The organism is Bacteroides gallinarum DSM 18171 = JCM 13658 (genome assembly GCF_000374365.1).
GTDB classification, from domain to species: Bacteria; Bacteroidota; Bacteroidia; order Bacteroidales; family Bacteroidaceae; genus Bacteroides; species Bacteroides gallinarum.
On the sequence record NZ_KB894139.1, the window covers coordinates 1 to 57,671 of the forward strand.

Annotated in this window: 44 protein-coding genes, 1 tRNA gene, 2 pseudogenes and 1 riboswitch (1 of these 48 running past the window's edge); of the genes and pseudogenes, 19 read left to right on the forward strand and 28 right to left on the reverse strand. The window is 49.6% G+C overall.

The window, feature by feature from the left end; translation table 11 throughout:
* The 5 genes and pseudogenes from C233_RS24160 to C233_RS0113890 all read right to left on the reverse strand — a co-directional run.
* Positions 1-163, reverse strand: a pseudogene (locus C233_RS24160) (IS5/IS1182 family transposase); the annotation flags it as partial.
* A gap of 552 nt (positions 164-715) precedes the next feature.
* Entirely contained in the window at positions 716-1,909 is a 1,194-nt protein-coding gene (locus C233_RS0113875; protein WP_025068891.1) for a pyridoxal phosphate-dependent aminotransferase, read from the reverse strand.
* A 30-nt stretch (positions 1,910-1,939) separates the two neighbouring features.
* Positions 1,940-3,154: a bifunctional 3,4-dihydroxy-2-butanone-4-phosphate synthase/GTP cyclohydrolase II gene (locus C233_RS0113880; RefSeq protein ID WP_018668178.1), complete on the reverse strand. Its 1,215-nt coding sequence runs from the start codon at positions 3,152-3,154 to the stop codon at positions 1,940-1,942.
* Positions 3,155-3,168: 14 nt separating this feature from the next.
* Positions 3,169-5,076 carry an LptF/LptG family permease gene (locus C233_RS0113885; RefSeq protein WP_018668179.1) on the reverse strand — a complete coding sequence of 636 codons (1,908 nt, stop codon included), beginning with the start codon at positions 5,074-5,076 and terminating at the stop codon, positions 3,169-3,171.
* A 76-nt stretch (positions 5,077-5,152) separates the two neighbouring features.
* The gene (locus tag C233_RS0113890; protein WP_018668180.1) at positions 5,153-5,539 is read right to left on the reverse strand and encodes an START-like domain-containing protein; all 387 of its coding nucleotides are present in this window, start codon (positions 5,537-5,539) and stop codon (positions 5,153-5,155) included.
* A 256-nt stretch (positions 5,540-5,795) separates the two neighbouring features.
* On the opposite strand from C233_RS0113890, the gene C233_RS0113895 reads away from it, so the two are divergent.
* A tRNA-Met gene (locus tag C233_RS0113895) sits at positions 5,796-5,869 on the forward strand.
* Between the two features lie 222 nt (positions 5,870-6,091).
* Here the strand turns inward: C233_RS0113895 and C233_RS22735 are convergent.
* Positions 6,092-6,517, reverse strand: coding sequence for a hypothetical protein (locus C233_RS22735; protein WP_018668181.1), 426 nt, complete (start codon positions 6,515-6,517; stop codon positions 6,092-6,094).
* Between the two features lie 200 nt (positions 6,518-6,717).
* Between C233_RS22735 and C233_RS0113905 the strand changes: the two genes are divergently transcribed.
* Positions 6,718-6,966 (forward strand): hypothetical protein, encoded by a 249-nt coding sequence (locus C233_RS0113905; RefSeq protein ID WP_018668182.1) that lies wholly within the window; start codon positions 6,718-6,720, stop codon positions 6,964-6,966.
* A 190-nt stretch (positions 6,967-7,156) separates the two neighbouring features.
* Here the strand turns inward: C233_RS0113905 and C233_RS0113910 are convergent, their stop codons facing one another.
* Entirely contained in the window at positions 7,157-8,008 is an 852-nt protein-coding gene (locus C233_RS0113910; RefSeq protein WP_018668183.1) for a mechanosensitive ion channel family protein, read from the reverse strand.
* Between the two features lie 123 nt (positions 8,009-8,131).
* A riboswitch (TPP riboswitch) is annotated at positions 8,132-8,227 on the forward strand.
* A 33-nt stretch (positions 8,228-8,260) separates the two neighbouring features.
* On the opposite strand from C233_RS0113910, the gene C233_RS0113915 reads away from it, so the two are divergent.
* The 3 genes from C233_RS0113915 (at position 8,261) to C233_RS0113925 (ending at position 11,969) form a co-directional block, all read left to right on the forward strand.
* On the forward strand, positions 8,261-10,495 hold the full coding sequence (locus C233_RS0113915; protein WP_018668184.1) for a TonB-dependent receptor: 2,235 nt from the start codon (positions 8,261-8,263) through the stop codon (positions 10,493-10,495).
* 213 nt (positions 10,496-10,708) lie between these two features.
* A complete protein-coding gene (pnuC, locus tag C233_RS0113920; protein WP_018668185.1) occupies positions 10,709-11,320 on the forward strand; it encodes a nicotinamide riboside transporter PnuC in 612 nt (203 codons plus the stop codon).
* Positions 11,310-11,969: a thiamine diphosphokinase gene (locus tag C233_RS0113925; protein WP_026314866.1), complete on the forward strand. Its 660-nt coding sequence runs from the start codon at positions 11,310-11,312 to the stop codon at positions 11,967-11,969. Before pnuC ends, C233_RS0113925 begins: the two co-directional genes overlap by 11 nt.
* Here C233_RS0113925 and C233_RS0113930 read toward each other — a convergent pair.
* Positions 11,896-12,837: a DMT family transporter gene (locus C233_RS0113930; RefSeq protein WP_025068890.1), complete on the reverse strand. Its 942-nt coding sequence runs from the start codon at positions 12,835-12,837 to the stop codon at positions 11,896-11,898. The genes C233_RS0113925 and C233_RS0113930 overlap by 74 nt on opposite strands.
* Before the next feature lie 131 nt (positions 12,838-12,968).
* Between C233_RS0113930 and C233_RS24535 the strand changes: the two genes are divergently transcribed.
* Together C233_RS24535 and C233_RS0113940 are read left to right on the forward strand one after the other, a co-directional pair.
* Positions 12,969-13,136: a hypothetical protein gene (locus tag C233_RS24535; protein ID WP_018668188.1), complete on the forward strand. Its 168-nt coding sequence runs from the start codon at positions 12,969-12,971 to the stop codon at positions 13,134-13,136.
* Positions 13,121-13,456 carry a type II toxin-antitoxin system RelE/ParE family toxin gene (locus C233_RS0113940; protein ID WP_018668189.1) on the forward strand — a complete coding sequence of 112 codons (336 nt, stop codon included), beginning with the start codon at positions 13,121-13,123 and terminating at the stop codon, positions 13,454-13,456. Before C233_RS24535 ends, C233_RS0113940 begins: the two co-directional genes overlap by 16 nt.
* A gap of 162 nt (positions 13,457-13,618) precedes the next feature.
* Here C233_RS0113940 and thrC read toward each other — a convergent pair whose 3' ends face one another.
* The 3 genes from thrC to thrA form a co-directional block, all read right to left on the reverse strand.
* Positions 13,619-14,923 (reverse strand): threonine synthase, encoded by a 1,305-nt coding sequence (thrC, locus tag C233_RS0113945; RefSeq protein ID WP_018668190.1) that lies wholly within the window; start codon positions 14,921-14,923, stop codon positions 13,619-13,621.
* Between the two features lie 66 nt (positions 14,924-14,989).
* Entirely contained in the window at positions 14,990-16,240 is a 1,251-nt protein-coding gene (locus tag C233_RS0113950) for a cofactor-independent phosphoglycerate mutase (protein WP_018668191.1), read from the reverse strand.
* A 92-nt stretch (positions 16,241-16,332) separates the two neighbouring features.
* Complete coding sequence (gene thrA, locus C233_RS0113955) at positions 16,333-18,765, reverse strand: bifunctional aspartate kinase/homoserine dehydrogenase I (protein WP_018668192.1); 2,433 nt, start codon at positions 18,763-18,765, stop codon at positions 16,333-16,335.
* Positions 18,766-19,303: 538 nt separating this feature from the next.
* On the opposite strand from thrA, the gene C233_RS0113960 reads away from it, so the two are divergent.
* Positions 19,304-20,341 (forward strand): asparaginase, encoded by a 1,038-nt coding sequence (locus C233_RS0113960; RefSeq protein ID WP_018668193.1) that lies wholly within the window; start codon positions 19,304-19,306, stop codon positions 20,339-20,341.
* A gap of 65 nt (positions 20,342-20,406) precedes the next feature.
* Here the strand turns inward: C233_RS0113960 and C233_RS0113965 are convergent, their stop codons facing one another.
* Complete coding sequence (locus C233_RS0113965) at positions 20,407-20,952, reverse strand: beta-class carbonic anhydrase (protein ID WP_018668194.1); 546 nt, start codon at positions 20,950-20,952, stop codon at positions 20,407-20,409.
* A gap of 111 nt (positions 20,953-21,063) precedes the next feature.
* On the opposite strand from C233_RS0113965, the gene radA reads away from it, so the two are divergent.
* The 5 genes and pseudogenes from radA to C233_RS0113990 all read left to right on the forward strand — a co-directional run bounded on the left by radA (position 21,064) and on the right by C233_RS0113990 (position 27,765).
* Entirely contained in the window at positions 21,064-22,431 is a 1,368-nt protein-coding gene (radA, locus tag C233_RS0113970) for a DNA repair protein RadA (RefSeq protein ID WP_025068889.1), read from the forward strand.
* A gap of 52 nt (positions 22,432-22,483) precedes the next feature.
* Positions 22,484-22,854, forward strand: a pseudogene (locus C233_RS22740) (GxxExxY protein).
* Positions 22,855-22,895: 41 nt separating this feature from the next.
* On the forward strand, positions 22,896-24,509 hold the full coding sequence (locus C233_RS0113980) for an NAD(P)/FAD-dependent oxidoreductase (RefSeq protein WP_018668197.1): 1,614 nt from the start codon (positions 22,896-22,898) through the stop codon (positions 24,507-24,509).
* Between the two features lie 67 nt (positions 24,510-24,576).
* Positions 24,577-25,194: a response regulator transcription factor gene (locus tag C233_RS0113985; RefSeq protein WP_018668198.1), complete on the forward strand. Its 618-nt coding sequence runs from the start codon at positions 24,577-24,579 to the stop codon at positions 25,192-25,194.
* Positions 25,195-25,290: 96 nt separating this feature from the next.
* On the forward strand, positions 25,291-27,765 hold the full coding sequence (locus C233_RS0113990; protein WP_018668199.1) for a TonB-dependent receptor: 2,475 nt from the start codon (positions 25,291-25,293) through the stop codon (positions 27,763-27,765).
* A gap of 243 nt (positions 27,766-28,008) precedes the next feature.
* Here the strand turns inward: C233_RS0113990 and C233_RS0113995 are convergent, their stop codons facing one another.
* The 3 genes from C233_RS0113995 to metA are packed head-to-tail and all read right to left on the reverse strand — an operon-like array spanning position 28,009 to position 31,968.
* On the reverse strand, positions 28,009-29,085 hold the full coding sequence (locus C233_RS0113995; protein WP_018668200.1) for a hypothetical protein: 1,077 nt from the start codon (positions 29,083-29,085) through the stop codon (positions 28,009-28,011).
* Positions 29,086-29,120: 35 nt separating this feature from the next.
* Positions 29,121-31,007 carry a peptidase U32 family protein gene (locus C233_RS0114000; protein WP_018668201.1) on the reverse strand — a complete coding sequence of 629 codons (1,887 nt, stop codon included), beginning with the start codon at positions 31,005-31,007 and terminating at the stop codon, positions 29,121-29,123.
* A 43-nt stretch (positions 31,008-31,050) separates the two neighbouring features.
* Positions 31,051-31,968, reverse strand: a complete 918-nt coding sequence (gene metA / locus C233_RS0114005) for a homoserine O-acetyltransferase MetA (protein ID WP_018668202.1) — start codon at positions 31,966-31,968, stop codon at positions 31,051-31,053.
* Between the two features lie 395 nt (positions 31,969-32,363).
* Between metA and C233_RS0114010 the strand changes: the two genes are divergently transcribed.
* The 6 genes from C233_RS0114010 (at position 32,364) to C233_RS0114035 (ending at position 39,652) form a co-directional block, all read left to right on the forward strand.
* Positions 32,364-33,182, forward strand: a complete 819-nt coding sequence (locus C233_RS0114010) for a KilA-N domain-containing protein (protein ID WP_018668203.1) — start codon at positions 32,364-32,366, stop codon at positions 33,180-33,182.
* 442 nt (positions 33,183-33,624) lie between these two features.
* The gene (locus C233_RS0114015; RefSeq protein ID WP_025068888.1) at positions 33,625-35,538 is read left to right on the forward strand and encodes a fimbrillin family protein; all 1,914 of its coding nucleotides are present in this window, start codon (positions 33,625-33,627) and stop codon (positions 35,536-35,538) included.
* Positions 35,539-35,630: 92 nt separating this feature from the next.
* Entirely contained in the window at positions 35,631-36,584 is a 954-nt protein-coding gene (gene metF / locus C233_RS0114020; protein WP_018668205.1) for a methylenetetrahydrofolate reductase [NAD(P)H], read from the forward strand.
* A gap of 79 nt (positions 36,585-36,663) precedes the next feature.
* Entirely contained in the window at positions 36,664-37,788 is a 1,125-nt protein-coding gene (locus C233_RS0114025) for a DNA polymerase III subunit (RefSeq protein WP_018668206.1), read from the forward strand.
* Between the two features lie 57 nt (positions 37,789-37,845).
* The gene (locus C233_RS0114030; protein ID WP_025068887.1) at positions 37,846-39,189 is read left to right on the forward strand and encodes a regulatory iron-sulfur-containing complex subunit RicT; all 1,344 of its coding nucleotides are present in this window, start codon (positions 37,846-37,848) and stop codon (positions 39,187-39,189) included.
* Entirely contained in the window at positions 39,167-39,652 is a 486-nt protein-coding gene (locus tag C233_RS0114035) for a gliding motility lipoprotein GldH (protein ID WP_018668208.1), read from the forward strand. Before C233_RS0114030 ends, C233_RS0114035 begins: the two co-directional genes overlap by 23 nt.
* A gap of 94 nt (positions 39,653-39,746) precedes the next feature.
* Here the strand turns inward: C233_RS0114035 and rodA are convergent, their stop codons facing one another.
* The 13 genes from rodA to tamL all read right to left on the reverse strand — a co-directional run.
* Positions 39,747-41,204, reverse strand: coding sequence for a rod shape-determining protein RodA (rodA, locus tag C233_RS0114040; RefSeq protein ID WP_018668209.1), 1,458 nt, complete (start codon positions 41,202-41,204; stop codon positions 39,747-39,749).
* Positions 41,205-41,234: 30 nt separating this feature from the next.
* Positions 41,235-43,100 (reverse strand): penicillin-binding protein 2, encoded by a 1,866-nt coding sequence (gene mrdA, locus C233_RS0114045; protein ID WP_018668210.1) that lies wholly within the window; start codon positions 43,098-43,100, stop codon positions 41,235-41,237.
* Between the two features lie 74 nt (positions 43,101-43,174).
* Positions 43,175-43,675 carry a rod shape-determining protein MreD gene (gene mreD / locus C233_RS0114050; RefSeq protein WP_018668211.1) on the reverse strand — a complete coding sequence of 167 codons (501 nt, stop codon included), beginning with the start codon at positions 43,673-43,675 and terminating at the stop codon, positions 43,175-43,177.
* Positions 43,672-44,514, reverse strand: coding sequence for a rod shape-determining protein MreC (mreC, locus tag C233_RS0114055; RefSeq protein WP_018668212.1), 843 nt, complete (start codon positions 44,512-44,514; stop codon positions 43,672-43,674). Before mreC ends, mreD begins: the two co-directional genes overlap by 4 nt.
* Positions 44,515-44,518: 4 nt before the next feature.
* Positions 44,519-45,541: a rod shape-determining protein gene (locus C233_RS0114060; protein ID WP_025068886.1), complete on the reverse strand. Its 1,023-nt coding sequence runs from the start codon at positions 45,539-45,541 to the stop codon at positions 44,519-44,521.
* Positions 45,542-45,637: 96 nt separating this feature from the next.
* Complete coding sequence (purH, locus tag C233_RS0114065) at positions 45,638-47,161, reverse strand: bifunctional phosphoribosylaminoimidazolecarboxamide formyltransferase/IMP cyclohydrolase (protein ID WP_018668214.1); 1,524 nt, start codon at positions 47,159-47,161, stop codon at positions 45,638-45,640.
* Between the two features lie 221 nt (positions 47,162-47,382).
* A complete protein-coding gene (locus C233_RS0114070; protein ID WP_025068885.1) occupies positions 47,383-49,419 on the reverse strand; it encodes a M13 family metallopeptidase in 2,037 nt (678 codons plus the stop codon).
* Positions 49,420-49,500: 81 nt separating this feature from the next.
* Positions 49,501-51,474: an ABC-F family ATP-binding cassette domain-containing protein gene (locus tag C233_RS0114075; protein WP_018668216.1), complete on the reverse strand. Its 1,974-nt coding sequence runs from the start codon at positions 51,472-51,474 to the stop codon at positions 49,501-49,503.
* Between the two features lie 349 nt (positions 51,475-51,823).
* Complete coding sequence (locus C233_RS0114080) at positions 51,824-53,452, reverse strand: hypothetical protein (RefSeq protein WP_025068884.1); 1,629 nt, start codon at positions 53,450-53,452, stop codon at positions 51,824-51,826.
* Between the two features lie 25 nt (positions 53,453-53,477).
* Positions 53,478-54,512 (reverse strand): HlyD family secretion protein, encoded by a 1,035-nt coding sequence (locus tag C233_RS0114085; RefSeq protein ID WP_018668218.1) that lies wholly within the window; start codon positions 54,510-54,512, stop codon positions 53,478-53,480.
* A 43-nt stretch (positions 54,513-54,555) separates the two neighbouring features.
* Positions 54,556-55,875, reverse strand: a complete 1,320-nt coding sequence (locus C233_RS0114090; protein WP_018668219.1) for a TolC family protein — start codon at positions 55,873-55,875, stop codon at positions 54,556-54,558.
* 301 nt (positions 55,876-56,176) lie between these two features.
* Entirely contained in the window at positions 56,177-57,088 is a 912-nt protein-coding gene (locus C233_RS0114095; RefSeq protein WP_025068883.1) for a nucleotidyltransferase family protein, read from the reverse strand.
* A gap of 212 nt (positions 57,089-57,300) precedes the next feature.
* A protein-coding gene (gene tamL / locus C233_RS0114100; RefSeq protein WP_018668221.1) for a translocation and assembly module lipoprotein TamL crosses the window boundary here: on the reverse strand, positions 57,301-57,671 show its 3' portion. 1,984 nt of this gene lie beyond the right edge of the window; 371 of the gene's 2,355 nt are visible here — the last part of the coding sequence; its start codon lies off the right edge, out of view — the gene reads right to left on this strand; its stop codon occupies positions 57,301-57,303.

Consider the following 57,671-nt stretch of genomic DNA (forward strand, 5'->3'; position numbering starts at 1 on the left):
GCCCCGTTTCTTTATAAAGCTTCTTGAAATTATCAAGATCGAGACTGTCAACAACTGCATTGACTATGCGGACAGGGTCGCCCGCAGCTATGTTTTCATCAATTCTTTGTGGAAAAAGAACCGTTTGGTTGGGAATGTAAGGACGAAAATGTAACTTTGCCATAACGAAAAAACTGATGCCTAAAGTTACATAAACTTTGGCTAATAACAAAGCCCGGGCTTGGGAAAGTCTGGGCTTTGTGCATAAAAAAGGTTGTGTCAAAATGTTGACACAACCTCTTTTTACTTTTTATTTAGGGACATTCAGTAAATAGAATAAAATCAGCCGACTAATTCATAAGGATATTCAGAAAACACATAAAATCAATCAACTAATTCGTAATGAATCAGGGATATCCAGTAAAGTTCTGAAAATATAAGGTGGGATATTCAGTAAATGTCCCTATCTAAAGATACTAAAAAAGCCAACTAATTCGCGATGCTTTGAGCATGAATTAGTTGGCTGATTTATATTATTATTGAATGTCCCTAAGGTGGCATGTGTACATGAGTATAGTTTCTCATTCCACATGCCATTTTTATTGTTTATATAGGGTTATGAAGTTAACATCCGGCATTACAAGAAGTTAATATCGTGCAAACAGCCTGTTAACTTCGTAACAGCAAGAAGTTAACCAAGTACGGCATACAAAGTTAACTCTTTGCTGTAAAAAGATTATGCCAATTTTGCCAACGCCTCTTTGATGCGGCGAATAGCCTCTACGATATTCTCGTCACTGGTTGCATAGCTCATGCGGATACATTCGGGAGCACCGAAAGAAGCACCGCCTACACAAGCCACGTGAGCAACCTCCAACAAGTACATAGCCAAATCGTCAGAATCATTAATCTTACGGTCATCCGCAGATTTACCGAAGAACGAGCTGCACTTCGGGAATAGGTAGAAAGCGCCCTCCGGTACATTTACCTCAAAGCCCGGCACTTCTTTAGCCAGCTTCACAATGAGGTCGCGACGGCGCTCGAAAGCCTTGCGCATTTCTTCTACCGGAGCCTGCGTTCCTGTATAGGCTGCTTCGGCAGCTTTCTGGGACACAGAGCACGGGCCTGAGGTGTACTGACCTTGCAGTTTATTGCAAGCCTTTACAATCCATTCCGGTCCGGCAATGAAACCGATACGCCAGCCAGTCATGGCATAAGCCTTGGAAACTCCGTTTACAATCACGGTACGGTCTTTCATCTCCGGGAACTGTGCAATGCTCTGATGCTTGCCGATGTAATTGATATGTTCGTAAATTTCATCGGCAATAACAATCACCTGCGGATATTTAGCCAATACGGCAACCAATCCGGCAAGTTCTTCCTTGCTATACACGGAACCGGTAGGATTGGAAGGAGAACAAAGAATCAAAGCTTTGGTTTTCGGGGTAATGGCTGCTTCCAACTGTGCAGGTGTAATCTTGAAATCCTGCTCGATACCTGCCGTTACAATCACCGGTCTACCTTCTGCCAGCTTCACCATTTCGGGGTAGCTGACCCAGTACGGCGCAGGCACAATAACCTCGTCTCCCGGATTTACCAATACCAGAATTGCATTGCAAACCGATTGCTTCGCCCCGTTGGCACAAGAAATCTGTGCAGCAGTATATTCCAAACCGTTTTCTTTTTTCAACTTCTCTACGATAGCATTGCGCAAAGCCGGATAACCCGGAACGGGAGAATAGCGGGAAAAATTATCGTCTACCGCCTTTTTCGCAGCCTCTTTAATGTGGTCGGGCGTATTAAAATCCGGCTCTCCGACACTCAGATTAATTACGTCTACGCCTTGAGCTTTCAGCTCTGCGCTCTTTTGAGACATAGCCAGCGTCGCAGAGGGCGACAAACTGTTCAAACGATTTGATAATTGATTCATTATGTTTCTATATTAATGGTTTGTACTTTCTTATTTATTAAAATGAAGCGTATGCCCCATGCGCTCCTTCTTCGTACGCAGGTAGCGTTCGTTATACTGGTTCGGACTCGTTTCTACCGGCACATTCTCTACAATCTCCAGGCCATAAGCCTCCAATCCGACACGTTTCACCGGATTATTCGTCATCAGGCGCATCTTGTGCACGCCCAGCTCACGCAGGATTTGAGCGCCTACCCCATAATCGCGTTCATCCGCCAGATGTCCGAGGCAGATATTGGCATCCACCGTATCCATGCCGTCTTCCTGAAGCTTGTACGCCTTCATTTTTTCCATTAACCCAATTCCGCGGCCTTCCTGGTTGAGATATACGATAACGCCTTTGCCTGCCTTTTCAATCATTTCCATAGCTTTGTGCAGTTGTTCGCCGCAATCGCAACGCATAGAGCCGAAAATGTCTCCCGTAGCACAAGACGAGTGTACACGCACCAGCACAGGCTCGTCGGGCGCCCAAGCTCCTTTGAATAAAGCTACATGCTCCAAGCCATTGGATTTCTGACGGAAAGGAATCAAGCGAAAATGTCCGTGTTCCGTCGGCATATCCACCTCTACCCCCTTCTCTACGATAGATTCCTGTTGGAGACGGTAGGCTATCATGTCGCGGATAGAAATCAGCTTCAAGTTAAATTCATCCGCCATTTTACGCAACTCGGGCAGACGTGCCATTGTACCGTCATCATTCATAATCTCCATAAGCGCACCGGCAGGATAAAAACCGGCCATACGGCACATGTCGATTGTCGCTTCGGTATGCCCGGCACGACGCAGCACACCTTTCTCCTGCGCATACAGCGGATTGATGTGTCCCGGGCGGCCGAAAGTGGCCGGAGTAGAAGCCGGGTCGGCCAATGCCCGGATAGTCGCAGCACGGTCGGCGGCAGACACACCGGTCGTACAGCCTTCCAGCTTATCGATAGTCACCGTGAAGGGAGTCCCCAATACGGAAGTATTGTCGGACACCTGGTGGGGCAAATCCAACTCCTTGCAACGGGATACCGTAATCGGGGCGCATAATACGCCGCGTGCATGTTTCAGCATGAAATTCACTTTCTCCGGCGTTATATTCTCGGCGGCGATAATCAAATCTCCCTCGTTCTCACGGTCTTCATCATCGACTATGATTACGAAATTACCCGTCTTGAAATCTTCAATAGCCTCTTCTATTGTATTCAATTTTACTTTTTCCATATATCCATTCTTTATTATTTATTCAGGTTGACCTTTATTATATTCTGTATCTCTTCGTTTGTACGGATAATCCGCTCCATGTCCTTATTCAGCCGGATACGGAATGCCCAAATACGAAAATAGAAAAACAAGCCCACAGGAACTATCACGCCACACAGCATATTCAGCCAGTAATTACGGAAAGGACGCACATGGGCATGGACGGCGATAATCGGGTAATTATTCAGCGCCGTCAGCAACGGTATAGACCGTGTATTGGACATCTCGTCTATCAAAGCCTCCATGCGGTCATTGAGCGCCGCCACCTCCTCGTCGTGCGGCGTATGGTTCATCCACAGACTGAAATAATTGGGGGCGCGCTTCAACGCCTTCTTGTCGGCATACGCACGGCACTCCGCCGAAAGCTGCCGGAGCTCTCCCGGCAGGCGGTCGTAATCCGGGTCATGGATAATCACTTCCTTCCGGAAAAGATGACGAACGCTGCGGATACCTGCTATCCTCTTGAACCAGTTGATATAAGCATCGGCATTCAGTACAACCGAGTCATTGTTGGATTTATAGGTGAGGAATGCTCCCAACGGAGCCAGCACGGCCGTACTGGTCCACATGCCCATCCACACAATCCACTTACCGTCACGCGCCATTTTATAGCCCGTATTATTGATAATGTAGTAAATAATAAAGATAAGCACAGACACTACCACAGGCATGCCCAGACCGCCTTTACGGATGATACCGCCCAACGGCGCGCCGATGAAAAAGAAGATAAGGCACGCCAACGAAAGTGTCAACTTCTCGTGCCAGGAGGTCATGTGACGCCTCAAGCTGGTTTCCGTCTGCAATATATTGAATCCCTTGAAGCTCCAGTCGCTTGCCGCACTCTCCGCACGGCTGACGGCAGTAGACATTATCTTCTGCTTCTGCATCAAAGTAGCCGCATCGAACAGGCTGTCTACATTATAGCTCCCCAAACGGGCAGATTCTATCTTTATCGTATCGGCTTTGCTCAATGTATTGGTAGTGGCTTTATACGTACCCGCCATAGCTTCCTTATAATAAGTACGCCCGATGCTGTCGTTTTGCAGTTTCATGGAATCGATGCCTGCCTGCAACATCTTCATATCCTTACTGTTGGACTGGTTGCTCATAAATCCGGCATCCACCATATTGAAATCCGAGTCGAACTCGATAATCGCATGTTTCTCAACGAAAGTTTCCCTGCGATAGGGCACGTTCTTCTGGCTCATGTTCTGCGATTTCAGGTTTTCAAACTGTTCGCCACTATAAAGATGCAGGTAAAGATGCTGTTTGTCCGCCGTCATTTCCAACCTCCCGGAGTCCGACTTGATTATTTGCGCATTCTCGAAGCCTTTCTCGAAATTATAAATCAGTACATCATACAGCATACCCGTTTTACGGTTCTTATGTTTGACGTACAGATTATATCCGTCTATCTCGTCGTAGAACACCCCTTCGGGAATATCCACCTCGGGCGACTTCTGCTTCATGGATACCAACAATGTCCAAAGCTTGGTCTGCGCCTTAGGTCCGATGACGTTCTGGAAATAGAAAGAAACACAGCAGATAATGGATATGAAAATTATCAGCGGACGCATGATTTTCAGCAAGGAAATACCTGCCGCTTTCATGGCGAGCAGTTCAAAACGCTCCCCGAAATTACCAAATGTGATAAGAGCTGCCAGCAGAATTGCCAGAGGCAGCGAAGCCGGCACGAGTGTCAGTGCCGAATAGAAGAAAAACTGGGCAAGCACGTTCATCTCCAGTCCTTTTCCCACCATTTCGTCTACATACTTCCACAGAAACTGCATCATGAAGATGAAAAGACAGATGAAGAAAGTGCCCATAAAGAGCATGCAAAAGCTCTTTAATATAAATATATCTAACTTTTTTATGCGCAGCATTTTACTCGTTTCATGCAATGAACGCACAAAAGTAGCATAAAAAAGGGAGTACGGGAAATTTTTAATCGAAAGTTAACTAAAAACCGCATGTTCTACGTAAAGTATCTACCTGGGATTCCCACAGCTCGCATAAATCATTTGCCTCGTCTGCATTGGTAAAGTCTGTAATTTCAAGTACGAAATCATTGGTCAGCTCATTATTTGTCATCTTTAATTCGAAATACTCACGCGGATTTTCGTCATCGAGCCAACGGAAACGGATAAAAGAATACGCCCGCACAGCGATAATCTCGGCATCGCGCCTTTCCGTCTTACCCCAGAAAAAGGAAACGGTCTTATCGTCCGACTGAACCCTGTCTGCAAACCAGCCTTCCAAACCGGTAGGAGTACTTATTGCCGTCCAAAGAATACTTTTAGAAGTCGCATTCAAGAGATATTCCAAATGTATTTTTTTTCTTTCCATAGTCTATTCTGCTTTTTATTGCGTCAGCCAAGATAAATACTTTTTTCTAATTAGAGAAAATAATTCATTATTTTTATTTACATCAACTTCACCGCACCATGTTAAACCATTGATAATGTGCCACAACACGGTTTACAAAAAAGAAGAGAATACTATTCCTTCTTCCGGTTAATAAAATAAATAACAGAAAATCCACTCAAAAGTTTTGGCAGTTTAAATAAAAGTTATATCTTTGCACCCGCAATCGAGAAATGATGGCGGGATAGCTCAGCTGGTTAGAGCGCATGATTCATAATCATGAGGTCCCCGGTTCAATCCCGGGTCCCGCTACAAAGAAAGATTTAGACTGTTGAGAGGCTTCCACTCTTGGCGGTCTTTTTTTGTTTTTGCATCAATTGGTAGCAGGTGACGCTAATTAAGGGTCAACGTAAAAATCTGAGGGATTCATAAGATTAAGCATAAATTTTTGTTAGTCTGAATAGAAAGAAAGCCCTGTCTTCTTTCCCAACTATACGCCTTTCCTTATCACCGGAAGCCCGAATGCTCCCCGGCTTAAAGCCAAAATTTTCCCTTCTGCGCTTCCTGATAAACAGCACGGGAAACGTGTAGCGTCTCTACCGCACCATTATCAAAAGCAACCCGGAGGTAATATTCATACCGGACACCGTTGGGGACATAGGTACGTTTCCCTACTTTACGCCGTTTTTCATGTTGCTCCACATGCTTGTCGAGCACAGTGACCGTGACATCATACACAGAGCCGGCATCCGCCAGCCTGCAATTACCCGTAAGAAACAAGGCACAACAAATGGAACCTACACATACTAAATGGCACAATATATTCACTATCCCACCCTCCACGGTTGTCAGCCATGCCCATTTCCGGTAAAGGGGAAGCGTCAGCACGCCTGCTGCAACGCCTACGCCCACGGGTATCCACCAAGCAGTCAATGTTTTTTCAAGTGTAAGATAACCCATTCCGCATGAGAACAAGACCGCAAAAAGCATTGCATACCGTAATATTTTAATAAACAGAGCCCTTATCACCTCAATTTGTATTTTTCTGCAAATATAACAACAAAAACGACATGACAAACTCCCTCCTCCCCTACCCGCCCGCATGAACCAAGTTGTCCGGCCGAACGTTATAACAATACTAACTTAAAGAAGCAACCATTATGGAAAAGAACCTGATTCATAGCAATGAACTGCACCTCATCGACAAAAGACGCATTCGCCGGGCAGTAGAACAACTGGTAGAGTCGCTGGAACTGGCAGCAGGCTCCACGACGGGATTCAACCTGTACGCAGTAGTAGAGAGCTATTTCACGGACTTGAATAAACGAAGGGAGATAAACCGCCTGCTCAACCTGGAACAAGACATTTACGAAGAAATAGAAGAAGAACTCGGAATATACGAAATGTAAAAACGAGACAGGGCATATCGCACAAAGAAGACGTATCAAAATTCACCGCATATTGCACGGGCTCGCACAGATTGAAATCAACTAATCGATTATCAAGACAGACAATCTGTGCGAGCCCGTGCAATATGCGGTGAAAAAGAGTTTTAACAAGCCCTACTTATGCAAAACCTCTCCGGGAAACAACACCCTATCAATCCTTCGCCTGATGCACCGTCAACTGCGGGAACGGGAAACCGATACCCTCCTTGTTGAATACGGAATAAATAGTCTTGTTCATATCGAAATAAACTCCCCAATAATCACTGCTTTTCACCCAAACGCGGATAACGATGTTCACACTGCTGGCATCCAGTGCATGAAGTGCCACGAAAGGTTCCGGAGTATCCAGGATGCGGCTGTCGGCAGCAAGGATACGACGCACGGTGCTCTCCACCTTATCATAATTCTCGCCGTACTCCACGCCGATAACCCAATCCACGCGCCGGGTATCTTCCCGGCTGTAATTAGTGACAGTGCCGCTGCTCAAAGCGCCGTTAGGTATATATATCACCTTATTATCGGCCGTAGTAAGGATAGTGTGGAATATCTGGATTTCGCGTACCGTGCCGGATACCCCCTGGCTTTCAATCCAGTCGCCCACCTTAAAGGGACGGAATAGCAAAACGATAAGCCCGCCGGCAAAATTCTGCAAGTTTCCGGAGAGCGCCATACCTATTGCCACACCGGCAGACGCCAGCAAAGCGGCAAACGAAGTAGTCTCGACACCTAACTTGCCGATAACGGCAATAATCAGCAGGATAGTCAGCAGGATATTCACCAAGCTCCTGACAAAACTCTGGATACTCGCATCCACATGCCTTTTCATGAGCAGCTTGGCAACGAGTTTCCTAATGAAAGAAATCAGGAAACGCCCTACTACGAAAATAATGACCGCACCTATGATACGGCCGCCGGCGTCCACACCCCAGTCTATCAGTTGCTGAACAAAAATCTGAAACTTGCTGAAGCCTTCTTCAGGAGCCTGGACGGCAAATGCCGCCATTAATAAAGATGATAACATAATGATTGATAGTTTATAAATTAATGGATACAAAATTAACAAATTATTCCAGTTTCCGTTCACATTACTTGCGCCTTTCGGCCAAAAGAGATATTTTTGCATCCGATTTCAAGTAAGGGGTGCCCTAATACGACGGGCTGAGATTATACCCATTGACCTGATCCGGGTAATGCCGGCGTAGGGAAAAAACAAAGCTCCCCTTTTCCGTATTAATATTAACCGCTAAAATTGCAAATGAAAAAGCATGCAATGGCAGCCTGCCTGTTTACGGCAGTGCTGAGTGTTTGTGCACAGGCCGAAGAAAAGGACAGCCTGCGGATAATAGACCTGCAAGAAGTAGAGATTATTTCCACACGCGCCACGGTAACCACCCCGGTGGCATTTACCACTATCGGCAAGGAGCAGCTCAAGAAACAAAACTTCGGCCAAGACCTGCCGTACCTGCTAAGCATGACCCCCTCGGCCATTACCACCAGCGATGCCGGAGCCGGCATCGGCTACACCACGTTACGGGTACGAGGCACGGACGGCACACGCATCAACGTCACCGCCAACGGCATCCCCATTAACGATGCCGAAAGCCATACCGTATTCTGGGTGAACCTTCCCGACTTCGCATCCTCCGTAAAAGACATGCAGATACAACGCGGCGCCGGAACCTCCACCAACGGCGCGGGCGCTTTCGGAGCCAGCATCAACATGCAGACCGGAGACTTCTCCCTGAAACCGTATGCCGAGCTGAACGGCTCGTACGGCTCCTTCAACACACATAAGGAGACGGTAAAAGCAGGTACGGGGCTTATCGACGGGCATTGGTCTTTCGACGCCCGCCTATCCAACATCAGTTCGGACGGATACATCGACCGCGCATCCGTAGGGCTGAACTCTTACTACCTGCAAGGCGGATATTATAACGACAACACCTCCGTCAAACTGATAACCTTCGGCGGCAAAGAACGGACTTACCACGCCTGGAACTACGCCAGTAAAGAAGAAATGGAAAAGTACGGCCGGCGCTACAACTCCTGCGGGCTGATGTACACCGACGAAAACGGAATACAACACTTCTACGACGACCAGACGGACAATTACGTGCAGAAGAACTACCAACTGCTCCTCAACCACAGCTTCACCTCCGCCTGGAACATAAACGCAGGCCTGCACTACACCAAAGGCGACGGCTATTACCAGGAATACAAAGACGGGCGCAAATTGGCGGAATACGGCCTGCTGCCGTACGAACACGACGGTGAAACCGTAGAGAAGAGCGACCTTATCCGCAAGAAAGCGATGGACAACCGGTTCGGCGGCGGAATCTTCTCCGTAAATTACAACGGCAGCCGCCTGCACGCCTCCCTCGGCGGCGGGCTGAACCGCTACGACGGCGACCACTTCGGCAGAGTACTGTGGGTAAAGAACTACCTCGGCAACCTCAATCCCGACAAAGACTACTACCGCAACAACGCTACCAAGAACGACGGCAACCTCTACCTGAAAGCCGACTATGAGTTGTGCAACGACCTCAACGCCTATGCCGACTTGCAGTACCGTCACATCTCTTATAAGCTGTACGGGCAGAACGACAAGTGGAACAGCGTTACCGACGACGGCCTGCAGCAACTCGCCATTCATGAGAAGTTCGGCTTCTTCAACCCCAAAGCCGGCCTGTCGTGGCAGATAGACCGCAGCAACCGGGTGTACGGCTCCTTCAGCGTAGCCCACAAAGAGCCGACGCGCAACAACTATACGGACGGCAAGTTCGCCGAACACCCCAAAGCAGAGCGCCTGTTCGACTACGAACTGGGATACACCTTTGCCAACTCATGGCTGAACTTCGGCGTCAACCTATACTATATGGACTACAAAGACCAGTTGGTACTGACCGGCGAGCTGAACGAAATCGGCGAGGCGGTAGCCGCCAACGTGCCCGACAGCTACCGCACGGGTATCGAACTTATGGCCGGTTTAAAACTGCCTTGCGGCTTCCAGTGGGACATCAACGCCACCCTGAGCCGTAACCGGGTAGAGAACTTCACCGAAACCCTGTACGAGAACGAAGACCCGGCGGGCGATAAGTGGACCACCTACCTGGGCGACACCCGCATCGCCTTCTCTCCCGACTTCCTGCTGAACAACCGCTTCGGCTATACGTACAAAGGCTTCGAAGCATCCTTGCAATCGCAGTACGTGAGCAAGCAGTATATGAGCAACCTGGATTGCAAAGACCATATCCTGGATGCCTATTTCGTCAGCAACCTCAACCTGTCGTACACATTTGCACTGCCCGCAATAAAATCGGTAACCGTAGGCTGCACCATTTACAACCTATTCAACGAGGAGTACGAAAACAACGGTTATGCAGGCAGCGGCTTCTATTATGAAAACGGGCAGAAAGTACGCTACAACTATGCAGGATATGCCGCACAAGCAGGCACTAATGTACTGGGACACGTTTCGCTAAGCTTCTGAACGCATTACGCATGAGATGCATACCGTTAAACTTCTAAACGCATTACGCATGAGACGCATACCGTTAAGCTTCTAAGCGCATTACGCATGAGACGCATACCGTTAAACTCCTAAACGCTTACGTATGAGACACATACCACTAAGCCTCCAAACGCATTACGCATAATATACATACCGTTAAACTTCTAAACACATTACACATAACACATACGCATGGAACAGGCACTCGAAATCATAGGAACGCTCGTAGGGCTTCTCTACCTCTGGTTGGAATACCGGGCAAGCATCTATCTCTGGATAGCGGGAATCATCATGCCCGCCGTCTACATCTTCGTCTACTACGACGCAGGACTATATGCCGATTTCGGTATCAACATCTACTACCTCGGCGCTGCCGTGTACGGCTGGACGATGTGGAAGTACGGGGCATTCCTGCGCCGTACCGTCCTGAAAAGAAAAACGGCGGATACGGAACACCGGCAACAGGAGCTACCCATTACCCGCATGCCGCTACGTTACCTGCTACCGCTCGGCACGGTGTTCGCCGTTACGTTTGCGGGCATCGCCTGGATACTCATCAACTTTACAGACAGCAATGTTCCGTGGCTGGACTCCTTTACCACCGCACTCAGCATTATCGGCATGTGGATGCTGGCACGCAAATACGTGGAGCAATGGTGGGCATGGATTGGCGTAGACGCCGTGAGTGCCGGCCTGTACATTTACAAAGGACTCGATTTTACCGCTGCACTGTACGGCCTTTACACAATAATCGCTATCTTTGGCTACTTCAAATGGAAGAAGGAAATAAGTTATGAATTATAATTTACCAGCGATGACGAAACCGGAAGCAGTAGTTCTGGCAAACGGGGAATATCCCACAGCTCCCCTGCCCTTACAAGTACTGGCGGATGCGCCCTATGTAGTGTGCTGCGACGGCGGTGCGGACGAATACATCCGGCACGGGCATACCCCCGACCTCATCATAGGCGACGGAGACTCAATCAGCACGGAGAACCGCAGGAAATACGGGCATCTGCTACACCGCATCGCCGAACAGGACACGAACGACCAGACCAAAGCCGTCAACTACCTGCTGGCGCAGGGAAAACGCCGCATCGCCATTGTCGGCGCTACGGGCAAGCGCGAAGACCACACACTGGGGAACATCAGCCTGCTCGTGGACTATATGCATGCCGGAGCCGATGTGCGTACCTATACGGACTACGGCGTATTTATTCCCTGCCGGGGTACGCATACATTCCCCTGCGAGCCGGGACAACAAGTATCTATCATCAACTTCAATGCCCGCAAGCTGCACGGCATAGGGCTGCTATATCCGCTCAGCGACTTCACCAACTGGTGGCAAGGCACTCTCAACGAATGCACCGGAACGGAATTTACGGTCGAGGCGGAAGGGGAGTACCTGATGTTCTTGAATTACCCTCAGCTACCTCCACAAAGTACACGCTGATACAAATCATGGCAATGGCAACCGCCTGCGGCCAACTGAAACGGTCTTGCCCCAACGAGAGGGAAACGACCGTCGTCACCACCAATATCAGGTAGCTGTAAATGGCGACGACAGTAGTCTTTAGATACTTCAACCCGATAGGAACCAGGAAATAGCTGAGATAAGTAGGAAAGACAAGGACGAACGCCAGTACAGCCCACGGCATCCAATGCCACTCGCCGCACCAGGCATCTGCAAACAGCGGCGCATCCCACCCGGCAATGGACGAAACGATGATACCCGAAACAGCCGCGCCGCCGAATATATACTTCATCATCGTTACCACCCCCACCTCCTCGAGGAGTTTCTTGCTCACAATCAGATAAACGGCAAATACGAACGAGCTGACCATGCAGAGCAGGTTGCCGGTGAGGGCATCGTGCGCCAAGTCATCACTGCCCTGCGTCAGGATACATAACATCGCACCGCCGAAGCCCAGGGCAATACCGATAATCTTCATCAGCGTAGCCTTTTCGTGCAAGAAGAATACGGAAATAAGAAACACCCAGATAGGTTGCATCGAGTTGAAAATGGCGCTCGAAACCGGAGTGGTCTTGCTGATGCCCAGCAGATAACAGAACATAAATCCGTAAAGCCCGAAAGCCCCCAGGCAGAACAGACTGATACGCATCTTCCCTGCTACCGGCGCCTCTTTCACAAAACAGCCCGTTATCCAGAAAGCCACGGCTGCAAAAGTACAGCGTACGGTAACACCCGTCAAGGCTCCCAACCATAAAGGTAGTAAATACTTCAGCCCGTTCATGTTCAGACCTGCCATGAGACGTGACACAACCATACTGAGATTAGCTTCCAGCTTTTTATCTTTCATGAGATTACCGATATTGAGTTCGAGGTATTGAGAACGTACGATAGCGGAAAAATGTTCGGCGGCAAGTAACGGACTGTACCGAACAATTCATAACTTTACAATGTTTTTAAGAAAAAAGAGGAGACTGAAATATGAAAAAAACAGCACCCGGGCAAACGCCGCAACCAGCCAGACAAGTCCTCGTATTCTCCACCCGCCTGCGCGAGGATATCCGGACAGCCTGCCGGCAACTGGAGCATGGCGAGGGGCAAGAAGACGTTACAATCGACAAGGAGGTAAAATCATGGTTAAACAAATAAGCTGGTCGCCGCTCGCCAAGGAAGCGCTGAAAAGCCTGCTGATGCACTCGCTGCAAAAGCACGGCGACAAAAGCCGGGGAAAGATGATGTACTCGTTCCTCCAGGGCGCGCTCCACCGCATTACCCTGAACCCCTTCATAGGGCAGGCCACGGAAGTGGATAACATACGGTATATCACTCCCCACCCCGACTATACGATATTCTACCGGCATAACCTCCTGAAAATCGAAATACTCGTACTTTGGGATAACAGCCGGAAAGCAGGAAGGCTAAAGACCCTTATCGAAGAAAGCGCAAAGCCCGCAAAAAGCTCCCTCTGAATAGGTGAAAAAACGTCATAAAAACGGGCTACCCTCAAGGTACGGCTGAGGGTAGCTCACCCTACGACTGAGCCTATCTCAAGGTATAGTTGAGTCTGCCTCAAGGTACAGTTGAGGTTACCCCCTCTCAGAACAGCTTCCGGGAGGGGTATAAGGAGCCGGCTATGATATGCCCAGCAGGTAACGCTTGAAGTCCGCAAAGTCTTTCGAAATGGGCAGACTCTTCTTTTCGCCCCGCATAAAGGCCTGTAACTTCTCCGGAACCTGCACGGCTTCACCGATAATCTGCTCCACCGTATCCTTGAACTTCGCAGGATGAGCCGTTTCCAGGAAAATACCCGTCTCACCCGGCTGCAAGCCCTCCTGCAATGCGCGGAAACCGCAGGCGCCATGGGGGTCGAGCAGGTAATGATTGTTTTTCCAGACTTCCCTCATCGTTTCGGCTATCTGCCCGTTCGTATAAGTAGCGCCGCTTATCTCGGCAGAGATAGCAGCATGGCTGCCTCCATAGAGGTCGAGAACGCGGGCGAAGTTGCTCGGGTCGCCCACATCCATAGCATTGGCTATCGTGGCGATGCTGGGACGCGGTGTATAAACGCCCGTCTGCAAGTACTGGTAGAAAATATCGTTACGGTTGTTGGAAGCGATGAAACGCTTCACCGGCAACCCCATACGCTTGCCGAACAAGCCGGCTGTAATATTGCCGAAATTGCCGCTCGGCACGCAGACTACGGCATTGGCGGCCTTCCCCGCCCGCTTCAACTGGGCATAAGCATAGAAATAGTAGAAAGCCTGAGGCAGGAAACGCGCTACGTTTATGGAATTGGCGCTGGTGAGTTGCAGGCGTGCGTTAAGCTCCTTGTCCATGAAGGCGGCTTTCACCAATGCCTGGCAATCGTCGAACGTGCCGTCTACCTCGAGAGCCGTAATATTCCGCCCCAGCGTGGTAAACTGCTTCTCCTGGATTTCGCTGACCTTGCCCTTCGGGTAAAGCACGTAGACATGGATGCCCTCTACGCCAAGAAAGCCGTTGGCTACCGCACTACCCGTATCTCCCGAGGTGGCAACCAGCACATCGACCTGCTTCTTGCCCTCTTTCCTGATGAAATAACCCAGCAGGCGCGCCATAAAACGGCCGCCCACATCCTTGAAGGCAAGCGTAGGGCCGTGGAACAGCTCGAGGGAGTAGATGTTTTCGGTCACTTCCACCAAAGGCACATCGAAATTCAGCGTGTCGTACACAATCTGCTTTAATGTATCTGCGGGAATATCTTCTCCGAAGAAAGCATCCGCCACCCGGCAGGCTATTTCCTGGAAGCCGAGCGTATCGATACTGTCGTAAAAATCCTGCGGCAGCGGTTTAATGGTGAAAGGCATGAAAAGGCCTTTATCTGCGGCAAGCCCTTTCACTACGGCTTCTTCAAGAGTAGCGTCGGGAGCTTGTTTATTGGTACTATAATATTTCATACTAAACTAATAATTAAAGGATTAACAACTAAAGGCTACGCTATGTAGGCGGGAGCTGCCGCCTTTTTACCGCTTCATGAATTCGTTTATAAACTCGTCTTCTTTCAGCAGGCCGTAGCTGCCGCTGCAAGCGGCAACCTCATCGAAAGTCTGCACCTCGTCCGGTTCGATGCCCGGATACCAGATGAAGAACGGTATCGGCTCGTTGGTATGCGTACGGAGCTCGCAGGGAGTAGGGTGGTCGGGCAGCACGGCTATGGCAACGGGCTCCTCCCAGTCTTTCACCGCCTCGTAAATAGGTCCTACGGCGCGGCTGTCCAGGTTTTCGATAGTAAGCATCTTCAAAGGCACATCGCCTTCGTGCCCCGCCTCATCGCTCGCCTCGATATGCAGGTAAACGAAATCGTCCGTTTTCAGTGCCTCGAGAGCGGCGGCTACCTTGTTTTCGTAATTGGTATCGTAAAGCCCGGTAGCCCCTTCTACCGCGAGGCGGCGCAGGCCGGCATAGTAGCCGATGCCGTTAATCAAATCAACGGCAGAGATAACGGCGCCTTTCTTTACCTGGGGGAACTTGTCGGAGAGTGTCTCCATTTGCGGGCGGTAACCGGGGCTCCAAGGCCAGATGCTGTTAGCCGGGTCTTTGCCTTCCGCCGCACGTTTCTTATTGACGGGATGTTCTTTCAGCAATTCTTGCGAGCGCATTATCAGGTCATTAATCAGGTCGGCGGTCTGTTGCGGAGTCAGGTCGGCCTGGCCTTCGGGCACGGTGATATGCTCCGTACCCTCCATAGGCTTTACTAGCAACGGGCGGTAGGGTTTCAAAGGAACGTCGTGCGGCGGAGTGCAGTCTATGCGCTTGTCCCCGCCTTTTATTACCAACAGATGACGGTATTGCACTCCTGTATGGAAGCGTACACGCTCATTCCCCAAATGCTCTTGCAGGTATTTTACCAGCACATCGGCCTCCCGGGTCGTGATGTGTCCGGCAGAATGGTTCTTTATAACTTCCCCTTCGATGCAGATGATGTTGCAGCGCATCGCCATTTCGCCCGGCTTCAGGTCTATGCCGATGCTTGCCGCCTCCAACGGGCCGCGCCCTTCGTACACTTTCGGCAGGTCGTATCCCAAGACGGACATATTGGCTACTTCGCTGCCCGGATGAAAACCGTCGGCAACGGTCTTTAACCTGCCTACACGCCCCATGCGGGCAAGCTTGTCCATATAAGGGGTTTTAGCCGCCTGCAACAGTGTTTTGTTGCCCAAAGACTTCACAGACCAGTCGGCCATGCCGTCGCCCAATATAATAATGTGTTTCATAAGGTTGATGATTTACGATTTATAACTTATGATTTACGGGCGGGAAGGGCGCATAAGGCGCACCGCACCCATAAATCATAAACTACGAATCCTTAAACATTCGCTATACTCATAATATCCGCAAATACGCCCGCAGCCGTTACACCCGCACCGGCTCCGTAGCCTTGTATCATCATAGGATATTCTTTATAACGCTCGGTCGTTAGCAGGATGATGTTATTGCTGCCTTCCAGCCCATAGAACGGGTGGGTGGCGCCCACTTCCTGCAAGCCTACGGACGCCTTGCCGTTTTCCAGCTTGGCTACGAAGCGCCAGTGCTTGTTTTCCGCTTCCAGCACCTTGCGGCGTGCCTCGAAGTCCGCATCCAGTCCCGGCACTTTCTTCCAGAAGTCGTCCAGCGAGCCTTCAAAGAAATCGTCGGGCACAAAGAGGTTCTTCTCTACGTCGTCCTGCTCGATGCGATACCCGGCTTCGCGTGCCAGGATTACCAGTTTGCGGATTACATCCTTGCCGCTCAGGTCGATGCGCGGGTCTGGTTCGGAGTAGCGTTCCTCCTGTGCCATTTTAATGGTTTTGCTGAAAGGGATGTCCGCACTGATTTTGTTGAAGATATAGTTCAGCGTACCGCTGAGCACGGCTTCAATCTTCAGTATTTTGTCGCCGCTGTGGATAAGGTCGTTGATAGTATTGATGATAGGAAGGCCTGCGCCTACATTCGTCTCGAACAGGTACTTCACACCGCGCTGACGGGCTATCTGTTTCAGCTCGCGGTAGTTTTCGTATTCCGAAGAAGCGGCTATCTTATTGGCGGCAACCACCGATACGTTATGCTGCAAGAGGTCTTTATAAAGGGATGCCACCCCAGCGCTCGCCGTACAGTCCACAAATACGGAGTTGAAGATATTCATGCCTACAATCTCGTTACGCAGGATTTCCAGCGAGCTCTCCTTGCCTTTCTCCCGCAGTTCTTCGCGGAAGCGCCCCAGGTCGAAGCCTTCCCGGCTGAACATCGCTTTATTGGCATCGGCTATGCCCACCACATTGAGTTGCAAGCCGTTCTCCTGCATCAGCTTCTGGCGCTGGCTGTGAATTTGCTCTATCAGGCTGCCGCCCACCGTACCGATACCGCAGATAAAGAGGTTCAATACCTGGTATTCCGACAGGAAGAAAGAATCGTGGATAACATTCAGCGACTTACGCAGCGACTTGCTGTCTACCACGAACGAGATATTCGTTTCCGAGGCTCCCTGCGCGCAGGCTATCACATTGATACCGTTGCGCCCCAGCGTACCGAACAGCTTACCGGCGATGCCCGGCGTATGCTTCATGTTCTCGCCTACGATAGCCACCGTAGCCAAGTCCTTTTCCGCCTGTATGGGCGAAATCTCTCCCATTTCAATCTCTTTGGCAAATTCCCCGTTCAGCACCTCGCATGCCAAGTCGGCATCGGCATTGCGCACGCCGATAGAGGTCGAGTTCTCCGAGGAGGCCTGCGACACGAGGAATACACTGATGCCGTTCTTTGCCAAAGCCTTGAAGATACGGTAGTTTACTCCAATCACGCCTACCATACCGAGTCCTTGTACCGTTATCAGGCTCGTATCGTTAATGGAGGAAATTCCTTTAATGGCCTTGCTCTGCGGGCTGGACACTTCTTGCTTGATAACCGTTCCTGCTCCTTCGGGATTGAAGGTGTTCTTTATTATAATAGGTATGTTCTTGTGGCAAACCGGATAGATAGTAGGCGGGTACACCACCTTCGCCCCGAAGTTGCAAAGCTCGGTAGCCTCTACATAGCTCAGTTCGTTAATGGTATAGGCGGTGGAAATCACGCGCGGGTCGGCAGTCATAAATCCGTCCACATCCGTCCAGATTTCCAGGGCATCGGCATCCAGCGCCGCAGCGATAATGGCAGCCGTGTAGTCCGAACCGCCACGGCCGAGATTGGTAACCTCGCCCGTTGTCTTATCCGTAGAGATAAATCCCGGAACCAACGCGCGCGCGGGCAAATTCCGGAAGGTTTCCCGCACCAGCGAATTGGTGAGCTCCGTATCCAGCACATGTTTGGAATGTTTCTTCTCCGTTTTGATGAACCGGCGCGAGTCGAACCATTCCGCCCCCGTCAGTTGCGCCGCTATAATGGACGAAAGCCGTTCGCCATAGCTCACAATCGTATCGGATGTTTTCTGCGAGAGGTCTTTAATCAGATAAATGCCCTGGAAGATGTCTTTCAGCTCGTTAAGCAACTCCCCTACCCGGCGTTGCAACGCCACTTGCGCCTCGCCCGCCGGAATCACTTCCTTTATCATTTCCACATGGCGGTACACTATCTCGCGGAATTCATTCTCATAAGAGGCATCGCCTGCCGCCGCCATTTTCGAAGTATTAATCAGCTTGTCCGTAATGCCGCCCAATGCGGATACCACCACTATCAAAGGCTCATTTACAGCTTCTACAATTCTCTTGACGCTTAAAATACTGCTGGCGGAACCTACGGACGTTCCGCCGAATTTTATTACTTTCATTATATCGTTGTTTTTATTATTAATAGTCGGAGTGCTCCTCCGAATGGAATTTCCACCGCAGAGGATGCAGAGCCTCACAGAGTTTTTTCTCCTTTTCCTGCCACCGGAATTGCACGGAACCGCACGGATAAGCTCTGCGGAACTTTGCATCTTCTGTGGCGAATACTGAATAAAATGACTGAAAAACGGTGTAACACGTAGAAACACAAAATACTATCCCCAACCCCTAAGGGTCATGGTACACATGGATGTGACTGTATGTTGACAGTACTTGTTCATTGCCTTCTACTGTTTTCTTTTATGATAAGTGTTGCAAAAGTAACAATAAAAATATTCAAACTATCACTTTTTACGACTTTTTTGCGATAAAAATACATATTCGCCTTATAAAGGGCAGAAATATGTAGATACGGCTGCCGGCAAATGTACACTTCCGGCAACGGAAAGAAGCGGAAGCAGGCAGAGTTTTATAACATTTTGCTATTATTTTCAAGATATATCATTATCTTTGCATAGCAATTATGTAAGATTTTAGTGTATGAACCCAGATGATACTTCCGTTTTGTTAATTTACACCGGCGGCACTATCGGAATGATAGAGAATGCGGAAACCGGAGCTTTGGAGAACTTCAACTTCGAACATCTGCAGAAGCATGTGCCCGAGCTCCAGAATTTTACGTTCCGCATCGGCACATACCAGTTCGACCCGCCCATGGATTCTTCGGACATGGACCCGGATGCCTGGTGTAAGCTCGTACGTATCATCAGCGATAATTACAACCTGTACACAGGTTTCGTCATCCTTCACGGTACGGACACAATGGCTTATACGGCATCCGCCCTCAGCTTTATGCTCGAGGGGCTGGGCAAACCCGTTATCCTTACCGGCTCGCAGCTCCCTATCGGCGTACTGCGCACGGACGGCAAGGAGAACCTGCTGACAAGCATCGAAATCGCCACCGCCCGGCATTCCAATGGGCGGCCTGTCGTACCGGAGGTATGTATCTTCTTCGAGAACCACCTGATGCGCGGCAACCGCACCACCAAGATAAACGCCGAGAATTTCAACGCCTTCCGTTCGTTCAATTATCCCGTGCTCGCTTCCGCCGGCATACATATCAAATATAATAATGTGCAGATTCATACGGACAGCGTACAAGAGCAGTTGCGGCCGCATTACCTGCTCGACACCAACATCGCCATATTGAAGCTGTTCCCCGGAATTCAGGAGAGTGTGGTAGATGCCGTTCTTGCCATTGAAGGGCTGAAGGCTGTGGTTCTGGAAACATACGGCTCGGGCAACGCCCCCCGGAAAGAGTGGTTCCTTCATCGCCTGCACCAAGCCTGCGAGCGCGGCATCGTCATTGTAAACGTGACCCAATGCAGTGCAGGCACGGTAGAAATGGAACGTTACGAAACCGGCTACCGCCTGATGCAGGCCGGCGTTGTCTGCGGATACGACAGCACCACGGAATCTGCCGTTACCAAGCTGATGTTCCTCCTGGGGCACGACTACTCTCCCGCCCGGGTGCGCGAACTGATGAACCGCTCCCTGGCAGGCGAGATTACCCTCTGACTCTCCCGGCAGAAAGGTTTACTCCCTCCCGACAAAAAGGTTTATTCCGTTACCGGCAGAAAAGCTTATTCCGTTACCGGCGTCAGCGCCCCGGTCACGGAATCTATGATGAAGCCCGATACGCGGACGTCTTCCGGAATCAGCGGATGACTTAAAATGGCCTTCACCGTTTCCCGGACGGATTTCTCCGTATCGGCGAATCCGTAAAGCCAGGAGTCGAAGTCCACCCCGCAGAAACGTATCATATCTATCGTTTCCTGCCGGATGCCGCGCGCTTTCATATGCGCTATCATCTGCGAGCTGCTCATATGGCACGCGCCGCAATCGGAATGCGCAATGACCATTACTTCCTCCACGCCCAGTTCATAGATAGCTACCATAAGGCTGCGGATAACACTACCGAAAGGGTGCGAAATGATTCCACCGGCATTCTTTATCATTTTCACGTCGCCGTTCTTAAGCCCCAAGGCCGCCGGAAGCAGCTCGGTAAGGCGGGTATCCATGCACGAGAGGATAGCTATCTTCTTGTCGGGATATTTATTGGTGATGTACTTCTCGTATCCCTTGCTCTCTACGAACCGGGCATTGTATTTAAGGATGTCTTCTATCATGGTTGCCGTTATATGTTTCCGACAACAAATATAAAAAAACTCCGTGACACGCTGTCAGTCCTGAAACGAAAAATCGTACCTTTGGGCAATTATTCTAAAGGAAGTTCTTTTATGGCCAAAGAGAAAACGGTATATGTATGCAGCAACTGCGGGCAGGAGTCGCCCAAATGGGTGGGCAAATGTCCGTCGTGCGGGGAGTGGAACACCTATGTGGAAGAAATCGTGCGGAAAGAGCCCACAAGCAAGCGCCCGGTATCGGGAATAGAAACAGCCAAGGCAAAGCCCGTGACACTCGACGAGATTGCCGCCGGCGACGAACCCCGCATCGACCTGCACGACGCGGAGCTGAACCGGGTGTTGGGAGGCGGGCTGGTACAAGGCTCACTCGTGCTGATAGGCGGTGAGCCGGGCATCGGCAAATCGACCCTGGTACTGCAAACCGTGCTTCGGATACCGGAGAAACGCATTCTTTACATATCCGGCGAAGAAAGCGCCCGGCAGCTAAAGCTACGCGCCGACCGTCTGACGGGTACGTCCGGTAATTGCCTGATTGTCTGCGAAACCTCGTTGGAACAGATTTACGTACATATCAAGAATACACGCCCCGATTTAGTCATCATAGACTCCATACAGACTATTTCCACCGAAACGCTCGAGTCTTCTCCGGGCAGCATAGCGCAGGTCAGGGAATGTTCCGCCTCTATCCTGCGCTTCGCCAAAGAGACGCATACGGCGGTTATCCTCATCGGCCATATCAACAAGGAAGGGAGCATCGCAGGTCCTAAGGTACTGGAACATATCGTAGACACCGTGCTCCAGTTCGAGGGCGACCAGCATTATATGTACCGCATCCTGCGCAGCATCAAGAACCGTTTCGGGAGTACCGCCGAATTGGGCATCTATGAAATGAGGCAGGACGGGTTGCGGCAGGTCAGCAATCCGTCGGAACTGCTCCTCAGCCAAGACCATGAAGGCATGAGCGGCATAGCTATCGCCTCTGCCATAGAGGGCATACGGCCGTTCCTGATAGAGACGCAGGCATTGGTGAGCAGTGCCGTTTACGGAAACCCGCAACGTTCCGCCACCGGCTTCGACATACGGAGAATGAATATGCTGCTGGCCGTACTGGAAAAGCGTGTCGGTTTCAAGCTCGCCCAGAAAGATGTTTTCCTCAACATCGCCGGCGGACTGAAAGTGAACGACCCTGCCATAGACCTGCCCGTTATCAGCGCTATCCTGTCCAGCAACATGGATACGGCCATAGAACCGGAAGTATGTATGGCGGGAGAGGTCGGTTTATCCGGAGAAATCCGCCCCGTAAACAGGATTGAGCAACGCATCGGCGAAGCGGAAAAGCTCGGCTTCAAGCGGTTCATACTGCCCAAGTACAATATGCAGGGACTGAACACTTCCAAGCTGAAAATCGAGCTGCTGCCGGTAAGGAAGGTGGAGGAGGCGTTCAGGGGGGTGTTCGGGTGATTTTTCACCACAGAGGACACAGAATTCACAGAGTTCTTATTAATGAACAATAATGGAGATAAACGAACTAACAGGAATAACACTGAAACAGGCTTATGAGGTGCATACGGTATTAAGTCCCGGATTATTGGAAAGTACTTACGAAGAGTGCTTATGCCATGAGCTTATACGTTGCGGTTTTATGGTCGAAAGACAAAAGGCATTGCCTATCGTATATAAAGACATAAAATCGAATGCAGGTTACCGGTTGGATATAGTAGTCAACAACTCGGTTATCATCGGGTTGAAACCGGTAGAAGCTCTCAATCCGATACATACCTCCCGGCTCTTGACATACTTGAAGCTTTCTAAATACATTACGGCTTACTGATAAACTTCAATGTCAGAAACCTAAAAGAAGGAATTAAACGATATATTATGTAAAACTCTGTGGGGCTCTGTGCCCTCTGTGGTGAAAAAGACATATGATACAAGAATACCAACTCCGCCTGCTGCCTGAAACTGCAGCCGACGAACAACGCTTAAAAGAATATCTCATACAAGAGAAAGGTTTGAATGCACGGGACATTACCGGGATACGAATCCTGAAACGCAGCATCGACGCACGCCAGCGTACGGTTATCGTAAACCTGACCGTACGCACCTACCTCAACGAAATGCCGAAAGAGGACGAATACCGGAAAACCCTATATAATAATGTGTCGGGCAAACCGCAAGTTATCGTCGTAGGAGCCGGTCCGGGCGGGCTGTTCGCCGCTCTGCGCCTGATAGAACTCGGTCTGCGCCCGGTAATAGTGGAACGCGGAAAGAATGTACGCGACCGTAAAAAAGACCTTGCCCTGATAGGACGGGAACAAACCGTAGACCCGGAATCCAACTACAGCTTCGGGGAGGGCGGCGCCGGAGCCTATTCGGACGGCAAGCTCTATACCCGCAGCAAAAAGCGGGGAAATGTAGATAAGATACTGAACGTATTCTGCCAACACGGTGCTTCGCCCTCCATACTCGTCGATGCTCACCCCCACATCGGGACGGACAAGCTGCCGCGGGTCATCGAGAACATGCGAAACACCATTATAAGTTGTGGTGGCGAAGTTCATTTCGAGACACGCATGGACGCCCTGATTATCGAAGGCGATGAAGTGAAAGGCATCGAAACCCACACAGGGCAAACGTTCCTCGGTCCCGTCATACTCGCCACCGGGCATTCGGCGCGCGACGTGTACCGCTGGCTGGCAGCCAACCGGGTGGAGATAGAAGCCAAAGGTATCGCCGTAGGGGTACGTCTGGAACATCCCGCCACCCTGATAGACCAGATACAATACCACAACCGCAACGGGCGCGGCCGATACCTACCCGCCGCCGAGTACAGTTTCGTAACCCAAGTGGACGGCAGGGGTGTATATAGCTTCTGCATGTGTCCGGGCGGCTTCATCGTTCCGGCAGCCAGCGGTCGCCGGCAGATAGTGGTCAACGGCATGAGCCCCAGCAACCGCGGTTCCCGCTGGAGCAATTCGGGAATGGTAGTGGAGCTCCGCCCGGAGGACTTACCGGACAAAGAGCTGAAGATAGATAACGAAGAAATAGCCGCACTCGCCGCACCGGACGGCTGCCTGACATCCAGCCCCCAGCTAAGCATGATGTACTTTCAGGAAGCCCTGGAGTACCTTTGTTGGCAACAAGGCAACAGGAAACAGACGGCGCCCGCACAGCGCATGGCGGACTTTACCAGGAAAAAGCTCAGCTACGACCTGCCCGACAGCTCCTATGCGCCCGGGCTGGTATCGTCTCCCCTGCATTTCTGGATGCCGCCATTCATCGCAAACCGGCTGAGCAAGGGCTTCCAGCAGTTCGGTAAATACAGCCGCGGCTTCCTCACCAACGAGGCCGTCATGATTGGAGTAGAAACCCGCACATCGTCCCCGGTACGCATTATCAGGGACAAAGACACCTTGCAACACATCCGCCTGAAGGGGCTATTCCCCTGCGGAGAGGGCGCCGGATATGCAGGCGGAATCGTATCGGCGGGAATCGACGGGGAAAGATGCGCAGAAGCCGTAGGCCGGCTGTTGCTATAACAATTCCTCTTATTATAAGGAAGATACAAAAATAAACCGTACTTTTGCAGATAAACCCGATATTCGCATGACAGCTCCCGAAATAGCAATCGTCGCTCCCAACACACTCACATCCCTGGGACTGCAGCACCTTCTGGAAGAGATTATCCCGACGGCTACTATCCGCGTGTTCCGTTCCTTCGCCGAGCTGATGGACGACACGCCCGATATGTATGCCCATTACTTCATCGCTTCCCAGATATACTTCGAGCATACCGCATTCTTCCTTCCCCGCAAGCCCAAGACTATCGTACTGGCAGGCGGCGACAACCAGCCCCAGCTATCGGGGGTGCCGACGCTGAACATCTACCAGGACGAAAAGAGCCTGATAAAAGACATCCTCCAACTGCACCGGTACGGGCATCGCCACGGACACCCCGGCGGCAGGCAGCCGGAGGACGGCCATGCCGCCGCACACCTGCATGCAACTGCCGGCGACCACGACCTTTCCGCCCGCGAGATAGAAGTGCTGGTACTCATCACCAAAGGGCTCATCAACAAGGAGATTGCCGACAAGCTGAACATCAGCCTGACCACCGTCATCACCCACCGAAAGAATATCGTAGAGAAGTTGGGCATCAAGTCCGTATCCGGGCTGACAATCTATGCCGTGATGCACGGATACGTAGATGCAGACAGGATATGAACAAGCGGTTTACCGCTTTCCTGCCATAATCCTCATAAATTAGGATTGTACGGACTGGAGATTTCGCGTTACTTTGCAGACGAAACAAAACCAGTTATGAAACGACCCGAAATCCTTATCCTGACGCTGATGCTTCTCGTATCCGGCAATGCGCTTGCAGACGACGTGGATACCCTGAAAGTAGTAGACGTAGAAGAAATCCTCGTTATCGCAGCCCCCAAGGAGAACCGCAAACTGCGCGAACAACCCGCAGCCGTTACCCTGCTTTCCCAGCAGGAGATGCAGGCAGCACAGGTAAACTCTATCAAGAACCTTACAGGCATCGTTCCCAATATGTTCATCCCCGACTACGGCTCGCGGCTGACCTCCGCCGTTTACATCCGCGGCATCGGCTCGCGCATCAACACGCCTTCCGTGGGGCTGTATGTGGACAATATCCCCTACATCGACAAGTCTGCTTTCGACTTCGACTATTCCGACATCGAACGCATCGACGTATTGCGCGGCCCGCAAGGAACGCTGTATGGGCGCAATGCCATGGGCGGTCTGATTAAGATTCACACCAAATCCCCCTTCTCCTACCAGGGCACGGACTTCCGCATAGGGGCAGGCACGCACAATGCCTACCATACCTCGCTCACGCATTACCACCGCATGTCCGAGCGTTTCGCTTTCTCCGCCGGCGGCTTTTATGACTACGAAGGCGGCTTCTTCCGCAACGCGGCACTGGACAACAGGAAAATAGACAAAAGCCGGTCTGCCGGTGGGCGCATCCGCAGTATCTACCTGCCCTCGGAAAATTGGAAAGTGGACTTGAACGTGAGCTACGAATACAGCGACCAGGGCGGCTATCCGTACTATTATACCGGCAGTACAGACCCCGCCGGGCAAAGCGAGGAGATGAAACCCTACATCGGCACTATCTCCAACAACCAGGAGAGTGGCTACCTCCGCAACCTGATGAACGCAGGGCTGAACCTCGAATACCAGGCGCAGCGCTTTACACTGAGCGCCGTAACGGGTTACCAGTTCCTGAAAGACCGTATGTTCATCGACCAGGATTTTACGGCAGAAGATATCTATACGCTGGAACAAAAGCAACACATCCATACCCTGAGCGAAGAAATCGTGATGAAAAGCAAAGCTACCGGCCGCTGGCAATGGACTACGGGCATCTCCGGCTTCTACCAATGGCTGAAAACCGATGCCCCGGTAACGTTCAGGGAGGACGGCATGAGCATGCTGGAGCAGATGCTGGGCAGTGTCATCCCGTCCAGGATAGAAGTGGCTATGGCGCCCGGTATGGGGCTCGGCATATTGCCGTCCCTGCAACTCGGCGGCAATCGCCTGCTCATTAACGGCAATTTCGATACGCCGCTCCTCAACGGAGCACTGTTCCACCAGTCCACCTTCAGGGAGTTGTTCGGCGTAGCGGGATTGTCTTTCACCGCCGGGTTACGCCTGGACTACGAGAAAATGAAGATGAATTACGACTCGGGCACTGCCATGGACTATGCAGTAGGCATCCGGGGAGAAATAACACGGGGCGGGCAGGTTATCAAGGAAATACCCATGATGCCCGAAACGGCGCTCACCGTACAGTCGCGCTACCAGGGTTTTATCGACAAGGACTACCTGCAACTGTTGCCGAAGTTCGCCCTTCAATACGACCTCAAGAACAACTTGGGCAACGTCTACGCAACCGTAAGCAAGGGTTACCGTTCGGGCGGATACAACATCCAGATGTTCTCCGACCTCTTGCAGTCCAGCCTGAAAAACGACATGATGCGGCAAACGAAAGAGGAAGTGTTGAAAGCCGTAGAAAGCTCCCCCGGCGCCTCTTATAAAGATTTTATCAGCGAGAAGTTCCCCGATGCCGGCGACAACCCGGATGCACGCTCCGCCACCGAGTACAAACCGGAACAGACCTGGAATTATGAAGCCGGAGCCCACCTGAGTCTTTTCAACGGCCGGCTGCACGCCGATGCCGCATTCTTCTGGCTGGAAACACGCGACCAGCAAATCTCGCGCTTCGCGGGAGCGAGCGGCTTAGGACGCGAAACGGTCAATGCAGGCAAGAGCCGCAGCCTGGGAGCGGAACTCGCCCTGACCGCCGCCGTCACCACCGACTTCACACTGAATGCCAGCTACGGCTATACCTACGCCACCTTCAGGGATTACGCCACCAACGCCCGTGTAAACGGACAACTGCAAGAGACGAGCTACAACGGCAATTACGTGCCCTTCGTCCCCAAGCACACACTGACCGCGGGCGGGCAATACACCTTCCGCATCGCTCCGGGATATTGGCTGGAGCGTATCCGGGTGGATGCACGCTATACCGGTGCAGGCCGTATTTACTGGACGGAAGAAAATACTGTCAGCCAATCGTTTTATGGTACACTGAACGGGCGCATCAGCTTCCAGAAAGGTAACGGACAAATAGATTTCTGGGTACGTAATGCGCTGGACAAAGATTATGCCGCCTTTTACTTCGAAAGTATGGGCAACGGGTTCATGCAGAAAGGACGTCCCATTCAAGCAGGGATAGAGCTGCGGTGCAGATTTTAGCAGGCGGGAACAACCGTTTTCAGCAAGCCTGCAAACCAATCCGGTAAACTGCTTAACGCAAACAGATTACGTGTACCGAAGGAATGCCAGGCTTCGGTACACGAAATACCGGCCGTTGGTACGGGAAGTACCACACTTTGGTATATGGAGTACCAACCCTCGGTATATGGAGTACCCGCTTTTGGAACATAGGATACCCGCCCTCGGAACGGGATATGCCAACCGCTAATAGCAATGAAATACTTATTCGTTGATTGCTCCGCAATGCGGGCAAACTCCTTTCGCTCCTATTTTCTGGCCGCAATTACCGCAACGATAGCGGGATGCCGCCAACGACGAGCACAGTTTCTTGAAGAACACCCACACAAATACGGCAATAAACAGGTAGCCGATATATATATGGGTAGTCAATATAAAGAAGAAATAGCAGAAGATACAGCAAGAAGCCAGTCCCAACAGATAGAACACTGCCGCCGCCGGACTTAGCAGGCGGAACAAATCGTCGAGTACCGCCAGCAGAACAATGACAAACAGCCAAAGGCTCATAAGGAAAACAGAAAGCACGAACGGCACTTTAAACGGCGAAAGCGTAGGGTTGAAATAAAAATGCTGCCACGTTTCCGGTACAAATACCTGCATGGACTCGTACACGGTGGCGCTAAACGCCAGCAACAGGCATAACAACAGCGGATACACACTGTCTATATCGTTGAAACAGACCATTTGCAACTGTTTGCGCCGGAACGCACGAAACAGCCATGCCGCCACGAACAAGGCAAAGATAACGATGAAATAAGAGGCATGCGTATCGCTGAACAGGTAAATGGCCTGCGAGATACTGTCCGTAGGCACAAAAGCCCGCATCATATCTTTTTCCCGAAGCCAGCCCTGCACTTCCTGGGAATGGGCGAGCTTTACCCATACGCTATCCACACTATCTGCGGGGTGAATGGCAAACTCGGCAACCACCACCCTATCTCCTTTGTACAGCGTATTATAGCAATCCTTTACAGGCAGGCAGGCTATCGTAACGGAATCATCCTGTACTTCCAGGTTCGTATTCCACGTATAATGGCGCTCGTACAGATAGGCCAGCGAGTCGCGGGTCTTTGCACTCAGCTTTTCATTTTCCAAGTCAGGGCGAGGATAATGGCAAGACGCAAGGACGAGGATAAGAAACAAGGCGTAAAGTATGAAGCGGGGGCAAAGGCAAAACCGGGAGTAAGGACGGAAACAAGGGCGAGAGTGAGAGCGACAAAACACTCCCTGTGCAATGACCTCACGCTTGCGGTTGCCCATATTCGGTTCTTCCTTTTTCATATCTCACATTTCTGCTTATAATTAAGTAAATGAGTTTATACTTTAGGCTTTATACCGCATACTTCCCTCTTTTCTTCGCTCACTTTCATCTGGCAGTTTTTACAGTCGAAGGTAAGGCGGAAACGTTTGCCGTCCGTTCCTACCAGGTAATAAGGTTCCCGATACGGGGAATGCCCTTTCTGATGCGTAGGACACCACCCCATGCTGTAACGCAGGCAATGCTTGCAGAACATAAGTACGGCTTCCGGCACTGCCTGTTTTTCGTAAGCCGGTTCTATGGAAGCCACTCCATGTTCCGAGTAAAAACTGCGGGCAGCCGTATTCATCACATTGCCTAAGTAGGTAAGGGAGGTGACCGGGAAACGGTGGCGGGTGGGTTTCCACACATGCAGCTCACGACGGTAAGTAATACGGCGGGCAGCAACCAGCTTGTCTATCGCTTGGCGTCGCCAATCGGCTATCGCCGAGGCGGGTATGAACCAGTTCTGAGACAGCTTGATTGCAATGGCGGGAGCTGCTTCCGGAGAACTGTTCATTACCTCGAAAGGAGTATTCCCTAACTTACCAAGCTGGGTGCGCAGGTTTTCCTGTTGCGGAGTACGCGCAAGCTCTTTTGAATAGGGAAAGGATAGGGTGATGCGATTGTCGTCCTCGTCGGCAGCAGTCAGGGCAAAGCCCGAAGGGGTATCCGCCAATTCCCATTGAATGCCGATTTTGCGTTCGGCGGACTTACGGGCAAGGACACGCTCGAACTCCTGGTCGAAATTACGGTAAAGACGGGTACGGAGTTTGATGCGGGGAATATCGCCTGCCGGGTAGAGTTTGTTGCCGTCCGCACGGTTGATGCGGAAGCCTTGCAAACGCCCCTGCTCATCGAGAAAACAAACGCCGTCTCCGTTATGGAAGGGTTTCACTCCAGCTACGGTAAGGTAGTTGCCGCGTTGCTCTTTCATCGTTCCCATTTCTTCGCCCAGTGATTTCGGCGTATCGAAGGAGGCTATTTCCCGGTCGCGCCCCTGCAGGAAGTAACGGGTGAAGCCGCGGCTGAAACTCTTGTCCAACCGGGGTTCGAAATCAAAACGACAAGTGCCCGAGGAGGCGCGTACATACTCCTTGCGACGGGCAAAGACAGCATCCAGTTTCTTACGGTAGGCTGCGGTAACATTCTTCACGTAAGAAACGTCTTTCAACCGTCCTTCTATCTTCAGGGAAGAAGCGCCGGCATCCAACAGGGCTTCCAGCACTTCGCTCCGGTTCAGGTCTTTCAAAGAAAGCAGGTGCTTGTCGCGAACGATTGTCTTTCCGTCGGCATCTACCAAACTGAACGGCAGACGGCAGAACTGGGCGCACTCTCCCCGGTTGGCGCTCCTGCCAAAGCATGCCTGGCTGACGTAGCACTGTCCGCTGTAGCTTACGCAGAGCGCCCCGTGTACGAATACTTCCAGAGTCGTTTCCGGACAAGTTTCGTGTATATTGCGTATCTCCTGCAAGGAGAGCTCGCGTGCCAGCACCACCTGGCGAAAACCGGCATCCGCCAGGAAACGGACTTTCTCCGGCGTACGGTTATCCATTTGCGTGCTGCTGTGCAGGGGGATAGGCGGCAGGTTCAGGCGGGTAATGCCCATATCCTGCACTATCAGCGCATCCGCACCGATACGGTACAAATCCCAAATCATCTTTTCCGTATCGGGCAGCTCCTCTTCTTTCAGGATTGTATTTACCGTGACATAGATGCGTACATTGTACAAATGGGCGTATTCCACCAGTTTTGCAATATCTTCCAGGGAGTTTACAGCCGCCGCACGCGCACCGAATCTCGGTGCACCTATATACACCGCATCCGCACCGTGATTGACGGCTTCAATGCCGCATTCCAGGTTTCTGGCAGGAGCCAACAGTTCTATTTTCCGTTGCTTTATCATATTTCACCGCAGAGGGACGAAGCCCACAGAGTTTTCGGGTTTATTACTTAATCTCCTCGATATTGAACGGGGTTTCCTGGTATACGAAGTAGTTCAGCCAGTTGGAGAACAACAGGTTGGCATGTGCCCGCCAGCGTACCAGCACGCCTTTGTCCGGGTCGTCGTCCACATAGTAATTACGGGGCATCCGGATAGGCAGCCCTTTGCTTAAGTCGCGGCGGTACTCCGTATCCAGCGTCAGCGGCGAGTACTCGGAATGGCCGGTTACGAAAAATTCGCGTCCGTTGCGTGCCATGACCATGTACACGCCTGCATCTTCCGACTCCGAAAGCAGTGTCAGTTCGGGAACTTTCAGAATGTCTTCCTTCCGTACTTCCGTATGGCGGCTATGGGGTACATAGAACACATCGTCGAAACCGCGGAAGATTGGATACAAAGGCTGCAACGTACGGTGCTCGAATATTCCGAACATCTTCGCATCCAACGAGTACTTGGGTATGCCGTAGTGGTGGTAGAGCCCGGCTTGTGCCGCCCAGCAGATATAAAGTGTGGAGGTGACGTGCGTACGTGCCCAATCGAAGATACCTGTTATCTCATCCCAATAGGTAACTTCCTCGAAGTCCATTTGCTCCACAGGTGCGCCGGTGATAATCATGCCGTCGTACTTCTCGTCGCGCATCTTGTCGAAGTCCGTATAAAAGGTTTTCATGTGCTCTATCGGAGTATTCTTGGAGGTATGGCTCTTGATTTTCATAAACGAAATCTCCACCTGCAACGGAGTATTGGACAGCAGGCGTATCAAATCGGTTTCCGTAGTAATCTTCAACGGCATCAGGTTCAATATGACAATCCGCAACGGACGGATGTCCTGCTGAGTGGCACGCGAATTATCGATAACGAATATGTTTTCCTCTTTCAGCAGCTCTATCGCGGGAAGTTTATCGGGTAAATTTAAAGGCATAAACTCTTTTCTATGGTTTAACTAATTACTGTCTACGATTTTAGCGTGTAAAGTTAGGTAAAAAATCAAAGTGCAATAAATAAATTACAGAAGTTTTTGCTGAATTAGGGCAGCTGACACGAAATGATTCGATATAATTTCAATAAGTTCCTATCATTTTCTTCTTCCAAAACTTTCATTTACCGGATAGATAGTTGATTGAATTTAATATCGTATCCGTATGAATGCGGCAGCCTATCTTAGATTTTCACCGATTTGATATAACCGATTGAAGAGTAAATAATATCCTTTGCCGGAATTTCTGTATTCCGTCATTTTACAAATAGTTCATTGAAAAGGAGATAATCTTGTGGATTGTGCTACCTTTGTGACTGAAACTTAAAGCATCAATTATAATGGCGAAAATTACCGTTCAAAACACACAGATTACCATTCTCAATTTTGAAGAACAAGATTATATATCTCTCACCGACATGGCTTCTGCCAAAGAAGGAGACAGCAGGGCGGCAGATGTAATTAAGAACTGGATAAGAAGTCGTTATACGATTGAATTTCTTGGCACATGGGAAGTCATCCATAATCCTAACTTTAAAGTGGTCGAATTCGACCACTTTAGAAAGAGTGCAGGACTACCATCTTTTGTACTAAGTGCTTCCGAATGGATAGAACGTACTAATGCTATCGGTATCATCGTAAAAAAAGGTCGTTACGGCGGAACGTACGCCCATAAGGATATTGCGTTTGAATTCGGTTCTGCAATCAGTGTACCCTTCAAGCTCTACCTTATCGAGGAATTTCAACGATTAAAGACTGAAGAACAGCGGCAACTCGGTTGGTCGGCAAAACGCGAACTGTCGAAAATCAACTATCGCATACATACTGATGCCATAAAACAAAACCTTATTCCAACGGAAGTCACCTCGGTACAGGCAGGGATTATTTATGCCAATGAAGCCGATGTGCTGAATGTAGCCATGTTCGGTATGACGGCAAGGCAATGGCGGGAAGCAAACCCTGAACTAAAAGGTAATATTCGTGATTATGCCACTATCAACGAACTTATCTGCCTGTCGAACATGGAAAACCTGAATGCGGTGTTTATCGGACAGGGTATGACACAAAGAGAACGTCTCGTTAAGCTAAACCAAATAGCCATTCATCAAATGAGCATATTGGAAAGTGGCGATAATGCCGACCGTAAATTGTTGAAATAAAGAATTATAAAATAAGATTACGATTACACGGATAATTTTCGTGATATAGTTTATCCTGTTCACTGCTTTCTTTTACATAAAATAAGACCTTAAATGTACTTTGTATAGTCCACTCCTTCTTGAGGTTCCAAAATTTCAACTAATTCGCTACATATTGCCCAAATTTATAATTCCTCGTATGTGGTTATTTTAATTTGAGCGATTGTTTATGCGGTTATTCCAAAGATTTAGTATACTTTTACACTCTTGTTTTATAGATATATAATAAGGAGAAGAAAAGATGCCAAATTATCAAGCGCGATAACTAAATAATAGGAATCTGAAAGCGTTAGTAACTTTCTCATAACATTTGTGGTTCTGCCCAATCTAATATATCAATATGTAAACTTTTAAGTACGAACCAAAGACGAAGATGTTTTCGTCTTATAAAAATACTATAAACATGAATATAATGAGAAACGCTTTCAAGAAAGTAAATAATGTACTATGGCTGATTATGGCCTTATTGATAACATCTTGCATCAACAAGGTAAGCGATGAAATCAAGGAGAGCAACATCCCAATCTCCTTTTCCGTTAAAACGGGTAAAACTGCTACCAAAGCAACCAAAAATACCTTTGACACCGGAGACAGGACCGGAATCTTTGCCATGCTGACGGGGAATTCTTTGGACAAACAACGATATATCGATAACCTGCTTTTAGAATGCGGTGAAGGCAGTACGCTGATACCCAAGAAAGAGGTTTACTATCCGGAGGGCGACGCCACACTGGACTTTATAAGCTACTATCCATATCAGGCTGAAAGTGCATCCAAAGGAAGTTCCTTACTGGACGTTGTTGTGCAAGCCGACCAAAGCAAAGCTACCGGCTACAGCCTCTCCAACTTTATGACCGCCCGTATAGAAAATGTACCTAATAGCGAAAAAACCGTAAAGTTAGAGTATAAGCACCAGTTTGCGAAAATAAAGTTAGTACTTATGCCCAAAGAGGGCGAAGATGCGGATGATATGCTCAAAGCCAACCCCAGAATCATAGCTACCGGCTTCAAGACGCAAGTAGCATACGACCTGCAATCAGACAAGTTATCCGCTATTGACGATGCGAGTGAAAAGGATATTGTTCCTTTCGGCACATGGAAGAAAAAAGGTAACACTTTGTCCGGCAAGGAGTTTATCGTTATTCCACAAACACATTCCGACAGCGGACAAGCTTTTACCTTAGAATGGAACGGTAAAATCTACACCTGTTCTCTCCCCTCGGCAGTTATCAAGGAAGATACGGAATTGGAAATCTGTATCAATGCGTTGCAAAGTACAAGCGAAACCCTGACCGGAGTCATTGCCAGCATCAAGGAATGGGGATTTAACGAACAAGGAGAAAGTGAAAACAAATATGACATCACTGCCATCCACACAGCCTCATTGTCATTTAGAACATCTGACATCTACAGAATATATTATCGGGGAAGGCCCGTAGCAGAAGTCTGTCGAGAGTATCTTTACGCTACTTCCACCGATGCTGTTGATTCTAAAGCAATTGTAGCCTATCCCGTACAAGACAATGAGCAGACAGACTTAATGAACGGTATTGTTTTACAACTACCGGATAAGACTGCCATGATACACGGCGGCAAAGTGAGCTGGAATGAATCGGAGAACTTGTTGACCTACATCGCCGGACACTCCCAGCCCATCGAAAAGTTCTATATAGACGCAAACAAAAAGATAGTCACGGAGAAACCTACCGAAACAACGTTAGCTATCAATGTCAGCAGTCATGTTATCAGGGACATACGAAATGGAACGTTACAAACCTATCCTATCGTGAAAATAGGTACGCAATACTGGATGAAAGAAGATTTACAGGTAACCCATTATAACGACAGCAGAAGTATGCCTCTCATACAAACTCTTGGAGGAGGCGAAGGCTACTTCAAACGGGACGATTGTGACGCCTATTTTTACAATGGCGAAGTTGTCCTTACTGGGAGATTAGCTCCATTGGACTGGAAATTACCGACAGAAAATGATTGGAACAGACTGAAAGAATACATAGGGGAGAATGCTTCCGTACTTAAAAAGGCAGGTGCATGGAGCCCGGATGTTAATTCCGCAACCAATGAAACCGGATTCAGTATTCAGCCCAAGGGGCTGCTTCTGGAAAGAGGGAACAAAACAACCTTGATAAATGCAAATTCATCTACCGCCTACTGGGTACACGACGGTACACAAAAGCAATTGGATAAGGTCGTAATGTTTACGAACAGTAATAACGACATAGCTTTAAAGAATGCCGTCAAACCGGAAGGAAAAGATTATTATAACGCATTTTCCATTCGCTGCATAAAAGAATAGCCCGCCGGAAAAAGGCATTTCTCATTTCTTTTTCGTATTTTTGTTCCCAATGTGCAGGATTTTGCCAGTTAGACAAAGACAACGAAGAAGAAATGAGAGTAATCGACCTGATAAACAGTAACGAAAAAACAGCTTTTTCTTTCGAAATACTGCCTCCTCTGAAAGGTACGGGCATCGAAAAGCTGTACGAAACGATAGACACATTACGGGAGTTCGACCCCAAATACATCAATATTACCACACACCGCAGCGAGTACGTGTACAAAGACCTCGGCAACGGACTGTTCCAGCGTAACCGGCTCCGCCGCCGTCCGGGAACCGTATCCGTCGCTGCCGCTATCCAGAACAAATACAATATAACGGTTGTGCCGCATATTCTTTGCAGCGGTTTCACCCGGGAGGATACCGAATACGTATTGCTCGACCTGCAGTTCCTGAATATTACGGACCTTTTGGTGTTACGCGGGGATAAGGCGAAGCATGAGTCTGCATTTACTCCCGAAGGCAACGGTTATCATCATGCTATCGAGCTGCAAGAACAAATAAACCGGTTCAACAAGGGTATCTTCGTAGACGGCTCCGAGATGAAGGTTACCAATACTCCTTTTTCATACGGGGTAGCCTGCTATCCCGAGAAACATGAAGAGGCTCCCAACATCGATACGGACATTTATTGGCTGAAAAAGAAAATGGAGAACGGGGCAGAATATGCCGTTACCCAATTGTTCTACGATAACCGGAAATATTTCGATTTTGTAGAACGCGCCCGCAAGGCAGGGGTTACCATTCCTATTATACCGGGTATCAAGCCTTTCAAGAAGTTGTCGCAACTCAGCATGATACCTAAGACTTTCAAAGTGGATTTGCCCGAAGAGCTGACGAAAGAAATCCTGAAATGCAAGAACGATGCCGAAGCGCAACAGGTGGGTGTCGAATGGTGCGTACAGCAGTGCAGGGAATTAATGGAACACCGTATTCCCAGCATCCATTTTTACTCCATAGGTGCGGTAGACAGTATCAAGGAGGTAGCCAGGCAGGTTTATTGAAATGGGTAACCGGCACTGATAACCGCCAATCATTCGAATAGCAGATAATAAATTTTAATCGACAAATAGTTAAGATACCGTGTTTTTTAAAGATGTAATCGGCCAGGAAACAGCCAAACAGCGATTGATACAAGAAGTGCAGGCGGGACGCATTCCTCATGCACAACTGTTCTGCGGTCCGGCAGGGGTGGGCAAGCTCCCGCTGGCAATGGCTTATGCCCGTTACATCTGTTGCCCGAACCGTACGGAAACCGATGCCTGCGGCGTCTGTCCTTCGTGTGTGAAATGGAACAAACTGGTACACCCGGACGTACACTTCGTATTTCCTATCGTGAAAAGTGCCAAAGGGAAAAAAGAAGTCTGCGACGACTATATAGCCGATTGGAGGCATCTCGTATTGAGTAACCCTTATTTTTCATTGAACCACTGGCTGAATGAAATGGGAGCCGAGAACGGGCAGGCGATTATCTACGCAAAGGAAAGTGATGAAATAACCCGTAAGCTCAGTTTGAAATCCAGTGAAGGCGGATATAAGATAACCATTGTATGGCTACCGGAGAAACTGCACGAAGTTTGTGCCAACAAGTTGTTAAAGCTGCTGGAGGAACCGCCTGAGAAAACCATTTTCCTGCTGGTTTCGGAGGCTCCCGAAATGATACTGACTACTATCCTCAGCCGTACGCAGCGTTTCAACATTCGTAAAATAGAGGAAGCGGACATAGCGGACGCCCTGCAACAAAAATATGGCGTACAACCGGCGGACAGCCGGACCATTGCGCATCTGGCAAACGGAAACTTCATCAAAGCATTGGAGGCTATCCACCTGAATGAAGAGAACGAACTCTTTTTTAATCTGTTCGTAAGCCTGATGCGTCTCTCCTACCAGCGGAAGATACGGGAAATGAAACAATGGAGCGAACAACTGGCAGCTATGGGCCGGGAACGGCAGAAAAATTTCCTCGAGTACTGCCAACGCATGATACGGGAGAACTTCATTTACAACCTGTACCGGAAGGAAATGAACTACATGACCCTTCCCGAGCAGAACTTCGCTACCCGGTTCGCCCCGTTCGTCAACGAACGGAATGTCGTAGGCATCATGGATGAGCTCAGCGAGGCGCAGGTGCACATCGAGCAGAACGTGAACGCCCGTATGGTGTTCTTTGATTTTTCACTGAAAATGATTGTTTTGTTGAAACAATAAAAAGGCTTTCCAGCCAGAATAAATAAAATAGTAAATCGTCAAATAATAAATAGAATGATGGAATTTAAACTACATAACGGAAGCGGTAATCTCTGTTGCAAAAGTTGCGGCAGGCAGGACAAGCAACTGAACACCTACGACTGGCTTGCCGACATTCCCGGCAATACGGAAGAATCGGATATGGTGGAGGTTCAGTTCAAGAATACCCGTAAGGGGTATTTCCGCAACAGCAACAAGATTCCTTTGGAAAAGGGAGATATAGTAGCCGTAGAAGCTACTCCCGGACATGACATAGGCGTGGTGACCCTTACCGGACGCCTTGTCCCGCTGCAAATGCGCAAGGCCAATATCAAGTCGGAAGCAGATATCAAACGTATCTACCGCAAGGCCAAGCAGGTAGATATGGATAAGTACAACGAGGCGAAAGCCCGTGAACACAGCACGATGATTCGTGCCCGCCAAATAGCCCTCGACCTCAACCTCAACATGAAAATCGGGGACGTGGAATATCAGGGAGACGGCAATAAGGCTATCTTTTACTACATTGCCGACGAGCGCGTAGACTTCCGGCAGTTGATTAAGGTACTTGCCGAAGCTTTCCATGTGCGTATCGAGATGAAACAAATCGGCGCCCGCCAGGAAGCAGGCCGCATTGGCGGTATCGGGCCCTGCGGCCGTGAACTATGCTGTGCCACCTGGATGACGTCTTTCGTTTCCGTATCGACCAGTGCCGCCCGTTTTCAGGATATCTCCCTGAATCCGCAAAAACTTGCCGGGCAATGTGCCAAACTGAAGTGTTGCCTCAACTACGAGGTAGACTGTTACGTGGAAGCGCAAAAGCGCCTGCCTTCCAAAGAAATAGAGCTGGAAACCCAGGACGGGGTTTTCTATTTCTTCAAAGCCGATATCCTCAACAACCAGATAACTTACTCCACGGACAAAAATATCCCTGCCAACCTAATTACAATCAGCGGCAAGCGGGCTTTTGAAATTATCGGTATGAACAAAAAGGGTATCAAGCCGGAAAACCTATTGGAAGAGACGCACCGTTCCGAGCCCAAGAAACCGGTAGACTTGCTGGAACAAGAAAGCCTGACCCGTTTCGACCGCAACCGCAAGAGTAAAAACGGTGGAGACGGAAACAGCGGAAACGGGAATGCCGTTACTAACGGCAGCCGGAACAGGAAGAAAAAAAAGAATGCCGGCAACCGCCCGCAAGGCGAAGGACAACCGGCAGCCAAGCAACAGCAGGAACCACCCAGGCAACAAGGAGACGGCAAACGGCAGCAAGGAGATGAAAAACGCCCGCAACGGAACAACAACCGCAAACGTCCTCATAATAACAAGCCTAAAAACCAGGGAGACAAACCCGCTCAAAATGACAAACCGGCTCAAGAATAAGAGAACATACCTGAAATATATTTTTCTGCTGTTTATCGCAGGCGCATCGGGCGCTTGCGATAAACAGACGGTATATCATGCGTTCCGGTCTATTCCGCAGGAGGGCTGGAAACGGCAGGATACATTGTTTTTCAACGTCATAGTACCCGACTCGCAGACTTACTACAAACTGACGCTGGAGGTTCGCAACCGCAATACTTATCCTTACCAGAATATCGGCTTATCCGTTTGTTGCAACGGTCCGGAAGCTACAAGATTACCGGTAGATACGCTGGAAGCGGTCTTGGCAGACAAGGAGGGAATCTGGAAAGGAGACGGCTGGGGCGGTCTATACCAATCGGCATTTCCTGCCGGAAACATAAGAATAGAGAAACCCGGCAACTACCTCTTTAAAGTAGCCTATACATTGCCCGACGACATCCTGCCGGGCATCAACGATGTAGGAATCAAGTTACAGCGGTAATTGCCACACAATTCCCCCTACGGATTAAGCGGATTTGCACAGATAACGCGGTCATCCGCACATAAACTCCAATCCGTGAACTCTGCAACAAGCATCATACCAACCTTCTGTTTCTTCCCGCATCGATACGCAGGAAAATGAACAGCAAGATTGTAAAACCCCATAAGGAAGACCCGCCATAACTGAAAAATGGTAGCGGGATACCGATTACGGGGGTCAAGCCGAGTACCATTCCGATATTGATAAAAAGGTGGAACAGAAAGATGCTCAACACCGAATACCCGTACACCCTGCCGAATGCCGATTGTTGTCGCTCTGCCAGCACTATCAGGCGAAGTATAAGTACTAAAAACAAGAGTAACACCGTTGCCGAACCGATAAAGCCTTCTTCCTCGCCTACGGTACAGAAAATAAAATCCGTATCCTGCTCGGGCACATACTTGAGCTTGGTCTGCGTACCGTTGAGGAATCCTTTACCGGTCAAACCTCCCGAACCAATGGCAATCTTCGACTGGTTTACATTATACCCTGCCCCAGCCAAATCTTCCTCCATGCCCAACACAACCTTGATGCGAATCTGCTGGTGAGGTTCCAATACCTTGTTGAAGAAATAATCGCTGGAGTAAAGAAACCCTATCGACCCTATGGCGAACAAGGCTATGAGAAGATAGCTCAAATGGCGCTCGCTCAAAGACAGAAAGAATAAATAACATACCACAACTATGCACAGCCCCCATTGTACCCACACCAGGTTAAAAGGTGTAACATATTCCGAAACAAGATAAGCAATGAGCATCACGATGAAAGAGCCGCCGATGATGTTCCGCGCCGGTTCCCATTTCTTCTTATACACCCATACCATGCCGCCGGCAAAAAGCAAAATCATAGACAATACGGCAAACTCTCCGATAGGTGTCGGAGTATCCGCTATAAAAACCTGGTCGAAACGGATTCCCACCACAAAATATACTACGGCGCAAATACCGGAAAAGAGCACCACACCGGGCATACCCTCCCGATAAAGCATCAGGAAGAAAGCCATATAGACCAATGCGGAACCCGTTTCCCGCTGAAGGATAATCAGCATCATCGGTAGCAGGACAAGGAAAGCCAGCATCAGGGCGTTCTTCCAGTTTTTCATGGTAAACGAATAGGTGCTCATATACTTTGCCAATGCCAATGCCGTAGCGAATTTAGCGAATTCGGCCGGCTGCAGGCTGACGGGGCCTAAAATAAGCCATGAACGGGAACCTTTGGTATCGGGTGCTATGAAAATAGTTACGACCAGCAGCAGGATAAGCCCTATATATATAATGTAGGAAAACATATCGTAGAGCGTATCTTCCAGCATCAGCAACACGAAACCCAGTCCGAACGAACAGACAATCCACATGAACTGCTTGCCTGCCCGGGTGGAGAAATCGAAGAAGTCCCGGTCGCCATAATCATAACTCGCCCCGCAAACGCTGAACCAGCCGAATACAATCAGCATCAGGTAGATTACGAGCGTCACCCAATCCAACGACTTCCATATAGTATCTCTTCTTATCATTCTCCGTACTTCTAATGTTCGACTGTCTTATTACCTTTCTTCATCCCCGTACAATATCACACGGTTGCTGAACTCTTCCGCACGTATCTCATTCTCCGGAGACAATTTTCCGTGCAAATACTGGTCCATCATCATGGCGCCGATAGGCACTCCGTACGTTGCACCGAAACCGCCGTTTTCCACATAAACCGCAATGGCAATCTTAGGGTCGTTCATCGGAGCGAATCCCATGAATACCGAATGGTCTTTACCGCGGTTCTGTGCCGTACCGGTTTTGCCGCATGCCTCCACACCCGGCAGAATCGTACCCACCATTCGGCAAGTCGCACTGCCTGTACTTCCGGTAACGGCGGCACGCATGCCCTCCACTACTTCATCATAATACGCGCGGTCTATGGAAGTGACGCGCGGCGTGCGGTAGATACTGTCCAGCTCATTGTCCTGTATCTCCTTCACGATATGCGGAGTAATGAAATATCCCCGGTTGGCAATGGTTGCGCCCAGATTAGCTATCTGTAAGGGAGTAGCCAGGATTTCACCCTGCCCGATAGCGATACTGATAACCGTCAGTCCATTCCAGGAACCGCGGTATGCCTTATCATAAAACTTTGCATTAGGAATCAGACCTCGCTGTTCCCCCGGCAGGTCCGTACCGAGACGATAACCGAATCCCTGCGAAACCATATGGTCTTTCCACACCGTAATGGCATTCTGGGGAGAACCGTACTTTTTATCGCCGAACATGCGGAACAGCCCCCAACAGAAATAAGAGTTGCACGAAGTGGCGATTGCCGGAACCAACGGCAAAGGAGAACCATGTCCGTGGCAACCGACATGCAGGCTGCCGTAATTGAAACCGTGCGCACAAGGAAAAGTCGGGTAATCTTCGTGGATAATTCCTTCTTGCAAGAATGTCAGTGCCTGTGCCGTCTTGAAGGTAGACCCCGGTGGATAGGCTCCCATGATTGCGCGGTTTAGCAAAGGCTTCCGCCTGTCTGTCTGCAATTTCCGGTGATTCTTCCCGCGTTGGCGTCCAATCATCAGATGAGGGTCGAAAGTAGGGGAAGACACCATGCAGAGTATTTCTCCCGTAGCAGGCTCAATAGCTACGATAGCTCCGATTTTATGTTGCAGCAGGCGTTCGCCCAACCGTTGCAAATCAATGTCGATACCTAAGGTCAGATTCTTGCCGGGCACGGAAGGACGGTCGAACTTACCGTCCATATAATGTCCCTGAATACGTCCGTGGGCATCGCGAAGCAGGATTTCCACCCCTTTCTCTCCACGGAGATACTTTTCGTAAGACTTTTCGATACCCTGCTTACCGATATAGTCTCCACGGATATAATAGCTGTCCGCTTCAATATCTTTCTTGGAAACTTCTCCTATATCCCCCAACGCGTGCCCGGCAGCCTCATAGGTATATTGCCTGATTGTACGCCGCTGGATATAGAAACCGGGAAACTTGAACAGCTTTTCCTGAAACACGCCACATTCCTCTGCCGAAAGCTGTGTCATAAATACCTGATGCGTATATTTGGAATAGCCGGGATTCATCCAACGGTTCTTCACATCCTTCATGCGCTTACGGAACTGTTCGAGCGTTATGTTCAGCGCATGGCAGAAATCGAGAGTATCCAGTTGCGTCACCTCACGCGGCACGAATGTTATATCGTATGCCGGCTGGTTGAATACCAGCAACTTGCCGTTACGGTCGTAAATAGCACCGCGCGAAGGATACTGTACCTTATTTAGAAAAGCATTGCTATCTGCATTCTTCTTGTAATCATCCGTCATAATCTGCAAATCGAACAGACGGATTATGTAGACAAGGACGATAACGACAGCCGCCATGCCTATCACATACTTCCGTTTCTCCAGTGTATAATCTTTCATCCGATTGCAAATTATAAATTATTAGATAATGACAGCACACGGATGTGTGCCGTACGCAGCTTGTAATCCGCCTTTTACTTTTTCCTAATCCCCTCCACCGCCATTATACAGGTTACCGTCAGCAATGCGCTCGTACTAATCCTCAACAGCAACGTACCGATATGGGCAAAAGAAAAGAACTCCAGTGTTAGCAGCATCCCATGATGTACCAGGACACTGACTACCAAATATTTCAGGAAAGGGGAAATACCCATTGTGCGGATTGCCGGAACCAGTGCATCCGGCGTATCCCGGGGCACGAACAGGCGTAAGAAAGCAGGACGTAGAAAAGCCAGCAATACGGTAGCCGCCGCATTCATCCCCTGGGTGTCGGAAAAGATATCGACTGCCAACCCGAGAAAGAAAGCCCATAGCATCAAAGCGTTGCGCGGTACGTCCGACTCGAACTTCAGTATCAGATAGATATATAAAAACGGAGTAGCATATCCGGCAATATGCACATTATTCAATATCAGCACCTGCAACAGTACCAAACCGACAAACCACCCTATCTTATGCAAATAATTGATTATCATTTTCCGCCTTCTTTTTCCAGCATATTCTGTTCCTCTTGTCCGTTGCGCGAAATGACACGCACATTGCCCAACTTTCCGAAATCCGTAGCCAACTTTATCTTCAACAGATACGAAAGCCCGTCGTGAGAATCGGACATATCATCGACCGTACCTACCATGACCCCCTCGGGGAATACCGTAGAATAACCGCTGGTCACCACCGTATCGCCCAAGTTAAACTCTGCATGGCGCGGCAAATCTTTCAGATAGGCAAAACGAGAGTCCCCGCCTTCCCATTTCAGATAACCGAAATAATCGCTGCCCACAATCTTACAACTTATGCTCGACTTGCTGTTCAGCAATGGAATAACCAACGAATAATGGGGGGAAGTCTTATATACGATACCTACCACCCCGTTTGCACCTACCACTCCCATTTCCGGGCGGATGCTGTCTGTCGAACCGCAGTCCAATGTAATGTAATTGTCTGCCTTATTCAGACTGTTCTTAATAACATTCGCCTTGAATATACGGTAATCCGCCGGGGCAACATACGCCATACTATATAACTTCACCGAATCCAATCCCTGTTCCCGCAGGCTCTTTTCCAGAAAGGCTACACGTTGTTCCAACCACATGTTCCGGTCGAGCAAATCCTCGTTGACCGACTTCAAATGGAAATAAGAGCCGATACCTCCCGAAATCTCATAAACTTTCCCCGCCACTCCGTTTGCCGAAGTAAAATACACACTCTGCTGATAATGGTTGAAGCGGAATAATAAAACAAAACTGGTAACCTCCAACAAGAGAAAGAGGAACCAGTAATTGTATTTAATGAGAAAGTTCAGTAAATTCCGCATATGCCTATCTCATCAGGAATGAGAAGCGGTCGACGTTTTTCAATGCGATGCCCGTACCTTTGGCAACGGCATGCAAGGGGTCTTCCGCAATGTGGAACGGTATATTAATTTTATCGGTCAGACGCTTATCCAATCCGCGAAGCAAAGCACCACCGCCTGCCAGGTAGATGCCGTTGTGCACGATATCGGCATATAATTCGGGCGGTGTATTCTCCAATGCGCTCAAGATAGCGGTTTCAATCTTGGAGATAGACTTCTCCAGGCAGTGCGCCACTTCCTGATAGCATACGGGCACTTCCATAGGAAGTGCAGTAATACGGTTCGGGCCGTGAACGATATAATCTTCGGGAGCATCCTCGCCCAGCTCGGTCAATGCCGCTCCCACATTAATCTTAATACGTTCCGCCATACGCTCGCTGACCTTCACATTATGCTGGCGACTCATATATTCCTGAATATCGGCAGTCAAATCATCGCCTGCAATGCGGATAGAGTTATTGGCAACGATACCGCCCAACGAGATTACTGCAATTTCGGTGGAGCCGCCGCCTATATCGACAATCATATTTCCCTCCGGCGCTTCCACATCGATGCCGATACCGATAGCGGCAGCCATGGGTTCGAATATCAGGTAAACGTCGCGTCCGCCAGCATGCTCGGCCGAATCGCGTACGGCACGAAGTTCCACCTCCGTACTTCCCGAAGGTACGCCTATCACCATACGAAGCGAAGGAGAGAACAAGCGGTTACGGTTGTTCACCATTTTGATAAGCCCGCGTATCATCTGCTCGCAAGCATAGAAGTCGGCAATCACACCGTCGCGAAGCGGACGGATAGTGCGTATGTTCTCGTGGGTTTTTTCGTGCATCATCTTTGCCTTTTCGCCCACGGCAATCATCTTGTCTGTACGACGGTCCAAAGCCACCACCGAAGGTTCGTCCACTACTATCTTACCGTTCGTGGTAATGATAGTATTGGCAGTGCCGAGGTCCATCGCTATTTCTTGTGTAAAAGAGAATAATCCCATGTATATTTATGATTTATGATTTATGATTTATGGACTATGACTGCTGAACGGCAAGGTTCGTAAGCACTTTCATAAATCCATAAATTATAAATCCAATTAGTGTTTAAAATGGCGGAATCCCGTAATCACCATTGCAATACCGTGTTCATTGCAATAATTGAACGAAAGTTCGTCCTTGATGCTTCCGCCCGGCTGGATTACAGCCGTAACGCCCTCGTTGCCTGCAATCTCCACACAGTCGGGGAAGGGGAAGAAAGCATCGCTTGCCATTACAGCGCCGTTCAGGTCGAAACCGAAGTTCTTGGCTTTTTCGATAGCCTGCTTCAAGGCATCCACACGGCTGGTCTGACCTACGCCGCTTGCCAACAGTTGCTTGCCTTTTACCAATACGATAGCATTGGACTTGCTGTTCTTCACGATTTTGTTTGCGAAAAGCATATCTTCGATTTCCTGTGCGGTCGGAGCCTTAACAGTTACCGTTTTCAAATCTTCGGGCGTTTCTATCTTCAGGTCGCGGTCTTGTACCAGGACACCGTTCAGCAAAGAACGGAACTGCTTCTTGGGCAGAGCAGCCTGCTTACGGACCAGGATAATACGGTTTTTCTTTTGTCCGAGGATTTCCAGCGCATCCACATCGTAATCGGGGGCAATGATAACTTCAAAGAATATCTTGTTGATTTCTTCGGCAGCAGCTTTATCTACCACCGCATTCGTAATGAGCACGCCGCCGAATGCCGATACCGGGTCGCCGGCAAGCGCATCGTTCCAAGCCTCCAACACGGTAGGGCGCGAAGCCAGGCCGCAAGCATTGTTATGTTTCAGGATAGCGAAAGTGGTATCCGTAAATTCATCAATCAAATCAACGGCTGCGTTGATATCAAGCAGGTTGTTGTAAGAGATTTCCTTTCCGTGGATTTGGTCGAACATAGCATCGATATTACCGTAAAAGTAACCTTTCTGATGCGGGTTCTCACCATAACGCAAAGCCTTCTGATTATTGGCAGACTGGCGGAAGGCGGAACCTTCCTCACCGTCGAAATAGTTAAAGATAGCCGAATCATAATGAGAAGATACGGCAAAGGCTTCTTTGGCAAACCAACGACGCTCTTCGAGCGAGGTAACGGCACCGTGCTCCATCAGCATGGAGCGAAGCGGCTGGTACTGGGCTTGCGAAGCAACAATCACCACATCGTTATAGTTCTTGGCAGCGGCACGAATCAGGGAGATACCGCCTATATCTATTTTCTCGATGATAGCCGGTTCATCGGCACCGCTGGCAACAGTTGCCTCGAACGGGTACAAATCGACGATAACGAGGTCTATTTCGGGAATTTCATATTTTTCGATTTGTTGCATGTCTTGTTCCAATCCGCGGCGGCACAGAATACCTCCGAATATCTTCGGATGCAAAGTCTTTACACGTCCGCCCAAAATGGAAGGGTATGTGGTAAGGTCTTCCACTGCTTTGCAGGGATAACCCAAAGATTCGATAAATTGACGGGTTCCACCGGTAGACAGGAACTCTACACCTTCTTCATGCAGTTTGGTAATGATTTCGTCCAAACCTTCTTTATGGTAAACGGATACCAGAGCTGTTTTGATTCTTTTAGTTTCAGACATGGATTTGCGTATTAAAATAATGCGTACATTTTACTATTCGATGCGCAAAGTTACGAATTTTGTTTATTCACACATACATTCATACACAATAAATTAGGTATAATTAAAAAAGGGACTTATTATCGATTCCGCAGCTCCCGTGCGGCAACATAAAAAAATCCCGCTGAAAAGGTGTCCATACCTCTCCAACGGGAACGGTTTCTTTTATAATAACAACCCTGTTACCAGATAGAAACCCGCTTTTCTACGGGTACGAACATCGGGTCTTTTTCGGTAATACCGAAAGCGTCGTACCAAGCGCCTATCTGCGGCAGAGCACCGTCTACGCGCCATTTACCCAATGCGTGGACATCGCTCTTGGTGCGGTTCAGCACTTCTTCGGGACGGATATTGTTTCCCCACACACCCGCATAAGCCAGGAAGAAACGCTGTTCGGGAGTGAAGCCGTCCTTTACAGGCAACGGATTGGCAGCCGTAGCCTTCTTGAACGCCTGGAAGGAAACCTGCAGACCTCCGTGGTCAGCGATATTTTCGCCCAACGTCATACGACCGTTACCATACACGCCCGGAGCCACCTCGATGCTGTCGAACACGTTCACCATAACCTGGGCACGTTCGTCGAAACGTTTGGAATCTTCGGCAGTCCACCAGTCTTTCAAGTTACCGTCCTTATCGTACTGGCGGCCCTGGTCGTCGAATCCATGAGTCATTTCATGGCCGATTACCACACCGATAGCGCCGTAATTGAAAGCATCGTCCGCATTCATGTCGAAGAACGGGTATTGCAAGATACCGGCAGGGAAACAGATTTCATTCGTCGTCGGGTTATAATAAGCATTCACCGTCTGCGGTGTCATCAGCCACTCGTCCTTATCCACCGGTTTACCAGCTTTGGCTACCATTTCCGCATGGCTCCATTCGTTGGCACGCTCCATGTTCGCCCAGTACGAATCGTCTTTGATTTCCAGCGTAGAATAATCTTTCCACTTGTCGGGATAGCCGATTTTTACATGGAAAGTAGCCAGTTTTTCCAAAGCTTTCACCTTTGTAGAATCACCCATCCAAGCAAGGTTCTTAATGCGTTCGGCCAGGCTTTCCTGCAAGTTCTTCACCAAGGTCACCATGCGTTCCTTAGCGGCAGCAGGGAAATATTTCTCCACATACATCTGGCCGACAGCTTCGCCCAAAGCAGAACTTACAGTACCGACCGCCCTCTTCCAGCGAGGCTGCATCTCCTGCGTACCGCTCATCGTACGCTCATAGAAATCGAAGTTCTGCTCGGCCATGGCATCATTCAAGGTACTTGCAGCAGCATCAATCAGTTTCCATTGTAAATAGAGCCCCTGCTGTTCGACAGGCAAGGTATCCAGAATTCCAGCGGCAGCTTTCAGCGAAGCAGGCTGACCTACGATAATCTCTTTTACATCCTTCAGGTCCAAAGCAGACAGATAAGCCTCCCAGCCGAAAGTCGGATAATTCTTTTTCAGTTCCTCCAGGCTCATCTTATTGTAGTTGGCATGCGGGTCGCGCAACTCGGTACGCGAACGGAAAGCCTTGGCAAGACGTGTTTCCACATCCATTACTACCTCCATACCCTTCTTGGCCGTAGCCTCATCGAAGCCTGCCAGCCGGTACATTTTCTGTACATGCGTGCGGAAAGCGTCGCGGATTTTAGCAGTGGCCTCATCATTCTCCAGATAGTATTCGCGTTCGCCCATGCTCAGGCCTGCCTGATAAGACTGCACGGCGTTCATACTGCTGTTCATCTCATCGGCACCTACATACAGGATGTTGTAAGCAACGATACCCTTCTTCTGCATCTCGCCCAGCAATGCATAAAGTTCTTTCTTATCTTTCAAGGCAGCCAACCGGTCGAGTTCGGCCTTTATAGGAGCCACACCGTCCTTATTCAACTTCACACTGTCCATTACCACCTTGTACAAGTCGCCTACTTTCTGTGCCACACTGCCGGCTTCATGCTGAGTGGCAGCCAGTTCTTCGATAAGTCCCTGAATCTGTTTACGGTTATTTTCTGCAAGAATGGTAAAAGAGCCGTACTGTGAGTATTCGGCGGGAATCGGGTTGTTCTTCATCCAACCGCCGCAGGCGTATTGGTAAAAGTCTGTTCCGGGCAAAGCCGTCGTGTCGAGGTTGGCAAGCTGAATGCCGGCTGTAAGCTCGGTTTGCTTCTTGCCTGTGCTGCAAGCCCCTGCCATTAGACAGAAAGCCGCAATGGGTAAAAAATGAAATACTTTCATACTTATAAAATAAATGTTATAAAATTATAGCGTGGTAGCGGGATACGGGGAAAGGAGTTTCCTTGCCGCCCTATCGTTTTATCACCCTTTTCTCATCTCTTCCAATTCCGCCGAAACCGCATCCCATTCTTCCATTGCACAGTCCAACTGTGCTTTCAACTTCTGATGCTGTTCGTAAAGTGCCATATCCGAAGCGCCTTCCGGAGTAGCCATTTTGGCCTCAAGGATAGCGATAGCCGCTTCGGTCTGTTCTATCTCCGTCTCATAATCCGTCACACGGCGCTCCAGCTTCTTGAGTTTTTTATTGAACTCCTTTTGTTCCTCATAAGAAAGTTTCGCAGCAGAAGGCTGTACCACTGCTGCCCCGGCATTGTTTCCGGTAACCGTTTTTCCGGTAACCGGCGAGGAAGACAACGAAGGAGCTTTTTGTAAGTCATTCAGGTTCTCTATCTGTTTCTTCTGCAAAAAGTCGTAGATACCCCCGAGATGCTCTTTTACCAATCCCCCCCCGAACTCATATACCTTAGTCGCAAGACCATCCAAAAAGTCACGGTCGTGGCTGACAATTATCACCGTGCCGTCAAAATCGCGGACAGCCTCCTTCAATACATCCTTCGAACGCATATCGAGATGATTCGTCGGTTCGTCAAGAATCAGGAAGTTCACCGGTTCCAGCAGGAGTTTAATCATGGCGAGGCGGGTACGCTCTCCGCCGGAAAGCACCTTCACTTTCTTCTCCGAAGCCTCTCCGCCGAACATAAACGCCCCCAGGATATCACGTATTTTCAGTCGGATATCTCCCACCGCCACACGGTCGATAGTATCGAAGACGGTCAGGTTCTCGTCCAATAACTGTGCCTGATTCTGTGCAAAGTAACCGATTTGCACGTTGTGCCCCAAAGTCAGTTTCCCGGTGTAGTCCGTAATCTCGTCCATGATACACTTTACGAGCGTGGATTTGCCTTCACCGTTCTTACCGACAAAAGCCACCTTCTCGCCGCGGTTAATCGTAAGGTTGACATCGTGGAAAACGACATACCCGCCATAGGCCTTGGCAACATCTTCACAAATAACGGGATAATTACCGCTACGACTGCTGCAAACGAACTTCAGCCGCAAAGAAGAATTATCTTCCTCATCGACTTCGATGCGTTCTATCTTCTCGAGCTGTTTGATGCGGCTCTGTACCTGCACGGCTTTGGTTGCCTTGTAACGGAAACGTTCGATGAACTCCTCCGTATCCTGTATCTGCTTCTGCTGGTTTTCGTAAGCGCGAAGCTGCTGTTCGCGACGCTCCTTGCGCAGCACCACGAACTCGTCGTACTTCACTTTATAGTCATAAATACGTCCGCAGGTTATTTCAATGGTACGGGTGGTGACGTTATTCAGGAATGCACGGTCGTGACTGACAAGCACCACCGCATTGGCACGCGTAGAGAGGAAATTCTCCAGCCACTGGATACTCTCTATGTCGAGGTGGTTCGTAGGCTCGTCCAGTAACAACACGTCCGGACGGCGCAACAGCAGTTTGGCAAGTTCGATGCGCATACGCCACCCTCCGGAAAACTCGCTCGTGGCACGGTCGAAATCTTCCCGGCTAAAACCCAGCCCCTGGAGGGTACGTTCTATCTCGGCGCGGTAATTCGTACCGCCCATCATCAGGAAGCGTTCGTTCTCGTGAGTGAAACGGTCGATTAATTTCCGATAATCCTCGCTGTCATAATCGGTACGCTCGGCAAGCTGCCGGTTCATACGCTCGATGTCGGCTTGCATCTCGAAGATGTGTTCGAAAGCGAGTTCGGCTTCCTGCATCACGGTACGCTCATCGCTAAGTATCATCACCTGGGGCAAATACCCGATAGTACATCCGCGCGGAACGGCGACAACACCGGCAGTAGGTTGCTGGAGACCGGCAAGTATCTTAAGCATGGTGGACTTGCCGGCACCATTCTTGCCGACAAGCGCTATACGGTCTTTCTTGTTGATAACATAAGAGACGTCTTCGAACAGAGGGGTAGCGTTGAATTCTACCTTCAGTCCTTCTACAGATATCATAGTGTCAATGAATTAATCGTTCAAGACTGCAAAGGTAGCGATATTATTTTTATTCTCACACAGTCTGTGCCCCAAAGCATATATATTTCCGCAGCACCGACCTGTCGAGAAAAGCGTAAAAGTATCGCAGACTTCAAAGTAAAAAAGCAATATATCCTTACAGGAGCAAAACAGTGTGCATTCAACTGAGAATGAACCCCATTCAGTCCGGAACCGAATAGGGTTCAATCATACACTGATGTCTCTTTTCATTTACGAACATAAGTTTCCCGTTACTTTATTGCAATGAATTACCAAACCATTATCCTCCCTAAAACACGGATATCCATTAAATGCAGATAACTTATACTCATTCCGGCGTATTCCCGCCGGAAGTCTCTGCCGGCTTATGCCGTGTCCGCCAGAAGGAATTCATCACTTCGCGCCCCACCGCCTTCCAGCCCGGCATCTGCTTCAACCGGCGGCGTACCGGCATGTCATAGAGTAGGAACAGCAGAAGCAGTAATATGCAGGCATAAAGCACCCAGCCGTAAATCTGCTTAATACTAACCTCCATTATCTGCGAAACGAACCCCTCCATGTAACGACCGACGTCGAAAGGAGCACGACTGAAAGCAACCCGGTCGATAGCACTGCCGTAACGTGCCATGTTATCGGGTACGTAGTAGGCAAGCCCGCGGGTATAGAGGGCAGCCCCCAATACGCCGCCCACCACCATATGTAGCATGTTGAATACGCTCAGAGCCTGAAAGAAATGCTGGAGCGTCATGATTTCTTCCAGGCAGACCATGAACGTGGCACTAAGCACGGCGTATGCAAAGCCGCGGCATACGGTAGGCAGATAGAGTTGCGACAGGTGGATGCCGGCGGAAAGCGTAAAGTAATACCCCGCCAAATAACACACCAGTCCCATAACCCCCACAATGAGCAGACGCAAGTAATTGAAGCGTTTGACGTGCATCCACCAATAAGCAAACAGGCAGCCGCACAAAATACCGGCTAAGGCAAACCAGTCGAGTTGTACGCTCACCGGCTCCTCATAGTGCATCACCTCCTCATAAAAGACCTCCTCCAATACATGTTCTGTGGCAAGGATAGCCTCCACCAGCGTAATCAAGAGCAATAACGGTAATAAATGACGGTACGTCCACATCTTCGGTTCGAGGAAAGGATGGCGGATAGTAAGCATACGCCAGATGCAGAACCCCAGCGTGGCAATAGCGAACAACGTAAGATGCCGGATAACGGGGCTGTTCCACCAGTCGTACCAGTCACCGTAATCGAAAAGGTATGCCACTTGCAACAGCAATGCCGCCCAAAGCAATGCCCCCAGCCAATCTATACCGAACAGAGGGAATTTCTTCATAAAGCGAAAATGCCGCACGCAGATAATCAGCACCAGCAAATCCACCGCCATAAGCGAAGCGATAACGAGGTGCATATACGTCCAATGGTAGTGGTACATGAGGTACGTCATCATCAGGTCACTGAGCTGCATGCTGCCCAGTATAACGATATGCAACATAGGAAAAAAGACGGTGAAATCGCGTTTGGGCGTCATCCACAGTTGTATATTGGACATACATTCGAAGGTCCCCTGTATCTTGCACATTCCCTCTACAAAACACACCGCCCAAAGCAGCGGCAGGAATCGTATGTGGGGTACGAGCAGGTTACACAACAGCACCCCCAGCGCCGCTCCCGTCAGCAGCGTCTTGTTGGTGAAGCGGAATTTCATGCGGAACAACAGCGGAAAGTAAATAGCCATACCCGCCAGATTGGCGTAAAGACACATCTGGAGGTCTTCGCGCATCAGCGACGTGCCGCCTGTCATCTGGTTCAACGCCCCCAAGTAAAGCCCGCCCGAAAGCTGGAAAGTAAAGGCGAAAAATACATAAATCCACGGCTGTATCCTGCGGGGTACGAACTCCCGGAACATCGGCATGGTGAAAGGACTGTTAGGTATCGGTGCTCCCATTTTGGTTGACAGTTAGGTTTCGAGGTCAATATTTTACTTCACATTCCAAGTTGAAACCGGCACGCAGGCGTTGCAAGTCTTCCGGACGGTTACCTTTCAGACTGATGCGGACGGGAATACGCTGTTCCACTTTGACGAAATTTCCCGTGGCATTATCCTGGGGAATCATGGAAAATGCCGCACCCGTAGCATCGGAAATAGATTCCACCGTACCTCGGTAGACGACATCCGGCACGGCATCGGCGGTTATTTCTACGGCAGCACCCTCCGTAATATGAGGGAGCTGCGTTTCACGATAATTGGCTATTACCCAAAGGTCGCTACCGTCCACTATGTCTACCAGCGTCTGACCGGGCTGCACCAACTGCCCCTCATGGATATCCTTGCGCCCGGTCACACCGTCGCACGTGGCAACGATGACCGTGTAGGAAAGATTGAGCCGTGCCAATGCCACGGCCGCCTCAGCCAGACGTACCCCAGCCTCGTTCTGGCTCAGGCGATGCGTCTGCTCGCTCTTTACCAGCGTAGTGGAATGCCTGGCACGCAACACTTGTTCATAACGTGCCTTGGCAGCATCGTAGGTTGTACGCACATTGTCGTATTGCTGCCGGGTAACGGCATCTTCTTCCAGCAGTTTTTCATAGCGTGCCAGTTCACGGCGGGCATTCTCCATTTGCACACGTACTTCCTCGATGCCGGCATCGCTCACGCTCAGGTTATTCTGTGTGGCGGCAATACCTGCCGTAGTAGCTTTCTGTCCGGCAAGTGCATTGGCAAGGTCTGCTTCCGCCTGTGCCAGCCGTAAGCGGAACTCGGTATCTTCGATAAGCAACAGTGTATCGCCTTTATGCACCGGCTGGTACTCCTCAAAACAAATCCGCTTGACGAAACCCTGTACGCGGGTGTTCACCGGAGTGATATGCTGCCTTACCTGCGCATTGTCGGTATATTCCACACGCCCCAAGTGAATGAAACGGGAGCATACATAAGCCAGCCCTCCTAAAAGGAAACAGATGATAAGGGCGTTGTATATCAGTTTCTGTACTTTTCTTGTAATCATGATTCAGTCGATAATAGTCGGTAAATGATAGTTATTGATAATCTCAAAGGGAATGGGTGAGGTATTTCATCTTATAATAATTGTACACCACGTTGATGCGCGCGTTCACCAGCCCGAGGTCGGCACTGAGCTTCATATTGCTGGCATCCAGCATATCGGTCAGCAGGGCAAGCTCGTTTTTGTAACGGTTACTGGTAACGTTATAGTTCTCGTCGGCAAGTTCCACGCTCTTTTCTTGCGTACGCAGGTCGGTAAAGGAGGTCAGGAAATCTACATAGCCCGCCTGCACAGCATTCTCCACCTGTTCCTGCGCCAGTTCATACTCCTCCCGGGCACGACGGACATTGAGACGCGCCTGTTTCAGTTTCCTATTGTTCTTGAAAAGGGAAGAAAGGCTGTACTTCACCCCTACCCCCACATACCAATAGTTGAAGTTATTGTCGAGCACCGGCACTTCAATGGTTATAGGACCGTCCAGATGCTCGGCAGCCACAAGTGCCACTTTGGGCAGCCGCTCACTGCGCTCCAGCTTTACGTGTTGCTCGCTCATGCGTACGGCAAGCTCCGCCTGCCGCAAGCCCACATTGCCCTGGGCAGCCATTTGTTGCCAGTCCTGCTCGGCCAGGGTACGGACATCGGCATCCAGTAAGGCGGTGTCAGGTACGATTTTCGTACCGGCAGGCAGGTGCAGGGTGGTTACCAGCCGGTGGTTCATAATCTTACGGGCATCTTGTACCTGCGCCAGTTGCAACTTCAGGGTTTCCTGCTGGAGCTCGTAGCGGGTGATGTCATTCTTCAGCGCAGTACCTTGGGCACGACGGGCTTCCATATTGCGGATTACCTGTCCGGTAAGGTAGAGATTCTTTTGCAAAACCCTGACCTGGTTATCCAGTTTGTAAAGGTTCAGGTAATAACCCGCCAGCAGAAAGCGGATTTCCTGGCGGTTTTTCTGCCAGTCCAACCCCGCCATTTGTTGTTCCAGCTCCGCCAAAGCGATACCGCTGTTGATTGCACCTCCGGCATAAATAATCTGTTGTGCCTCCAGAGCGAAATTATTGCCGAAGTGCGGCATGGGGATATTCATGCCGTTACTGAAATCACGGTCCCACAAACGGCCGTCGCCCAGGTAACTGAACGACAAAGAAACATCAACATCGGGTAGGCGCCGGGCCTTGGCGGCTTTCAGGGCTTGGTCGGCAGCCTCTTTCCCGGTGTCGTAGGTTTGTATACTCTTGCTGTTCGCATCGGCCAGGCGGAACATCTCCTCGATGCCCAACACACGTTCCATTGGCTGCTGGGCATACACGCACCGGCCGCACAGCACTGCAAAGCACAGTGCCATGAGCCACTTTTTGTTACTCATAAAAATGTATTTGTTATTAAGAAATAATAGAATCTACTCTCGGGAACGGATTATGCCGAATCAAATCTGTGCCGCTGCACCCCAGGCATGGAAATCGTGTATCTTGTTTCGATAACGAATGGCGATTTGATAAAAACGAATTTTCATATAGAGTATTCTTTTTCCGGATTTGTGTTGCAAAGGTAAGTTTTTTAACAGGTAAGTTGTAACCCTATATAGACGGAAGTATAACATTATTTAACAGGAGAGCCCCACAAGTTCCTGTCGGACTTGCGGGGCTCTTTATCTATAAAACCGGTTTTCAGAATAGCTTTGCAGGATATTCGCCCGCATCCACCAATGCTTTAATCTTATCGACTACGCTCTGGCGGTCTTCCGGATAAGTCACGCCGAACCATTTACTGTTCGTATCGAGTACCTCGACCGTAGCAGTGCCGTCATTAATCAGTTTATCCACCATTAAAGGAATGAAGAATTCGCTTTTTAAGTTCTCCATGTTCTTCGGGTCGCTAAGGAATGTCTTGAAGAACTCCTGGCTGTATGCGAAGTAATCGGGAGTAAAACCCCAGAAGTTCATGCTGACCGGAGTGGTATCAGGAGTGGCAGTCCACTCGCCGTTATCGTCGATATACTTCACTTCGCCGTCCATGCGCTGAATCTTGGTACGCTCTACGACGGAAGTCAGCAGATGTTTTGCATCTGTGCTGCAAAGGCCACGGGATACCGTACCACTTTCGCTCAACGTATTTCCGATACGGAAACCTACCATTGAGTATACATTCTTAGAACCCTCGGGAAGCGCCGACAAAAACTCGCCCATTACCTGGAAAGAGTCACGGCCGTAGAAGTCGTCGCAATTGATAACGGCAAACGGTTCCTTTATCACATCGGCCCCCATCATTACGGCATGGTTAGTACCCCAGGGCTTGGTACGTTCTGCCGGGCAGGTAAATCCTTCGGGAAGCGCATCCAGCTCCTGAAACACCAGTTCGCACGGGATATGCCCTTCATATTTGGAAATGATTTTATCGCGGAAGTCTTGTTCGAAGTCTTTGCGGATAACGAAAACGAGCTTGCCGAATCCGGCATTGATAGCATCGTAAATAGAATAATCCATAATAGTTTCGCCATTGGGACCAAGTCCGTCCAATTGTTTCAAGCCGCCATACCGGCTACCCATACCGGCTGCCAATAAGAATAAAGTTGGTTTCATAATTAGTTATTGTTTAAAAAGGTTAGTGTATCATGGTCGATAACAGACGCAAAAGTACAAAAATTTATATCAGAAAGAGGGTAATTTTAGTCCATTCTTTACAAGAATCGTACAAAACTTTACCCGCCCCGGCCGGTACTTTGCTATTCCGGTCCGTTTCCGGAAGGGGTAAATATTCTTCATTTCCGCCACTCTAAGATTCGCCGCTTCACTTAGAACGGATAGCCGATAGCGAAATGCAGCGCCAGGCTGTCCTTGAACTTGGGGATATTGTAGTATCCCGACTTACCGGTATCGTACGGGTCATGCAGGCCGACCCCGCAATCCAGGCGGAAAACAAGAAAGTCCATATCATAACGCAGGCCTGCCCCCGTGCCCAATGCCACCTGCTTGGCAAAGTTTTTCAACGTAAACTCACCGCCGGGACGGGAATCGTCCCTACGCATCAGCCATACGTTGCCGGCATCCAGGAATACCGCCCCGTGCAAATCGCCGATAATGCGGAAACGGTATTCCACATTAGCCTCCATGCGTATGTCGCCCACATGGTTAATGAAAGAATACTTGCTCTCCTTATCCGGGG

What these genes read in the sequence shown, in the direction of transcription:
- C233_RS0113875 (WP_025068891.1), bottom strand. Translation starts at nt 1,909, where the DNA reads ATGAATCAATTATCAAATCGTTTGAACAGTTTGTCGCCCTCTGCGACG.
- C233_RS0113880 (WP_018668178.1), bottom strand. Translation starts at nt 3,154, where the DNA reads ATGGAAAAAGTAAAATTGAATACAATAGAAGAGGCTATTGAAGATTTC.
- C233_RS0113885 (WP_018668179.1), bottom strand. Translation starts at nt 5,076, where the DNA reads ATGCTGCGCATAAAAAAGTTAGATATATTTATATTAAAGAGCTTTTGC.
- C233_RS0113890 (WP_018668180.1), bottom strand. Translation starts at nt 5,539, where the DNA reads ATGGAAAGAAAAAAAATACATTTGGAATATCTCTTGAATGCGACTTCT.
- C233_RS22735 (WP_018668181.1), bottom strand. Translation starts at nt 6,517, where the DNA reads ATGGGTTATCTTACACTTGAAAAAACATTGACTGCTTGGTGGATACCC.
- C233_RS0113905 (WP_018668182.1), top strand. Translation starts at nt 6,718, where the DNA reads ATGGAAAAGAACCTGATTCATAGCAATGAACTGCACCTCATCGACAAA.
- C233_RS0113910 (WP_018668183.1), bottom strand. Translation starts at nt 8,008, where the DNA reads ATGGCGGCATTTGCCGTCCAGGCTCCTGAAGAAGGCTTCAGCAAGTTT.
- C233_RS0113915 (WP_018668184.1), top strand. Translation starts at nt 8,261, where the DNA reads ATGAAAAAGCATGCAATGGCAGCCTGCCTGTTTACGGCAGTGCTGAGT.
- pnuC (WP_018668185.1), top strand. Translation starts at nt 10,709, where the DNA reads ATGGAACAGGCACTCGAAATCATAGGAACGCTCGTAGGGCTTCTCTAC.
- C233_RS0113925 (WP_026314866.1), top strand. Translation starts at nt 11,310, where the DNA reads ATGAATTATAATTTACCAGCGATGACGAAACCGGAAGCAGTAGTTCTG.
- C233_RS0113930 (WP_025068890.1), bottom strand. Translation starts at nt 12,837, where the DNA reads ATGAAAGATAAAAAGCTGGAAGCTAATCTCAGTATGGTTGTGTCACGT.
- C233_RS24535 (WP_018668188.1), top strand. Translation starts at nt 12,969, where the DNA reads ATGAAAAAAACAGCACCCGGGCAAACGCCGCAACCAGCCAGACAAGTC.
- C233_RS0113940 (WP_018668189.1), top strand. Translation starts at nt 13,121, where the DNA reads ATGGTTAAACAAATAAGCTGGTCGCCGCTCGCCAAGGAAGCGCTGAAA.
- thrC (WP_018668190.1), bottom strand. Translation starts at nt 14,923, where the DNA reads ATGAAATATTATAGTACCAATAAACAAGCTCCCGACGCTACTCTTGAA.
- C233_RS0113950 (WP_018668191.1), bottom strand. Translation starts at nt 16,240, where the DNA reads ATGAAACACATTATTATATTGGGCGACGGCATGGCCGACTGGTCTGTG.
- thrA (WP_018668192.1), bottom strand. Translation starts at nt 18,765, where the DNA reads ATGAAAGTAATAAAATTCGGCGGAACGTCCGTAGGTTCCGCCAGCAGT.
- C233_RS0113960 (WP_018668193.1), top strand. Translation starts at nt 19,304, where the DNA reads ATGAACCCAGATGATACTTCCGTTTTGTTAATTTACACCGGCGGCACT.
- C233_RS0113965 (WP_018668194.1), bottom strand. Translation starts at nt 20,952, where the DNA reads ATGATAGAAGACATCCTTAAATACAATGCCCGGTTCGTAGAGAGCAAG.
- radA (WP_025068889.1), top strand. Translation starts at nt 21,064, where the DNA reads ATGGCCAAAGAGAAAACGGTATATGTATGCAGCAACTGCGGGCAGGAG.
- C233_RS0113980 (WP_018668197.1), top strand. Translation starts at nt 22,896, where the DNA reads ATGATACAAGAATACCAACTCCGCCTGCTGCCTGAAACTGCAGCCGAC.
- C233_RS0113985 (WP_018668198.1), top strand. Translation starts at nt 24,577, where the DNA reads ATGACAGCTCCCGAAATAGCAATCGTCGCTCCCAACACACTCACATCC.
- C233_RS0113990 (WP_018668199.1), top strand. Translation starts at nt 25,291, where the DNA reads ATGAAACGACCCGAAATCCTTATCCTGACGCTGATGCTTCTCGTATCC.
- C233_RS0113995 (WP_018668200.1), bottom strand. Translation starts at nt 29,085, where the DNA reads ATGAAAAAGGAAGAACCGAATATGGGCAACCGCAAGCGTGAGGTCATT.
- C233_RS0114000 (WP_018668201.1), bottom strand. Translation starts at nt 31,007, where the DNA reads ATGATAAAGCAACGGAAAATAGAACTGTTGGCTCCTGCCAGAAACCTG.
- metA (WP_018668202.1), bottom strand. Translation starts at nt 31,968, where the DNA reads ATGCCTTTAAATTTACCCGATAAACTTCCCGCGATAGAGCTGCTGAAA.
- C233_RS0114010 (WP_018668203.1), top strand. Translation starts at nt 32,364, where the DNA reads ATGGCGAAAATTACCGTTCAAAACACACAGATTACCATTCTCAATTTT.
- C233_RS0114015 (WP_025068888.1), top strand. Translation starts at nt 33,625, where the DNA reads ATGAATATAATGAGAAACGCTTTCAAGAAAGTAAATAATGTACTATGG.
- metF (WP_018668205.1), top strand. Translation starts at nt 35,631, where the DNA reads ATGAGAGTAATCGACCTGATAAACAGTAACGAAAAAACAGCTTTTTCT.
- C233_RS0114030 (WP_025068887.1), top strand. Translation starts at nt 37,846, where the DNA reads ATGGAATTTAAACTACATAACGGAAGCGGTAATCTCTGTTGCAAAAGT.
- C233_RS0114035 (WP_018668208.1), top strand. Translation starts at nt 39,167, where the DNA reads ATGACAAACCGGCTCAAGAATAAGAGAACATACCTGAAATATATTTTT.
- rodA (WP_018668209.1), bottom strand. Translation starts at nt 41,204, where the DNA reads ATGATAAGAAGAGATACTATATGGAAGTCGTTGGATTGGGTGACGCTC.
- mrdA (WP_018668210.1), bottom strand. Translation starts at nt 43,100, where the DNA reads ATGAAAGATTATACACTGGAGAAACGGAAGTATGTGATAGGCATGGCG.
- mreD (WP_018668211.1), bottom strand. Translation starts at nt 43,675, where the DNA reads ATGATAATCAATTATTTGCATAAGATAGGGTGGTTTGTCGGTTTGGTA.
- mreC (WP_018668212.1), bottom strand. Translation starts at nt 44,514, where the DNA reads ATGCGGAATTTACTGAACTTTCTCATTAAATACAATTACTGGTTCCTC.
- C233_RS0114060 (WP_025068886.1), bottom strand. Translation starts at nt 45,541, where the DNA reads ATGGGATTATTCTCTTTTACACAAGAAATAGCGATGGACCTCGGCACT.
- purH (WP_018668214.1), bottom strand. Translation starts at nt 47,161, where the DNA reads ATGTCTGAAACTAAAAGAATCAAAACAGCTCTGGTATCCGTTTACCAT.
- C233_RS0114070 (WP_025068885.1), bottom strand. Translation starts at nt 49,419, where the DNA reads ATGAAAGTATTTCATTTTTTACCCATTGCGGCTTTCTGTCTAATGGCA.
- C233_RS0114075 (WP_018668216.1), bottom strand. Translation starts at nt 51,474, where the DNA reads ATGATATCTGTAGAAGGACTGAAGGTAGAATTCAACGCTACCCCTCTG.
- C233_RS0114080 (WP_025068884.1), bottom strand. Translation starts at nt 53,452, where the DNA reads ATGGGAGCACCGATACCTAACAGTCCTTTCACCATGCCGATGTTCCGG.
- C233_RS0114085 (WP_018668218.1), bottom strand. Translation starts at nt 54,512, where the DNA reads ATGATTACAAGAAAAGTACAGAAACTGATATACAACGCCCTTATCATC.
- C233_RS0114090 (WP_018668219.1), bottom strand. Translation starts at nt 55,875, where the DNA reads ATGAGTAACAAAAAGTGGCTCATGGCACTGTGCTTTGCAGTGCTGTGC.
- C233_RS0114095 (WP_025068883.1), bottom strand. Translation starts at nt 57,088, where the DNA reads ATGAAACCAACTTTATTCTTATTGGCAGCCGGTATGGGTAGCCGGTAT.